The sequence below is a fragment of the Pseudovibrio ascidiaceicola genome (genome assembly GCF_900114245.1).
In the GTDB taxonomy this organism is placed as follows: domain Bacteria; phylum Pseudomonadota; class Alphaproteobacteria; order Rhizobiales; family Stappiaceae; genus Pseudovibrio; species Pseudovibrio ascidiaceicola.
Genome location: NZ_FOSK01000007.1, coordinates 1 through 57,671 on the forward strand (window position 1 = coordinate 1; position 57,671 = coordinate 57,671).

Annotated in this window: 42 protein-coding genes and 1 pseudogene (1 of these 43 running past the window's edge); 31 read left to right on the top strand and 12 right to left on the bottom strand. The window is 50.4% G+C overall.

What is annotated here, in order from left to right; translation table 11 throughout:
• Positions 1-345: pseudogene (locus BM231_RS13895) on the bottom strand (ABC transporter substrate-binding protein); the annotation flags it as partial.
• 458 nt (positions 346-803) lie between these two features.
• On the opposite strand from BM231_RS13895, the gene BM231_RS13900 reads away from it, so the two are divergent.
• The 4 genes from BM231_RS13900 to BM231_RS13915 all read left to right on the top strand — a co-directional run bounded on the left by BM231_RS13900 (position 804) and on the right by BM231_RS13915 (position 5,907).
• Complete coding sequence (locus tag BM231_RS13900; RefSeq protein WP_208860369.1) at positions 804-1,853, top strand: LacI family DNA-binding transcriptional regulator; 1,050 nt, start codon at positions 804-806, stop codon at positions 1,851-1,853.
• 372 nt (positions 1,854-2,225) lie between these two features.
• On the top strand, positions 2,226-3,611 hold the full coding sequence (locus tag BM231_RS13905; protein WP_093520289.1) for a cytochrome P450: 1,386 nt from the start codon (positions 2,226-2,228) through the stop codon (positions 3,609-3,611).
• Positions 3,612-3,639: 28 nt separating this feature from the next.
• Positions 3,640-4,815, top strand: a complete 1,176-nt coding sequence (locus BM231_RS13910) for a hypothetical protein (RefSeq protein WP_093520291.1) — start codon at positions 3,640-3,642, stop codon at positions 4,813-4,815.
• 12 nt (positions 4,816-4,827) lie between these two features.
• The gene (locus BM231_RS13915; RefSeq protein ID WP_208860370.1) at positions 4,828-5,907 is read left to right on the top strand and encodes a hypothetical protein; all 1,080 of its coding nucleotides are present in this window, start codon (positions 4,828-4,830) and stop codon (positions 5,905-5,907) included.
• Here the strand turns inward: BM231_RS13915 and BM231_RS13920 are convergent.
• Positions 5,873-6,550 (bottom strand): protein kinase domain-containing protein, encoded by a 678-nt coding sequence (locus tag BM231_RS13920; RefSeq protein ID WP_093520293.1) that lies wholly within the window; start codon positions 6,548-6,550, stop codon positions 5,873-5,875. The two genes, BM231_RS13915 and BM231_RS13920, sit on opposite strands and share 35 nt — an antisense overlap.
• Positions 6,551-6,870: 320 nt before the next feature.
• Here BM231_RS13920 and tssA point away from each other — a divergent pair, with 320 nt between their 5' ends.
• The 23 genes from tssA to BM231_RS14035 all read left to right on the top strand — a co-directional run bounded on the left by tssA (position 6,871) and on the right by BM231_RS14035 (position 41,132).
• Positions 6,871-7,917: a type VI secretion system protein TssA gene (tssA, locus tag BM231_RS13925; protein ID WP_093520295.1), complete on the top strand. Its 1,047-nt coding sequence runs from the start codon at positions 6,871-6,873 to the stop codon at positions 7,915-7,917.
• A 42-nt stretch (positions 7,918-7,959) separates the two neighbouring features.
• Positions 7,960-8,493, top strand: a complete 534-nt coding sequence (gene tssB, locus BM231_RS13930) for a type VI secretion system contractile sheath small subunit (protein ID WP_037035899.1) — start codon at positions 7,960-7,962, stop codon at positions 8,491-8,493.
• The gene (tssC, locus tag BM231_RS13935; protein ID WP_093520297.1) at positions 8,486-9,991 is read left to right on the top strand and encodes a type VI secretion system contractile sheath large subunit; all 1,506 of its coding nucleotides are present in this window, start codon (positions 8,486-8,488) and stop codon (positions 9,989-9,991) included. The genes tssB and tssC overlap by 8 nt, the downstream gene beginning before the upstream one ends.
• 133 nt (positions 9,992-10,124) lie before the next feature.
• The gene (locus tag BM231_RS13940; RefSeq protein ID WP_057465257.1) at positions 10,125-10,655 is read left to right on the top strand and encodes a type VI secretion system tube protein Hcp; all 531 of its coding nucleotides are present in this window, start codon (positions 10,125-10,127) and stop codon (positions 10,653-10,655) included.
• Between the two features lie 82 nt (positions 10,656-10,737).
• Complete coding sequence (locus BM231_RS13945; RefSeq protein ID WP_093520299.1) at positions 10,738-11,589, top strand: type VI secretion system accessory protein TagJ; 852 nt, start codon at positions 10,738-10,740, stop codon at positions 11,587-11,589.
• Positions 11,582-12,088 (top strand): type VI secretion system baseplate subunit TssE, encoded by a 507-nt coding sequence (tssE, locus tag BM231_RS13950; protein WP_063291944.1) that lies wholly within the window; start codon positions 11,582-11,584, stop codon positions 12,086-12,088. Before BM231_RS13945 ends, tssE begins: the two co-directional genes overlap by 8 nt.
• A gap of 1 nt (position 12,089) precedes the next feature.
• Positions 12,090-13,967, top strand: coding sequence for a type VI secretion system baseplate subunit TssF (tssF, locus tag BM231_RS13955; RefSeq protein WP_093520301.1), 1,878 nt, complete (start codon positions 12,090-12,092; stop codon positions 13,965-13,967).
• Entirely contained in the window at positions 13,964-15,124 is a 1,161-nt protein-coding gene (gene tssG / locus BM231_RS13960; protein ID WP_093520303.1) for a type VI secretion system baseplate subunit TssG, read from the top strand. The genes tssF and tssG overlap by 4 nt, the downstream gene beginning before the upstream one ends.
• A gap of 8 nt (positions 15,125-15,132) precedes the next feature.
• Positions 15,133-17,814 carry a type VI secretion system ATPase TssH gene (gene tssH, locus BM231_RS13965; protein WP_093520305.1) on the top strand — a complete coding sequence of 894 codons (2,682 nt, stop codon included), beginning with the start codon at positions 15,133-15,135 and terminating at the stop codon, positions 17,812-17,814.
• Between the two features lie 130 nt (positions 17,815-17,944).
• Positions 17,945-18,832: an ion transporter gene (locus BM231_RS13970; RefSeq protein ID WP_093520307.1), complete on the top strand. Its 888-nt coding sequence runs from the start codon at positions 17,945-17,947 to the stop codon at positions 18,830-18,832.
• The gene (locus tag BM231_RS13975) at positions 18,825-20,810 is read left to right on the top strand and encodes a type VI secretion system contractile sheath domain-containing protein (RefSeq protein ID WP_093520309.1); all 1,986 of its coding nucleotides are present in this window, start codon (positions 18,825-18,827) and stop codon (positions 20,808-20,810) included. The genes BM231_RS13970 and BM231_RS13975 overlap by 8 nt, the downstream gene beginning before the upstream one ends.
• A gap of 21 nt (positions 20,811-20,831) precedes the next feature.
• A complete protein-coding gene (locus tag BM231_RS13980; RefSeq protein WP_063291939.1) occupies positions 20,832-21,113 on the top strand; it encodes a hypothetical protein in 282 nt (93 codons plus the stop codon).
• 42 nt (positions 21,114-21,155) lie between these two features.
• Positions 21,156-23,264 (top strand): type VI secretion system Vgr family protein, encoded by a 2,109-nt coding sequence (locus tag BM231_RS13985; RefSeq protein WP_093520311.1) that lies wholly within the window; start codon positions 21,156-21,158, stop codon positions 23,262-23,264.
• An 8-nt stretch (positions 23,265-23,272) separates the two neighbouring features.
• Positions 23,273-23,866: a DUF6931 family protein gene (locus BM231_RS13990; protein WP_093520313.1), complete on the top strand. Its 594-nt coding sequence runs from the start codon at positions 23,273-23,275 to the stop codon at positions 23,864-23,866.
• On the top strand, positions 23,863-24,153 hold the full coding sequence (locus BM231_RS13995) for a PAAR domain-containing protein (protein WP_057465268.1): 291 nt from the start codon (positions 23,863-23,865) through the stop codon (positions 24,151-24,153). The genes BM231_RS13990 and BM231_RS13995 overlap by 4 nt, the downstream gene beginning before the upstream one ends.
• 4 nt (positions 24,154-24,157) lie before the next feature.
• The gene (locus tag BM231_RS14000; protein ID WP_093520315.1) at positions 24,158-24,973 is read left to right on the top strand and encodes a type VI secretion system-associated FHA domain protein; all 816 of its coding nucleotides are present in this window, start codon (positions 24,158-24,160) and stop codon (positions 24,971-24,973) included.
• Positions 24,963-25,457 (top strand): type VI secretion system lipoprotein TssJ, encoded by a 495-nt coding sequence (gene tssJ / locus BM231_RS14005; protein WP_082597106.1) that lies wholly within the window; start codon positions 24,963-24,965, stop codon positions 25,455-25,457. Before BM231_RS14000 ends, tssJ begins: the two co-directional genes overlap by 11 nt.
• Positions 25,457-26,794, top strand: coding sequence for a type VI secretion system baseplate subunit TssK (gene tssK, locus BM231_RS14010; protein WP_093520317.1), 1,338 nt, complete (start codon positions 25,457-25,459; stop codon positions 26,792-26,794). Before tssJ ends, tssK begins: the two co-directional genes overlap by 1 nt.
• 28 nt (positions 26,795-26,822) lie before the next feature.
• Entirely contained in the window at positions 26,823-28,241 is a 1,419-nt protein-coding gene (icmH, locus tag BM231_RS14015; RefSeq protein WP_063310961.1) for a type IVB secretion system protein IcmH/DotU, read from the top strand.
• Positions 28,238-31,867 (top strand): type VI secretion system membrane subunit TssM, encoded by a 3,630-nt coding sequence (tssM, locus tag BM231_RS14020; protein ID WP_093520319.1) that lies wholly within the window; start codon positions 28,238-28,240, stop codon positions 31,865-31,867. The genes icmH and tssM overlap by 4 nt, the downstream gene beginning before the upstream one ends.
• Before the next feature lie 50 nt (positions 31,868-31,917).
• On the top strand, positions 31,918-34,656 hold the full coding sequence (locus BM231_RS14025; RefSeq protein ID WP_093520321.1) for a hypothetical protein: 2,739 nt from the start codon (positions 31,918-31,920) through the stop codon (positions 34,654-34,656).
• A 47-nt stretch (positions 34,657-34,703) separates the two neighbouring features.
• Positions 34,704-37,955: a hypothetical protein gene (locus BM231_RS14030; protein WP_093520323.1), complete on the top strand. Its 3,252-nt coding sequence runs from the start codon at positions 34,704-34,706 to the stop codon at positions 37,953-37,955.
• 30 nt (positions 37,956-37,985) lie between these two features.
• Positions 37,986-41,132: a hypothetical protein gene (locus BM231_RS14035; RefSeq protein ID WP_093520715.1), complete on the top strand. Its 3,147-nt coding sequence runs from the start codon at positions 37,986-37,988 to the stop codon at positions 41,130-41,132.
• Positions 41,133-41,213: 81 nt separating this feature from the next.
• Here the strand turns inward: BM231_RS14035 and BM231_RS14040 are convergent, their stop codons facing one another.
• The 10 genes from BM231_RS14040 to BM231_RS14085 all read right to left on the bottom strand — a co-directional run bounded on the left by BM231_RS14040 (position 41,214) and on the right by BM231_RS14085 (position 53,503).
• Positions 41,214-42,302, bottom strand: coding sequence for an endonuclease/exonuclease/phosphatase family protein (locus tag BM231_RS14040; protein ID WP_093520325.1), 1,089 nt, complete (start codon positions 42,300-42,302; stop codon positions 41,214-41,216).
• A 158-nt stretch (positions 42,303-42,460) separates the two neighbouring features.
• Positions 42,461-43,831, bottom strand: a complete 1,371-nt coding sequence (locus BM231_RS14045) for an L-serine ammonia-lyase (protein WP_093520327.1) — start codon at positions 43,829-43,831, stop codon at positions 42,461-42,463.
• Positions 43,832-43,901: 70 nt separating this feature from the next.
• Positions 43,902-45,179 (bottom strand): aromatic amino acid transport family protein, encoded by a 1,278-nt coding sequence (locus BM231_RS14050; protein ID WP_093520329.1) that lies wholly within the window; start codon positions 45,177-45,179, stop codon positions 43,902-43,904.
• Positions 45,180-45,759: 580 nt separating this feature from the next.
• Positions 45,760-47,322 (bottom strand): indolepyruvate oxidoreductase subunit beta family protein, encoded by a 1,563-nt coding sequence (locus BM231_RS14055; protein ID WP_093520331.1) that lies wholly within the window; start codon positions 47,320-47,322, stop codon positions 45,760-45,762.
• A gap of 2 nt (positions 47,323-47,324) precedes the next feature.
• A complete protein-coding gene (locus BM231_RS14060; protein WP_093520333.1) occupies positions 47,325-49,475 on the bottom strand; it encodes a thiamine pyrophosphate-dependent enzyme in 2,151 nt (716 codons plus the stop codon).
• A gap of 62 nt (positions 49,476-49,537) precedes the next feature.
• Positions 49,538-50,059: a MarR family winged helix-turn-helix transcriptional regulator gene (locus tag BM231_RS14065; protein WP_082826866.1), complete on the bottom strand. Its 522-nt coding sequence runs from the start codon at positions 50,057-50,059 to the stop codon at positions 49,538-49,540.
• A 119-nt stretch (positions 50,060-50,178) separates the two neighbouring features.
• Complete coding sequence (locus BM231_RS14070; RefSeq protein ID WP_093520335.1) at positions 50,179-50,652, bottom strand: MarR family winged helix-turn-helix transcriptional regulator; 474 nt, start codon at positions 50,650-50,652, stop codon at positions 50,179-50,181.
• A gap of 30 nt (positions 50,653-50,682) precedes the next feature.
• The gene (locus BM231_RS14075) at positions 50,683-51,969 is read right to left on the bottom strand and encodes a TRAP transporter large permease (protein ID WP_063310951.1); all 1,287 of its coding nucleotides are present in this window, start codon (positions 51,967-51,969) and stop codon (positions 50,683-50,685) included.
• On the bottom strand, positions 51,969-52,478 hold the full coding sequence (locus tag BM231_RS14080) for a TRAP transporter small permease (protein ID WP_063296609.1): 510 nt from the start codon (positions 52,476-52,478) through the stop codon (positions 51,969-51,971). The genes BM231_RS14075 and BM231_RS14080 overlap by 1 nt, the downstream gene beginning before the upstream one ends.
• Complete coding sequence (locus BM231_RS14085) at positions 52,475-53,503, bottom strand: TRAP transporter substrate-binding protein (RefSeq protein WP_093520337.1); 1,029 nt, start codon at positions 53,501-53,503, stop codon at positions 52,475-52,477. Before BM231_RS14085 ends, BM231_RS14080 begins: the two co-directional genes overlap by 4 nt.
• Positions 53,504-53,702: 199 nt before the next feature.
• On the opposite strand from BM231_RS14085, the gene BM231_RS14090 reads away from it, so the two are divergent.
• The 4 genes from BM231_RS14090 to BM231_RS14105 form a co-directional block, all read left to right on the top strand.
• Positions 53,703-54,662, top strand: a complete 960-nt coding sequence (locus tag BM231_RS14090; protein ID WP_093520339.1) for a PDR/VanB family oxidoreductase — start codon at positions 53,703-53,705, stop codon at positions 54,660-54,662.
• 83 nt (positions 54,663-54,745) lie between these two features.
• On the top strand, positions 54,746-56,101 hold the full coding sequence (locus BM231_RS14095) for an aromatic ring-hydroxylating dioxygenase subunit alpha (protein WP_093520341.1): 1,356 nt from the start codon (positions 54,746-54,748) through the stop codon (positions 56,099-56,101).
• Entirely contained in the window at positions 56,082-56,564 is a 483-nt protein-coding gene (locus BM231_RS14100) for an aromatic-ring-hydroxylating dioxygenase subunit beta (RefSeq protein WP_093520343.1), read from the top strand. The genes BM231_RS14095 and BM231_RS14100 overlap by 20 nt, the downstream gene beginning before the upstream one ends.
• 16 nt (positions 56,565-56,580) lie before the next feature.
• Positions 56,581-57,671 carry the 5' portion of an AMP-binding protein gene (locus tag BM231_RS14105; RefSeq protein ID WP_093520346.1) on the top strand. The gene runs 529 nt beyond the window's last position, so 1,091 of the gene's 1,620 nt are visible here — the first part of the coding sequence; its start codon is at positions 56,581-56,583; its stop codon lies beyond the right edge, outside the window.

Below are 57,671 nucleotides of genomic sequence, written 5' to 3' on the forward strand. Positions count from 1 at the left end.
GCGGGCATCTTCACTCACGGAATATTCGCCAACCCAGCCGGGAACAAGAGACAGGTTCTTGTCACCGTCCATGTAGGTTTCAACCACACGCTCTTCCATGAGCTTGGTTGGGCCCCAGCGGTCGCTTGGGCCTTTGAATGCACGCTTCATGACACCGCCATAGGTGCCGATGCTGTCGTAGACTGGAATGACGCGTGGATTTTTCGGCAGGCGCTCTTCAACCGGCGGCAATTGACCGGCTTCAACCAACTGCTTGAGCATGGGCGCTTCGTTATAGGCCCAGCCATTGGCGGCCAGAAACGGCAGCGTCAAAGCAGCAATCGACGTGAGTGTAACGCTCTTCATCAAATTCTCCCCCAACACGTTTTGCCAGATCCTCCCCGCCAAAACGCATTACTTCTATTTATGCAACAAGTCCGCTCCACTGCACTTGGCAGCCCAAATACGGCCTTATTGACAATCAGTTACCGGGCAAAGATGACAGGGGCACCGTTTGACAACAAGGCGGCTTTATGAAAATTTTTTCATGATCAGCTCTTCAACTTACTTCAAGGCCATCACTCAATCTCGCTCATTCGTCATCACATGTTGAGCAATGCAAAATTTGTTGAATTAATTCATTCACTTAGATCATATTCACGAATTCCAATGCGAAGCTGTCTGAGCATTAAGAGGATTTTGGATAAGCTGGTTTCACTAATCAGTTCCTCTCAGTGATACACAACAGCACGCACGTAAGCGTTGCACATGAAAAGATTTTCATTCAATAATTGCCTGTCCTATTGATGAATGGTGGAAGTCGCGTGACAACGGGTATCAAGCAGATCGCAAAGCTTGCGAACGTCTCAATCAGCACTGTTTCTCACGTTTTAAACGCTTCTGCTCCCATCGGCAGTGAAGTACAAGAACGTGTGTTAGGCATCGCGCGTGAGACAGGTTATCTTGCCAAGCGGCGACGCAAAGCTTCGATCTCCCTGCTCTCTACAGTGCTGCTGGTCGGCACTAAGAAAGCCTTCCCTAAGTCTGATCGCAATTTCGTGGCCTGGACCATGCTGAACGCCTTCAGGAAAGAATGCCAAAGCCGTGGTATTCGCCTCATTCCTCAGATTGAGGAAGAGAATGAAATCAATCCGGACAATATTGTGGAGGCCGTTGCAAAACACCGCCCCCAAGGCATCGCAGTGATGCAGGATGACAGGCAATGTCTGATTGATATGCTTTACAATCTGCCATCTGCCTCCGTTATTCTGAGTGGTCAGGATCAATCCATGAGGGTGGATACAGTTGCTCCCAGCAACCGCTTTGGAGCAAAGCTGGCCACGGATCATCTGCTGGATTTAGGCCACAAAAAGATTGCATTGCTCACCTGGGGCAATCGACGCGTCGCAAAGCAAAGGACTGAAGGATTTCTGGATGCCTTTAGACAAGCAGGGCTCGACGTTCCTGTCTCCGACATTATTGATGTTGGCGATTATCAGCAGGATGTGGTGGAGACCAACTTCAGCAAATGGCTGAGCAAACACAATGGTCCCTCCCCTTACTCCGCGTTCTTTTGCTCAGCAGACAACGTCGCACTTGGTGCGATGAAAGCCCTGCAGAACCATGGTTACTCTGTTCCCAACGATGTTTCAGTTATGGGTTTTGACAATGCATTGTTTGGCGAGCTGTCCAGTCCATCCCTTTCAACCATCCATGTTCCAATGGAAGAGATTGGTCACGTCGCTTTAAATCTACTGGAAGAAGCCTTGACCCTGCCTGATGGAGAGCGCAGTGCCCGCCGCGTGGAGCTTGGATGTCGCCTGATTTTGCGCAACAGTACAGGCAGTCCAAACACGTCTTTTTCCAAGTCGTAATGCACCAACACCTTCCCTTAGGGGACCTCTTTTAGATTCAAGTAAGGTTAGAAGACATTTTCTAGGCCTGTATCCCGGTGTGTTTGGCGGCTCCCGTGATGTCATCTCATCTGGTCTAAAGCCCTATAGCTCTTGCGTTTACTGCTGTGTCTGGGGAGGCAAAAGCCATTGGTTACTCAGAGTATTTTCTCTTGATTAGCAATCAAACAAAATTTGCAGAGTCCCGAAAGCAAATCTCTAAGAGGGCTGTTCTATATTCCCGCAAAGCACTATTGCGCATGGTTCTCACCTACTTCTCCTATCGGCTTGCGCTGATGATGTTGGGAAATGTGCGGAAGTATTCTACTTTCCGCCGCAACATGAATGTAGATAATGGAAAACAAGATTTCATTATATCGACCGCCAGCACCCTATCCGGGAGAAGCCGCAGAAGGCTGGAGAAACTTCAGTAATTATTTGAGCTCTGACCCACTTGGCGTCATCCCAAAGGAGCTGTACGAGTGCGCGATTTTTCAGTTTGATGATGATAATCCGCGCAAATTCCTCGTAAATGAACCCAAGTTGCTGTCCAGAGTCTTAGAAGAACAACAAGCTATATTCCCAAAAGGCGGCGGTATTGCAGAGCTGTTAAAACCGATCCTGCATAATGGTCTGGTCTCAGCAGAAGGTGTTGACTGGCAAGATCAACATGAGATGGTTGCGCCGATTTTTTCCAACACGAGTGTCCGTATCTCCTTTGGTTATCTGCAAGAGGCACTCAGTTCCTTTGTTGAACGCTTTGTGCAACATGCAGAGACTGGCCAGACGGTTAAGCTTGCAGAAGAGATCAACTTTCTAGTTGCTGATGTCAATTTCCGCTGCGTGTTCTCAAAGCCCATTGAGATTCAGCTGGAGCACCAATGCTTCGATTCCATTATGAAATACGAAGAGCAAGTCGCAGGGACTGCGCTGGATCTGAAGCGTTTTTCTGGTGCTGGTCCACCAGTCTTTACAGAGGCAGCTTTGAAGACTGCAGAAGACGTGCGTGCCGTCATTTCGCAGATCATTGACGAGCACATGCACAACAAGCCTCCAAACTCTCAAAACTTCTTTCAAGTGTTTCAGGATGCGCGTGTTCCATCGACTGGAAAGCGTTTTACGAAGTCACAACTTGTTGACCAAGTCGCGAGCATTTTCCTTTCCAGCCATGAAACAACGTCTGCTGCGCTGTGTTGGTCTGTCTATATTCTCGCCCAATGCCCTGAGATTGTTGAGCGCATTCGGACAGAAGTGCAGTTGGTGACGGCTTGTGGTCGCATCTCTTATGAGCACCTGCCCCGTCTTCGTTTTACGCGTGACGTCTTTAAAGAGGTCCTGCGCCTTTATCCTCCTGTCCTTTATCTCTCCCGTGTTGCACGTGAGGACACCACCCTTGGAGACACCTTAATCCCTAAGGAATCCATGGTGATCATCAGTCCATGGGTTGTGCATCGTCACCGTTCATTCTGGGAAAATCCAGACATGTTCGATCCCGATCGCTTTTCGCGCGGAGAAGCAAAGGCAACGCTTGGGAGTTATTTTCCCTTTGGTCTGGGACCAAGAATGTGTACGGGCGCCAGCTACGTCACTTTTCTTGGAATTAAAGTGATCGCGCGATTGTGTACCATGTTTGATTTTGAAACGATCAATACTGATGAGGTTCGTCCAGACAGTACTCTTTATTTAAAACCGTCAAGACCAGTTTTATGTAAAGTACACAAAAGGAAGTTTAGTAAGTAGTCGGAAGATCAAACGTCGAGGTTACCCAATGGACCCTAAAGAACTACAACAGCTAAAAGCAGGTATTCAAAAGGCACGTAAGCAAGAAGTCAACTTTGCGTATTCGCCAAACAAGAATCCAAAGGAAGACGACGCTTTGATAATTCACCCGCGGAAAAAGCCAAAGATGCTTTTGGTCGCGGTGAAGAAGGAGACCCAGAACCCCAAGAGCATGTGTGGGGTTGTGACCATCAAAAGTAAGGAAATGACCATCGAATGCGTTGGTAAGCCACCTACCCAAGGGCTTATCAAGATGATGCGTAAGTTCCTTATCAGCCAAAAGCTGAACTTCAAGATTCATGTGAAGGATGAAGACGGCAACACCGTTCATTCTGATCATGCAGAGGAAGAAGGCGCAGAGACTCCAGATCATATGCTGGATACATTCTCTCATGAGACTGATGAAGTCGCAGACACCGGTAGTGATGAAGCCTTCACAGACGAAGAGCTGGCTGCCAGTGGAGAGAATCTTGAAGACACTGAAGATGATGAAGATACGTCTGCAGAAGACGCCGCAGCAGCTGCAGCTGAAGATGCAGCTCAAGAGGAAATTCTTCGCGACAAACTGACGTCAATTCTAGCTGCGATCACTCATAAAGTTGAGAAAGCACTCGGCAAGGATGACGAGTATGACGTTGCGCTAAAACAACAGCTTGGCGTCATTGAAAACGCCGTGAGCGCGCTTGATGACACAGGAACCCAAGCAGGCGTAAAGGCTATTTTAGCGCTCATCGCGCAGCAACCAGCAGCCAAGAAAGTCGATCAACAAGAAGTTGCCGCGGCAATCAAGGAGCTGACAATTCAACGGACGACTGCCGAGTCTAATATAAGCAGCCTTATGTCGAGCTTAAAGAACCATCCAGACCCACGCATGCGGCTCATAGCAGCAAAGGGACCAAGCGCAGCTTTGCTAGGCAACGCAAGCTTACTTCAGGGAAATCTCGATTTGGTTCTTAGAGATCTGAAGGCCTGGGGGGGAGCCCCAGCAGATAAACGCCCTGCTGTTGCGAAGAAGCTCTCCGCTAGCATCGCTACTCTCAACAGTCATATGGACTCAGATAACTTGATTAATCTGCTCGAGAAAAACCCGTTAGGTGTGTCAGTTTCGATCAAGAAACCAATCGCTTCAGCTTTGAAAGATCTCGAACAGAAGATTTCTGTCTGATCTAAACGCCCCATGTTGCAGTCTTTGTGGCATGGGGCGACCTTTGTTTACGGGAACAAGCCGAAGGAGCACCCCGCATTGCCTTGCTTCTGTTTTTGCCCAGATATTATTCCCGATATCAATCTCAACCTGCTTGTCCCTCTTGTGTTGAAGGCAGGGGAAGCAACCGCTTTGCCGCGTATCAAAGGCCCCTCCCTTCGTGTCACATCCCCTCACCTGTTCATGCGGTTTCGCCCGTTTAACTTCCTGAGCCTTGCGCAACTTTTGGCGCTTAACGCCAGCATCAATCATCGGCTAACTGCAGCGGCTGATCTAGCTCTTCGTGTGACAGAGTCCGCCACTCTTCCAGCCGCCAAGCTTAAATTGAAGAAGCTCGCGCAAACCTCAGCAAAGTTCGCACTTCCACTCGCGCTGAAACTGGGGGCTCTTCCGGGTCATATTCTAGCAAAGCTCGGGCTTGCTGCTCAACTCATTCTTCAAATTAAAGGCCTGGGATTGAACCCCTTTAATCTCAATCTCGGCAAGTTGAATCTCATACTGCCGAAGGCGAAGATTAACCTGCCTCTGCTTGGGCTTGTTGACCTTGGTTTAAAGCAGAATTTGAACATGAACGCTCAGGCTGATCTCAAAGCACTTGCGAAGATGTTGGCGGACTTTGGTAACTGGAATCTTGGCTTTAAGTTCGATCTGAAAGCAGCCTTCAAGATTTTGGCAGCTCTGAACATTATTGGTCTGTTACAGCTGGCGTTTGGCGAAAGCCTTTTCTCAGGAAACGTCAAAGCTTGGGCTCGCATCACTGCAAAACTGAGCCTCTTTTCCAGATTGCTGCCACAACTAAACCTGAAGCTGCCGACAGCTAAAGTGGATTTGAGTGATCTCGACCTGAACATTGGTCAAGCCGACTGGCTTCGTAATGCAAACCGCATTTCCATGAGAGCATCTGCAAGGGCATCGCTCCGGGCATCTGCACGCCTGAATGCAGGTCTATTCGCCCGAACGGAAGCTGCTATCGGGCTCGCCTATGCTCTCTCTGCAGCTCTTAACATCAAGCCGACGTCTAAGTGCTGTAGTCGGTGTGCGTTAATATTCTGACGCGTTCTTCGGGCACAAATTTCAGCAGTTGAGTAACCATTTGCCGCCAGTCTGGCGGTAATTTTCTGAGGTCTGGGGCGTGCAGACGAAACGCAATAGCAGTTTCATATGTGTCCTTGATATGGTCCCGATATCCAAACATCTCACGTATAATTAAGCCCAGTGCATATAGGTCTGTTTTCTCGGTGATTTTATCGGTGCCCAATCCCAGCTGTTCTGGTGCTGCGTAGTTCAAGTGCCCCGCAAAACTGCTATGTGGCCGCATAAACGGCAGCTCATCATAAAAGGCACAATAAGCAAAGTCCAAAATGACTAACCCATGCACTCCCTGGTTGCTTAGCATGATGTTGTTAGGAGCGAGATCTAAGTGGGCAATCCCAACACTATGGAGATGATTGACCGTCAGAACCAATTGCGTACAAAGTTGGGCGAATTCTTTTAAGGAAAGCGACGCCTTACTAATCCTATCGGCAAGTGTTTCCCCTTTCACCAACTCCATGACCAGCTTGATGTTTCCGCCTTCGGTTTTCAGCTCCACAAAGTTCGGTGCGATGGCGCCAGACAAATGCTGCAGGGCTTTCGCTTCTCTAAATAAAAGTTGCTGTGGGGCTGATGATGAAATGAGCGTCTTCTCCGCCAACATGCGATTTGACGACGGGCACCTGTAAAACCTGACAGTGCTTGTTGATGTGCTCTTTGCAGGTTCCAACACAATATCCTTATATCTGTCAGAGTGTTCTGGTTGCAGAGATATTTTTCCCTATCAAGTCAACGAGTTAATAACGATATTACCAGTTCCTCTTATACTGTACACACAATGAAATGATCTTGCGGAATATTATAGGCCTATCTCGAGTGGTCGCCCCACTCATTTGGCAACCTCTACCAATACTATGCGCAAATACTTGGTAGTGATCGGACTTCCAGTCCCAATAAGCAGTAGCAGAGCGGGATAGATTTCGAATGGATCCAACGGCTTCCCTTCAACCTATTGAGGAGAATGCACCTTGCGGGCCGGATCTTGAATACGATCCTGACTTCCTGACGATGGAGACTGCTGCCAGTGGCACCCAAGATCACCAGATCGGGGAAGCCATTATCAAAGGGGAAGAACCTGACTGGAAGGAGGCGCTGCGCCTCTCCACCCAACTGCTGACACGAACCTACGATCTTCGCGTTGCCATCATTCACGCACAATCTCTAATTGCAATTGAAGGCTATCCAGGCTTCGCCAAAGGCATGGATTTCATTGCACAAATGCTGGATTCCTTTTGGGATACGTTACACCCAGAGCTTGATCCCGCAGAGGGGCATGACCCTATCATGCGTGCGAATGTCCTTTCCGCTCTTAATGACAGACGCACCACGCTTGCCCTAATCAGAAATGCCTCTCTCGTCCAGTCTCGCATCTTCGGAGCATGGTCTCTCAACGAGATCGCCATCGCTCGCGGGGAGACTGAACTGCCAGAAGGCCGTGACAGACCCGATATTGCTTCCTACGATGCAGCTCTCAGAGAGACAGATCGCGAAAACATTGCAGAGGTTGTTAATGCAATCGAAACCGCGATCAAAACATCCGAGCACATCCGGGATTTTTTCGCGCAGCACGGTGGCCTGATCCTTGACGACCTCCTGCGAGAGCTGCGTCAAGCGCAGTTTTTATTGGCTCCAGCACTGGAAATCGAAGAGGAAGATGAGGAGGAAGAGGGAGAAACTGACTCTGAGGAAGATGGGCCAGTTAAAGCTCGATCCAGCAAGAAAAGCGCAAGTTTTACCGGAACAGTTATAAACCGAACTGACGTGTTAAGAGCTCTTGATGAGGTTTGTGCGTATTACAAGCGTAGCGAACCTTCAAGTCCGGTTCCACTTCTACTGGGTCGGGCCCGACGTCTTGTTGATCTCGACTTTTATTCCATCATCAAGGACCTCGCTCCAGATGGGGAAGCACAAGTTTTGAACATCAAAGGGGTAAGCCCCGACGACGACGAACATTCTGGTTCAATCGAATAACCCAGGTCTGAATAAGAACAAAAGTACCGGGAACCCGATCACATGGCAAAACAAAGTAGTCAGAAATTTATAGCGAGGAACAGAGCCCCTCGAGTGCAAATTGAGTACGATGTTGAATTGTACGGCGCAGAGAAGACCATTCAGCTGCCTTTCGTAGCAGGTGTAATGGCTGATCTTTCTGGCAAGCCCGAAGATCCACTTCCTCCTGTAGGGGATCGCAAAGCCCTTGAGATCGACGTCGACAACTTCGATGAACGCATGAAATCGATGAAGCCACGCGTAGCATTCCGGGTTCCCAACACCCTCACAGGCGAAGGCAATCTCAGTGTCGATCTGACCTTCGAGAGTATGGACGACTTTTCTCCGGCAGCAGTTGCTCGCAAGGTTGATGCTTTGCGTACGTTGCTGGAAGCCCGTACTCAACTTGCAAACCTGATGACCTATATGGACGGCAAGTCCGGTGCCGAGGAGTTGATCGGTAAGGTTTTGAATGATCCTGCCCTTTTGCAAACACTAGCTGCCGCACCGAAGGAAGGTGATGCTGCTGCTGAAGAGAAGGACGAAAATAATGGCTGAAGCTGAAAAACAACCGGAAGTCGAAGCCGAAGAGGCACAGGTTGAAGCTATTGATCCCAATAACTTTGAATCTCTCCTCACTCAAGAATTCAAGCCCAAGTCAGACAGCGCAAAAGAAGCCGTGGAAGGTGCAGTGGCAACACTGGCTGAGCAGGCTTTGGCAAACACAACGCTGATTTCGGACGACACGCTGAAGTCAATCGAGTCAATTGTTGCTGAACTTGACCGTAAGCTTTCCGAGCAAATTCAAACGATCCTTCACCACGAAGATTTCCAGAGCCTTGAAGGGACCTGGCGCGGACTTCACTATCTCGTCAATAACACTGAGACTGACGAAATGCTGAAGATCCGGGTGATGAATATCTCCAAGAAGGAACTGAGCAAGACCCTGAAAAAATACAAGGGTACTGCGTGGGATCAAAGCCCGGTCTTCAAGAAAATCTACGAGGAAGAGTATGGTCAGTTCGGTGGTGAGCCGTATGGCGTGCTTATCGGCGATTACTACTTCGACCACACCCCACCAGACGTGGCGCTTCTGAACGAGATGGCAGAGATTGCAGCCGCGGCTCATGCTCCGTTCATTGCAGGAGCGAGCCCTAGCCTCTTCCAAATGGAATCCTGGCAAGAACTCTCAAACCCCCGCGATCTCACCAAGATTTTCCAGACACCAGAATATGCTGCATGGCGGTCACTACGTGAATCTGAAGATTCCCGTTATATCGGCCTTGCAATGCCGCGTTTTCTGGCTCGGTTGCCTTATGGCCCACTTACTGAGCCGGTGGATGAGTTTGATTTTGAAGAGGACACATCAGGTGCCTCCTCCTCAAAATACGTCTGGTCCAACTCTGCTTTTGCAATGGCAACCAACATCACCCGCTCCTTCAAGCTTTATGGCTGGTGCTCTCGCATCAGGGGCGTGGAATCTGGCGGCGCTGTTGAAGGCCTGCCTTCACATACGTTCCCAACGGATGATGGCGGCGTGGACATGAAGTGTCCTACCGAGATTGCGATCACTGACCGCCGTGAAGCTGAGCTTGCAAAGAATGGCATGATGCCATTGTTACACCGTAAGAATTCAGACTTGGCCGCTTTCATTGGCGCACAGTCTTTGCAGAAGCCAGCAGAGTATACGGACCCTGATGCGACAGCAAATGCAAACCTTGCAGCTAGGTTACCTTACTTATTTGCAAGTTGTCGGTTCGCTCACTATCTAAAATGTATTGTTCGAGACAAGATTGGCTCGTTCAAAGAACGTCAGGATCTTCAGAACTGGCTGCAAGATTGGATTATGCGTTACGTAGATGGCGATCCTGCAGGTTCCAGTGAGCAGACAAAGGCGGAAAAGCCTTTGGCGTCAGCCGAAGTGGTCGTCGAAGCCGATGATTCAAACCCAGGCTACTACAGCGCGAAGTTCTTCCTGCGTCCTCATTACCAGTTAGAAGGTCTGACGGTTTCCTTGCGACTGGTTTCAAAGCTTCCGTCAGCCAAGGGAGGATAAACCTTAGGCTGACGCGGAAGACGGCAGCGTTTTTATCAAACCCATTCAAAACGCTGTTAATCGGCACTACGCCTCATGCGGCAAGCCGTTTAGTGCCACAACAAAGTAAGCAACAAAAAGTGGAGCAAGCGTCATGTCAATTGATGCATATGTAATCTTTGAGGGGCCCGGTGCCGGTGCTATCGCCATTGAAGGCGAAACACAAGATGATGAAATGGCCAAAAAAAAGGCCTTCGAAATCGCCACTTTCAGCATGGGTGCTGAAAACACTATGGACATCGGTTCCATGCGTGGCGGTTCTGGCGCTGGTCGCGTGAAGTTTAAAGAATTCCAGATTGAAAAGAAAAGTGACCGCGGTTCGCCAGGCCTTTTCCTTGCTTGTTGTAACGGCGGTATTTACGAGACAGTGACACTTTTGCTTCGCCGTTCTGGTGGTGCATCCGGTAAAGCTGGTGTGATCTTCCTTACCTTCACAATGAAGCTGGTTGCCATCAAGGAAATCAGTTGGGAAGGTAACGACGAAGAGTGTAAAGAATCCATCCAGATGGAATATGGCGCTGTTCAGATTGATTACACCATGATGGATACCACTGGTGCGATGGGCAAGACACTTACCGAAAAGTGGAGCCGCATCAAGAATACTCGCGACCTCGTCGTCAAATAATCGAGTATTTTCCCTACCTTATCTGTTTGCCGGGGCTTCCCCGGCAAACCTTCCTCATCGCAATAATCTGGAGTGATCCCGTATGCCTGCGAAGGAACATCTAGCCACAGGTAATTTACAAGAAGCGCTCAAGATCACTCAGGAGCAAGTACGAAAAAAGCCTGAGGACGTCAAAGAACGCATCCTCCTTTTCCAGCTCTATTGCGTCAATGGAGACTGGCTCAAGGCCAAAAAACAGCTTCCAATCATCCGCCAATTTGATGAGAGCGCGGTGCCTATGGTGGAGACCTATTCTCGCTTGCTGGATATGGAGCAATTGCGTGAAGAAGTCTTTTCAGGTGACAAAACTCCCCTGCTCTTTGGTGAACCTAAAGAATGGCTTTCCTTTCTGGTTCAAGCCCTCAAGTTTGACACTGAGAAAAACGAGCAAGCGGCAATTAACCTTCGGGATAAAGCCTTTGAAGAAGCAGACGCTATTTCCGGAACCATAAATGGTGAAAAGTTCGAGTGGCTGGCAGATGCCGACCCGCGGCTTGGCCCCGTTCTTGAGCTTATGATGAGCAACGCCTATTATTGGGTTCCGTTCTCCGCAATCAAATCCATAAGAATTCCAGAGCCTCGTGATCTACGAGATATGTGCTGGACGCCTGTGAACCTTCTCTGGGTCAATGGTGGTCCTGCAAACGGTTTCATCCCAACACGATACGTTGAAACTATTCATTCAGACGACCCTAACCTCAAACTTTCCCGATTGACCACCTGGAACGAAGACAGGCCGATCGGACAGCGTATGTTTGCGCATGAAAGCGCAGAGATCCCTCTGCTTGAGGTGCGAGCGATCAATTTTGACACTGAACTGGATATTCATAAGGACATCGGCCCCGTAACAGGCGCAGATGATGCCGCATCCTCTACGGAGGGAGGCCATGGCTGAACGCCCTCTTGCTGATCGGTTGGTCCCGTCTTTGTTGGACCGTCTTACAGATGACAACCCGTTTCAGCAGGTGGAGCCTCGTGAAGCCCGTGTCACCAGTTCGGTTAATCTTCGGTATTCCATTCAACGTGATTTGGAGTGGCTTTTTAACACAACCCGTCTGGCATCAGACATTGATCTGACGCCTTATCCCGAAGTCCAGTCATCCGTCTTAAATTTTGGAATTCCAGACCTAGGCGCGATGACAAGCAAAAGTGCTGAAGAGATTGAAGACATTTTGCATGAGGCAATCGTCCATTTCGAACCTCGCCTTATAGCAGATAGCCTTTTGGTTTCTATCGTTGAGCCTAATAAACCACGCCGTTCCAATCGTCTAGACTTCCAGATTGAAGGGCAGTTGTGGTCCCAACCTTTGCCACAAGCCTTGTACCTACGCACTGAGTTCGACCTTGATGTGCATGCGGTGCAAATAGCTAAACCGCGCCAGCGAGGTTCTTGACATGAAGCCTTGGCTGCTTCCGTATTACAACAGAGAATTACAGCACATTCGCGAAAGTGCCTCTGAATTTGCAGAGGCTTACCCCAAAGTCGCAGGGCGTCTTGGGTTGAGTGGTTTTGACTGTGCTGATCCTTACGTTGAGCGTCTTCTGGAAGGCTTTGCGTTCCTAACTGCACGTGTTCAATACAAGCTGGATGCCCAGTTCCCTCAATTTACGCAGCACCTTCTTGAGATGGTGTATCCCCACTTCCTAGCACCCGTTCCGTCCATGCTTATCGCAAGTTTGGAGCCGGATATGACGCAGGGCTCCCTGAAGGATGGATATGTTATTCCTCGCGGCACACAGTTGCGCAGCCGCAAGAGTGCCCGCGGAGCGACGCCTTGTATCTATAATACGGCTCATGAAACAACGCTTTGGCCAATCACCATAGAAGCTATCGACTATCTGGCGAGCCCAAGTGAGTTAGCCGCTCAAAAGGTTGAGGTAAAAAATGGAGCTAAAGCCGGACTCCGCATTCGCCTGAAAACGGTTGGCAATATTCCATTTAATGAGCTGGCGCTGGATGAATTGCCGCTTTATCTGCGCGGTGGAGGATCACAACCGGTGAAGCTTTATGAGCAAATCATCGGTAATTGCACTGGCGTTGCAATCCGCCCAACAAGTTTGCCTACGCCTTGGGAAATCAGCCTTTCCTCCGAGATCGTGAACACGCGTGGGTACGGAGATGAGGATGCACTTCTTCCTTATGGTCCACAATCGTTCAGCGGTTATCGTCTGTTGCAAGAGTACTTCGCGTTTCCGCACCGTTTCCTGTTTGTCGAACTCACCAATCTGCAACCTGCCGTTCGTCAATGCGAAACGGATGAAATGGATGTCTTTCTGCTCTTTGATCGTATTGACAAAGATCTGGAACGCGCCGTTGATCGTGCCAATATCTCCTTGTTCTGCACCCCTGCAATCAATCTGTTCTCTACACGACTAGACCGTCTGCATATCAACGACAAACGTAGCGATCACCATGTGGTGCCAGACAGATCTAAACCACTGGACTACGAAATTTATCAGCTGCAAGAGGTTGAAGGGTTTAGCTCGCAAGGCGATGCGCCGCAGATCTTCAAGCCATTCTACAGCCTATCAAGTACGCAAGATTTACAAAGTGAAGGTGCCTATTACACGGTGAACCGCAAGCAACGGCTTGCGACAGCCAAACGACAGATGACGGGTGGACGCAGTAATTATCTTGGCACTGAGATTTTTATTAGTCTCGTAGATGCGAAGGACGCACCCTATAATCTTGCACTCAATCAGCTCGGCATTCGAGCACTTTGCACGAACCGAGATCTACCATTGATGATACCGATCGGAGCGGGAAAGTCGGACTTTTCCCTTCCAGAAGGTGGGCCAGTTGAAGCAGTGAAATGCATCGATGGCCCCAGTCGGCCACGTCCCTCAAACATCTTTGGTGAGACCGCATGGCGCTTCATCAATCATTTATCACTGAATTACCTTAGCATTGCGGACAATAACGATACTGATGGCGCACAAGCTCTGCGTTCCATTCTGCATCTGTACGCTCCGCTTGGTGACAGCTCGACAACACAGCAAATTGATGGCGTTCGCTCAATCAAATCCACTCGGGCTGTTCGTCGTCTCCCTGGACAAGGTCTTTCATCTGTCGCACGTGGCCTTGAGCTAAATATTACGCTTGATGAAGCCGCCTTTGAAGGCACGGGTGTGTTCTTGCTTGGTGCCGTGCTCAATGAGTTCTTTGCCCGTTACGTTTCGATCAACAGCTTCACCGAGACGGTGATCAGATCCAACGTACGAGGTGAAGTAATGCGCTGGCCCTGCCAGATCGGGAGGCGTCACAGATTATGACTGGTTCGCAAACACCACCTCCCCCAAATTCGTCTGGTCCACCCAAACCTCCCGAAGGGCAAGGCAAACCACCTGTGCCAGTTCAGCAAGAGATTACGCCTGAAGTTCGGTGGAAACAGCGTTTGCGCTCGGCTGAGAAAGATTACCTCAGCTATGAGTTTTTGCCTCTGGTGCGGCTTATTGAGTGTTCCAACCCGGATATGCCTCGGATTGGAACATCACGGCGCTGTCAGGATGATCCTGTCCGCTTTTCTCATGAACCTCATTTGCAGTTTGAAGCATCAACGATCACGGCGTTCAAGCAAGGTGTTGGAACAAAGCCCAGCCGGTTAACCAGCCGGTTTTTGGGACTCTTTGGGCCCAATGGCCCAATGCCGCTTCATCTGACTGAGTATGCCTTTAAGCGAGAACATCAACACCGCGATACCACAATGCGTGCATTCGCAGATGTCTTTCATCACCGTATCCTGAGCTTGTTTTACCGCGCGGCGATCACCGGTGAGCCCGCATTCAGCTTTGATCGACCTGAACAAGACAGGTATTCGATCTATACCGGAGCGCTTGCAGGATTTGGACCGACCGAGTTTCGACATCGGGATGATTTACCGGATGTAGTGAAGTATCATTTCGCTGGCCGTCTCGCCTTGCAAACGCGCGGGGCTGATGGGTTACTGGCAATTTTGAGCTGTTATTTCAACCTCCCCGTCGCTCTGGAAGAGTTCATTGGAGAGTGGCTGTATCTACCCAAAAATCAAGTGACTGCCCTCAACGGCTTTCGCAATGCCGGGCTTCTCGGTGTTGGAGCTGCACTGGGGGGGCGAGTTTGGTCCAGTGACACAAAGTTCCGCGTGGCGTTCGGTCCATTGAGCCTCCGCGACTATGAAGGGCTGCTTCCTGACGGTGTTTCCATGCCGCGATTGCTTTCAGCGGTCAGAGCCTATTGCGGCGATGAGCTGGAGTGGGACGTAGCTCTTGTTCTTAAGCGCAATCAGGTGCCGACTACTCGGCTTGGACAATATGGAAAGCTGGGATGGACGACTTGGTTGTCACCGAAAAAACAAGGCGACCCAGTCCGAGATCTCAATTTGCGCCCACGACAAGTCACTGAAAAATCGAAAGCATCTGTTCATAACAACAATCGCGCGAAGGCTGCCTAGGAGTTCCCATGAGTGATATCAAACGAGCGTCCCTCTTCGGTAAATTAAATCCGACCTGCTATCAGGCAATCGACAGCGCTACGACCTTTTGTAAGATGCGTGGCAATCCTTATGTGGAGTTGGAGCACTGGTTCCAGCAGTTGTTGAGCGGGCAGGATTCAGATCTGCATCGCATTTTGCGGGATGCAGAGATCGATGAGGCCCGGCTCGCGAGTGATCTCACCAAGGCCTTGGACAAGTTGCCCCGAGGAGCCAGTTCAGTAAGTGATTTGTCGCAGCACGTGGAAGAGGCCGTTGAACGCGGCTGGGTTTATGCCACTTTGATGTTTGGTGATAATGCCATCCGCAGCGGTTACCTTTTGATTGGCATCCTAAAGACACCAGGCCTTCGCAATACGCTCTTTGGCATTTCGCGTCTGTTTGAGAACATTTCAGCTGATGATGTTGCGACACGATACAAGAAAATCACAGAGGGCTCGCCTGAAGAAGGCAAAGCCAAGGATGGCACGCAACTCGATGCTGGTGAACAGCACGCCGCAGCCCCGGGTCTGAAATCTGCAGATGAGGCCTTGGACGCCTATTGCACAGACATCACGGCAAAAGCGAAAGCTGGGCAGCTGGATCCGGTTATTGGCCGTGAAGAAGAAATTCGCCAGATCATCGACACACTGATGCGCCGTCGCCAAAACAATCCAATTCTGACGGGTGAAGCCGGGGTTGGTAAAACGGCAGTGGTTGAAGGTTTGGCAATCCGCATTGCAGAGGGCGATGTGCCGCCGTCCATCAAGGATGTACGCGTTCTCCTGCTTGATGTCGGGCTGTTACAGGCTGGCGCTGGCGTGAAAGGTGAGTTCGAAGATCGCCTACGCAAGATATTGGATGCAGTGCGCTCTTCTGTACAGCCCATCATCCTGTTCATTGATGAAGCCCACACGCTCATTGGTGCTGGAGGGGCTGCTGGAACCGGTGATGCAGCTAACCTTTTGAAACCGGCACTTGCCCGTGGTGAATTGCGGACAATTGCAGCAACAACATGGTCTGAGTACAAGAAGCACATTGAGAAGGACCCTGCCCTCGCTCGCCGTTTCCAGAACATTTTGGTTGAAGAACCTGATCCGGATAAAGCAGTTGCAATCATGCGCGGTGTGGCAGCAATGCTTGAAGAGCATCATCAGGTCCAGATTCTGGATGAAGCGCTTGAGGCTGCCGTGCATTTGTCGATGCGCTTTATTCCTGCAAGACAGCTGCCAGACAAGGCAATCAGCCTGATTGATACTGCCTGTGCCCGTGTCGCTCTTTCCCAACATGCAACGCCAGCTGCTGTCGATGATTGCCGCAAACGACTTGTCATGATTGAAACGGAACGAGATATCCTTGAACGAGAGGTGCAGTCCGGTTTCGATGTCGGTGATAAGCTCACTGACGTGCACAAGAAGCTTGCTGAGCTTGAGAAAGAACGTGAAGCTCTTGAAGCTGAATGGTTGAAAGAGCAATCGCTTGTTACAGAAATTCTGAAACTACGTGAAGTGTTCCGCCAAACCAATGGAGATGAGAACGCAGATACGGCTCCAATCAAGAAGGAGCTGGATCAGAAACTTGAGGAACTGACCGAACTACAAGGTGAGCACCCCCTCATTCTTCCTGAAGTGGATGGCCAAGCGGTTGCAACAATTGTTTCTGACTGGACGGGCATACCAACTGGGCGCATGGTCTCTAACGAGATTAAGACGGTGCTGCACCTGAGCGATATCCTGAGGAAGCGGATCATCGGTCAGGACCATGCTATGGAGGTGATCGCTCGCCGCGTAAAAACCTCTCGTGCGAACCTTGATAATCCAAGTCGTCCCATTGGTGTGTTCCTTCTGGTCGGACCAAGTGGTGTCGGTAAAACCGAGACAGCCTTAGCACTTGCAGAGACCCTTTATGGCGGTGAACAGAATCTTATCACCATCAACATGAGTGAGTTTCAGGAGTCCCATACGGTCTCCACGCTAAAAGGCTCTCCTCCAGGGTATGTGGGTTACGGTGAAGGCGGCGTTTTGACAGAAGCCGTGCGCCGTAGACCTTACAGCATTGTGTTGCTGGATGAGGTTGAGAAGGCCCACCCGGATGTGCATGAACTCTTCTTCCAGGTCTTTGATAAGGGCATGATGGAAGATGGCGAAGGCCGGAAGATCAATTTCAAAAATACTTTGATCTTGTTGACTGCCAATGTGGGCAGTGATCTCATTTTGGATATGTGTGCAGATGAAGATCTGACACCAGATCCGGAGGGTATTGCCAAAGCTTTGAGACCTCCCTTGCTGAAGGCTTTCCCGGCAGCACTTTTGGGCCGACTTGTAACCGTGCCTTATTACCCGCTGAGTTCTCCTGTCATTCACAAAATCATCAATCTACAACTTGGTCGGATTGGTGATCGTATTCTCGAGAACCACAATGTGAAGTTCACATGGGATGATTCAGTTGTTGCCTTGATTGAGAGCAGATGTGCGGAAATTGAGAGTGGTGGTCGTATGATCGATGCGATCCTGACCAACACCCTTCTCCCGGATATCAGCACAGAATTCCTGAAGAACATGAGTGAAGACAAGAAGATCACAGAACTTAAAGTTCTGACTGATGGTGATGCATTTGACTACAAGTTCAAGAAATCACCCGTAGCCAAAAAAGACAAACACAAGAAGAAATAGATCCATCACAGGAAATTCAGATAAACCTGAAAGCAAAATCAAAACATAGGCTTATTACTTTTTTTACCACAGAAACTAACTGAAACAAAACACGTCGGAACTACTTTTCCAAGTGACGAGGAGTCCAACGATGCAGAAAGTTAAGCAATCGGCGAGGAGACGGTCGACACGCATTCCTGCGTGGCGTCTTACTTTGCGCCGTATTGTTCGCTCTGATATCTTTCAGTACACCTTTCTCATCTTGATTGTTGTCAACGCAATCAGCCTGGGTCTGGCGACATCCCCTTCCGTACGACGCTTGACTGGTGATGGACAGATCATTTTCGACGACGTGATTATCGGACTTTTCATTTTGGAATTTGTCTTGAAAATCATGGCGTTTGGCACACGCTTTTTCAAAAGCTGGTGGAACATCTTCGACATTTCAGTGGTTAGCTTTTCCCTGCTCCCGCAGTCAGGTTATCTCAGCGTCTTGCGTGCCCTTCGGGTTATGCGAGCCATGCGTGTCCTGTCTTTCCTGCCACAGTACCGGCAAGTGATGCAGGCGCTATTGGATGCGCTACCTGGCATGTTCTCCGTGATGATCGTTCTGGCGCTGATTTATTATGTGTTTGCGGTCATGGCGACCGGCTTGTTTGGTGCAAGCTTTCCAGACTGGTTCGGAGACATTGGTCGATCTTTGTACTCGCTGTTCCAGATCATGACGCTGGAGAGCTGGTCCATGGGGATCGTGCGTCCCGTTATGAAGATCTATCCCTACGCCTGGGCCCTTTTCATCCCCTTTATCTTCCTGACCGCATTTGCCGTGCTCAACCTGTTTATCGGTCTGATCGTCAGCTCCATGCAGGGCATCTATCAGGAAGAACACAGTGAAGACGTCGAACGCCTTCGCCTCCTCGTATCCGCTGAAAACCGTGCGATCGCCGCTCAATTGGAAGCTGCGCAATTACAGGTAATCAAAACCCTCGAACGTCTTGAGGACCAGATAGAAACCAATAAGAGAGATTCTGATGAGTGACTCTGACAAGGACGATGATCTTGACGCACTGCTCAATGACATCATCGAGGAAAGTGATGCTCCCACAGAAGGTGAAACCGCTGAAGGTGCATCTGCAAGTGTTTTTGAGCCCGATTTTGGTGAAGTCACATGTGAAGCTCCAAAGCTCAACATTACGCTGGATAGTCCATTCCATCTTGCCGTGATCGGCGATTTTTCTGGTCGTGCCAACCGCATGGCTCTTTACGATGCTGATGAGCTTGCTGTGCTCAAAGGGCATAACGTTGATGTCGATACCGCAGAAGACCTTCCTGCCCGCTTCAAGATCAACATCGAACTTGATCTTGCTGGTGATGAAAAAGTCATTCGGTTTGAACCGAGCTGTATTGAAGACTTCCATCCTGACGAAATAATTGATGAGTTCGAGATATTTGATGAGCTGAAGGCGCTGCGTTCCTCCCTCAAAAACCCAGGGACATTCAGCAATGCGGCAGCGACCATTGATGAGTGGCTGGAAGACAAAGGCGAAAAGCCTATCTCACAGCGCAACTCGCGTGGTTCTGTCATTCCAGTCGACAAGAAGCTGAGTGACTTCTCCGCTCTCATTGATCGCCCTGTTGAGGAGCATGAAGAAGCCGATGACTTCACAGACCTGATTGGAAAGATCGTTTCGCCTCACATAACCCCTGCCGACAATCCGCAACTCGATGATTATCTCGAGATTGTCGAGACTGTGATGACCACGACACTGCGCAAGATCCTTCAAAACGCTGATTTTCAGGCTCTGGAGAGTGTGTGGCGTGTCATTGATATGTTGTCACGCAGAATTGAGACTTCCACCGCACTCAAAATAACGCTCTACGACATCTCTGCGGAGGATTTTGCAAGAGACCTCAGTGCCACCAACAAGCTTGAAGAAACAGGTTTGTATCGTCTCTTCGTGGAAAATGCGCTGCAGGATGAAGGTGTTGGCACGCCGAGTGCAATTGTTGGTCTTTACACATTCGATATGACTCCCCCCCATGCAGAGCTTCTGGGGCGTATGTCAAAGATCTGCGCGCATGCGCATGCGCCTTTCCTGACTTCCCTGGACCGCAACAATGCCACCAGAAAATTTGCTGATCTTCCTAAGATTACCGAAAAGACATGGCAGAGTCTGCGTGCCATGCCAGAAAGCAATTACATTGGTCTGAGCTTGCCACGCTTCATGCTTCGAATGCCTTATGGCGCAAAAACCGATCCGATTGATGCATTCAGCTTTGAAGAGTTTGACGAGCAAGTTGGCCTGAAAGCCATGTTGTGGGGCAATCCAGCAGCCCTGATTGGTCTTGTGCTTGCAAAAGACTACGAGACCAATGGCGGAGGCATGAGACCAGGTTCGATCCTGACCCTCAACGAAATGCCGTTCCATTACCTACACGACCAGTATGGTGATCAGGTTGCCCTGCCCTGTACTGATCGCATGATCAGTCATCGCAGCGTAGAGCCACTCATGAGACAGAGCTGGATGCCCATTGTTTCTATGAAGGGCCAGCCTGAAGTTCGCATTGCCTCTCTTAACGGCCTGGCCGGTGACACTATCTCTGGACGCTGGTGCGATCAGATTGCCGTGACCAAAGCTGCAGAGACACCGAGCGCAAATGCCGGAGCGCGTGTTAGCATCAGCGGCGGCGACGGCTCTACCCCAGGCATTCAGGCAACAAAAGGTGCAGTGGTTGTTGAGACCATCCTTGATCCTAAGAAAACACCAGAAACCATCTTCAGAATTGAAGCTGAACCACCAGAACCTCAGGAGAGTGAACCTGAGGTAGCTGAGGAAGAAGACGAGATTGAAGAGGCACCAGCTCCTGCGCCAGCCGCAGCAGCTGCTCCGCCTGCACCTGCCCATGACACGACAGAGTTGGACAACCTCCTAGCCGACCTTTCAGCAGACGATGAAGAAGAAGCGGACGAAGAGGGAATGGATCCGGAACTCGAAGCACTGCTTGCCGATCTTTAACAATTGATAATGGAGTTTCAAATGGCTGAACTCATTGAAATAGAAGAAGTACCTGAGATCTACGTCATGGAGTACGGCGGCAATTATTACCTTGTTCGCGGTGCAGCTTATCTTGACCAGATCCTATTTGGCAAAGAGCCACTTAGCTTCCCCGTGCTCATCAAATCCGTCAAGACTTGGGATGAGGTTCTCGTGAACTGGGAGAACACCGGAGGTTCCATGCCCTGGATTCTCAACCCCAGCATCGTTGAACGGATGGAACGAGACAATCGCAAACTGACCTCAGACAGCTTTAACGCCTGAGACCGATCAAAACAGCAGTTTTAGAAATAGGCAGGTCCTGGAATGTGTGCGAGCAAAATAACTGAGAACCGGCTGTTTACGATCAGCTTCGATGGTGGAGATGACAGCTTCCACCTTTGGAAGATGAAGATGACCAGCGAAATGAGTGAGCTCTACGAAATGGTCGTTGATTGCCGATCATTCGAGCATGACCTGAGCCTTGATAAGATGCTTGGGCAGACACTTACGGTTGAAATGAAAAAAGTGTCCGGCACAAGCCTGTCCTCTGACCAGTATCTGAATGGATTTGTGACCAAGGCCATCTATACGGGACAAGATCATGGGTATTCAACTTACCGCCTTATTGTACGCCCGTGGCTTTGGTTTTTGACCCTTACCAGCAACTGCCGGATTTTTCAGGAAAAGTCGACGCCAGACATCTTGAAAGAAGTTTTTCAGGAAGCTGGTTTTACTGACTTCAAAAACAAGCTGAGTGACAGTTATGATCCTCGGCCCTATTGCGCGCAGTTTCAAGAAACCGACTTCAACTTTATCTGCCGCCTGATGGAGCAGGAAGGGATCTACTATTACTTTGAGCACGAAGACGGCCAACACACGATGGTGTTGGCGGACTCTTATAGCGCTCATGAAGACATCAAAGGCGAGTCCAGCCTTCCCTTCTATTCCGAGGAAGATCATTTCCGGCGTGGAGCAGATCATTTTTGGGATTGGCGACATAATGAAGAGATCCAGACGGATGAAGTTGAAATCAATGACTATGATTTCACTAAACCCACAAGTGATCTGAAAGCTAATGCTAGCGAGAAGAAATCCCACCAGCTCTCTGGCCGTACGCGTTACATGTATCCAGGCCATTATGAGGAAGTCAGTGTAGGTGAAAAGCGAGCCAAGGTGCGCGTTGAAGAGGCCAGTGCGGCTTACGCCAAGGTATATGCTCGCGGCAACGTACGTGGATTGAGGCCCGGTTACCTCTTCAAATTGGATCAGTTTTCAGACGACCCAAGTCAGGAAAAAGAATACCTGATCACGAAGGCGATCTGTGAGGTCTCAATCGAGTTTGCCCGCGATGAAGAGCAAGAGTTCTACGACGCCATCACTTACGAGATTGAGGCGGTCGATTCCAGCGTTCAATATCGCAAAGCCTCGACTACACCCTGGCCCAATATGAACGGATTGCAGTCCGCAATCGTTACTGGTGCGGATGGGGAAGAGATCTGGACCGATGAGTATGGTCGGATCAAGGTGCAGTTCCATTGGGATCGTGACGGACAGAACGATGACAAGTCCTCCTGCTGGGTGCGTGTTGCGCAAATGTGGGCAGGTAAAGGTTGGGGTGGTCTCCACATTCCACGTGTTGGTCAGGAAGTCCTCGTTGATTTCTTAGACGGAGACCCTGACCGACCTATTGTTGTGGGCAGTGTTTACAATGGTGAGCAAACCGTTCCTTACGATCTGCCCGGTGAAGCCACGAAATCAACGCTCAAGAGTGAGACTTCCAAGGAAGGTGGTGGTAACAACGAGTTTTTGTTTGAAGACAAAAAAGACGAGGAACTCGTTCAGCTCACCGCTGAGAAGGACTATGAGCGCACCGTCAAAAACAATGAAACCGTTAAAATTGGCTTCGACAAGCAAGAAGATGGCGACCAGACAATCGAGGTCTACAACAACCGCAGTCTGACCGTTGACCAGGGTGATGAGACCTACACAATCAAGACTGGTGGCCGTACGACAACCGTCGAGAAAGACGACGCACTCTCGGTCAAATCTGGCAATCACACCATCACTGTCGAAAGTGGCGACCAAAGCATCTCCATGAAGCAAGGTGCGCAGACCGTTGAAGCCATGAAAGACATCGGTGTGACCTCACAAACCGGTGATGTGAAAGTCGATGCATCCGCTGGATCTGTGAAGGTTTCCGGAACGCAAGCTATAGAGCTTACCTGCGGTGGCAGCTCCATCAAAATGGATCCTATGTCGATCACCCTTACGGCTGGTCCTAGCTCCCTCAAGCTTGAGGCCGCTCAAGCTGAGTTGAAAGGCTTAATGGTGACCGTAAAGGGTGATGTTCAGGCGACCGTCGACGGGACCTTGACCACCTTGAAAGGCGCCGGCATCACAACGGTACAAGGTGCCCTTGTGAAGATAAATTGAGGCGAATTATGGAAAACAGCGTGACAAATACTACACTGCTCCTCAATTCCTTCAAAGATCTACTCAAAAGCAGACCTTTAGAACTTGGAAATGAGGCATTACCACTGGTAGAAGATCAGAAACCTTCTATCGAAGTTGTGGATACCCTAGCGGAAGCAGAACTTACATCTGACGCGATAAAAGTTCTTGCCCACGCCCTGAGTAAACCACGCGCAGTGTGGTGGGCCAGTCAAGTCAGCAGAGCAACCTTTCCGGAAGGCACCCAGCCCCCAAATGAAGACGAAATTGCGCTGAAAGCCGCCGAAGACTGGGTCCGTAAACCTGATGAAGACCTGCGTCGTGCAGCAATGAAAATTGCTGATGACGGAGGATATAAAAGCGCCGCTTCTCTTGCCGCTGCAGCGGCTGGTTGGAGTGGCGGAAGTATGGGTTCCCCCGAATTTGACCCCGCACCTCCCCCAGAAAACCTAACTAGTATTGCTGTAGGGTCGTCTATAGTTTTGTCAGTATACGACAGTAACGTGGAGGACCCTGAAGAGTTCTTAGTCAAAGCTTACAAGTTGGGACGAGCACTCGCAGATAATGAAATAGAGGCCCTATGAGTTTCCCAGCAGCACGCATGACAGACATGCACGTCTGTCCAATGGTGACCGGTATCGTTCCTCACGTAGGAGGCCCGATATCTCTTGGAGCACCGACGGTTTTGATCGGAAACTTACCCGCGGCGCGCATGACTGACATGTGCGTGTGCGTTGGGCCTCCAGACACAATTATGAAAGGCAGTGTCACCACATTGATCGCCGGGTTACCGGCGGCGCGTATGCTGGATGTCACTGCTCACGGCGGCACCATCATCCTTGGCTGGCCCACAGTTTTAATCGGGGGCTGAGGATATGACTGATAACACGAGCATCGTTTTAGTACTCATTTTGACCAAGGGGCATGAGTTGGTCGACACAGGAAAGTGCACGCGCATACTGCGACAGGAACGCTGCGTCATTGGACGTGGAAGCAGTGCGGATTGGATTCTACCCGATCCTGCAAATCAACTTTCGCGCCGTCATTGTGTCGTTGAATGGAACGACGGGGTCTACCGCGTCGTCGATACCAGCTCTAATGGAACCTTTGTTAATGATTGGGACGAACCAATTCCCAATGGTGAGGCCTGTGGCCTTCAAGATGGTGATGTTATCAGAGTCGGAAACTATTACATCAGCGCACAAATGTTGCCAGAAGATGCTGATGCACGTCTGAAAGTGGATGATTTTCTTACAGAACCTGAGAACCCAGACCCACTCGCAAATCTTCTTCCTAAAGAACTCGACATGGAGGATGACGACTGGGTCGATGACCAGATCGTTACCCCTGAAGACGAACTTTCCGAGGTTCTGAATGACCCACTCGAGTCTCCAGAATCTATTCTCAGAAAGGCTACTGAAACACTGGACTCCTACCCTGCGAGTGCTGGGAAAGAGCCTATTCCGCCAGTTAGTTATGGATTTGAAGGATACAAGTATTCCAGCTCAGTGCCGTTTGAGAGTGAAAGCGGTATCTCGAGCGAAGAAGGTGCGAGTGCGTGGGATCACAACCGCACAGAATCCGATGCATTTAAATTGCCCAGAACGCATCACCAGACCATTCCTGAGGACTGGGATGTAGCCCCGAAAAAAGACATTCAGAACAAAGCTCGTAAACCAAATGACGATTAGCCACATCAAACGCATTGCGTACATTTTGCTTTTGAGTATCGGTCTGGCCTCCTGCTCCGCCGAGATGCCGATGCCTGTCATGATCACGACGACAGTCATCGCGGACAAGGAGTTGAACCAGAACGCAGATGGGATGTCGACGCCTGTTCAGGTGAAGATCTTTTACCTTACATCTGATGCCGAGTTTAAAACTCATGACTTTTTCACTTTGTTTGAAAAAGGAGACCAGGTTCTCGGCAAAAACCTACTTGCTATGAAGGAAGTTTTCATAGCTCCCGACAAGATCATGAAGGTAGCAGTCAAGGTTGACCCCAGTGTGGCGTTTGTCGCCGTGCTCGGTGCCTTTCGGAAAGTGGACACAGGAACATGGAGTTCGGTGATTATGGTTCCAAACAATCAACCATCGAGCCTCATTGCGTATTTGAGCAAGCTTGAAATTACTCTGCAGCCCGACAAGACAGTAAAAGAAGGATGGTTCTATTAATGACCACTCATAACAAAGTTGTCTGGTCAGAAGGTCTGTTTTTACAGCCGCAGCACTTTCAGCAGCATGATCGCTATCTGGAACAGCTGGTCAGTGACACTATCTCAAGCATCCGTCCTCACCCCTGGGGGCATACAGAGCTGAAGATCAATCAGGAAGCCCTGAAACTGGGCCAGTTTGCACTCAATTTTGCCAGCGGTCTGATGCCGGATGGCACACCTTTCAAGATGCCACAGGAATGTGACGCACCTGCGTCTATCCCAGTTCCTGAAAGCGTAAAAAACTCGGTCGTCTATCTTGCACTCCCCATTCGACAACCTGGTGCCTACGAATATGAATATCCAGGTGTACAGGAAACAGCTGCACGCTATGTGGTCCATGAATCTGAGGCACGAGATGCAATCACTGGCAGTGATGCCAGCGTTCAAATGGAAACTGGTCGGCTGCGGTTTTCTTTTAAATTCGACTTTGAAGATCTGGAAGGCTGGATCTACTTGCCAATCGCTCGCGTGATTGAAGTACGGGCAGATAAGCAAGTTATTTTAGATGATGAGTACATCTCCACATGCCTCGCCTCACATTCCTCCTCGGTGCTTTACGGGTACATTCGCGAAATTTGGGGCATGCTGAGCCATCGCGCGGACGCACTTGCAGGGCGCGTTTCAAACTCCGGTAGCAAGGGTGTTGCTGAGATTTCGGACTTTCTGCTTTTGCAAACTGTCAATCGCTATGAACCACTCTACGCCCACTTTGCACAAACGCCGTCGCTTCACCCTGAGGCGTTGTACCGAATTTCGATCCAGCTGGTCGGTGAACTTGCGACGTTTACGGCAGCAGCCCGGCGTCCTTCAACGCTTCAGCCTTATCGACACGAAGCACTCACGGAAACATTCGCTCCTGTGATTGCCCATTTGCGGCAGCACCTTTCTGCTGTTCTGGAGCAGACTGCCGTTCCAATACCATTGGAAGAACGCAAGTACGGCGTTCGTGTTGGCATGCTGCTTGACCGCAGCCTGATCAAGTCAGCTCGGTTTGTGCTTGCTGTTAGTGCTGACCTGCCATCGGAAGTGATCAATCGACACTTCCCGGGGCAGATTACGATTGGGTCTGTTGAACAGATCCGAGATTTTGTGAATTCCGCTTTGGCCGGCATCGCAGTGAAGCAACTGCCAGTCGCACCAAGGCAAATCCCGTACCACACGGGCACAGCATATTTTGAACTGGATCCGGCCTCATCACATTGGGACGAAATCCGCGTTTCTGGCGGATTGGCGATGCATGTCGCGGGTGATTTCCCGAAACTTGTGATGGAACTCTGGGCGATCAGAGAGCAATAAGCGGCTAACGGACTGAGGAGTTGAGATTATGGCAAAGAAAGACTTCACTGCCCTTTCGGTGGATTCAGTCGACACTGTCATCTCGACTGATGCGCCCAATCCTGATCATCCTGATAGCGGTAGCACCAACCTTCCGGCACAAACGCCTGCAGGCTATTGGTTCCTTGGCGCTGATGATATTCAATTCGTCCCACTTGGGAATAATCCTCTTATAAAGGCAGCCTCCAGTTTGTTGGCCTTAGCTGCCCGCTTGCGAAATCACGCTCAGCACCGTGATGTAAACGCCCTGCGCTCTCATGTTATTTCCGAAATTCGAGCATTCGAACACAACGCTATGCTGAACGGTCTTTCTTCTAAGACCATTCGCATCGCCAGATATGTGGTCTGTGCAACCCTTGATGATATCATTCTCAATACTCCGTGGGGCAGTCGCAGTATTTGGGCAACGCAAAGCCTTGTCAGCAACTTCCACAAAGACGTGTCCGGTGGCGATCGTTTTTATGATCTATTGAGGAAGACGCAGGCCAACCCAAGTCGTGACAAAGATCTTCTGGAATTACTGTATCTTTGTATTTCTTTAGGATTTGAAGGCCGCTTGCGGATCATGCCGCAAGGCACCAATACGATGTCACGTCTTCGTTATGGCATATCGCGCCTCATTCGCTCGTTGCGAGGAGATCAGGAAACCGACCTTTCTCCTCACTGGAGAGGTGTTGAAGATGCGTACCGGCCTTTAAAATGGTCTATTCCGGTTTGGGGCATCTTCTTTGGCGCAGCTCTCCTCGCTTTGCTGATTTATGCTGTGCTCGCGCTTTGGCTAGGCGAGAAGAGTGAGCGCATTGCGTTCCAGTATGAATCTTTAGTCAACACAAGCCCAATCGACCTGACGCACCAACCTGCACCACCACGGGCAGCTCTACCGAACTTGCCACAACAACAGGCAACACCCGGCACTCCTTCCTCACCTCAAGTCGTTCGTAACAGCACGTTGCCCGCTTTTTTGCAAGTTAGCAGGTTCCTTGCGCCTGAGATCCGGCAGGGTCTTGTCGTCGTGATGGATGTGCAAGGCAACGTGGTTATACGCCTGACAGGCTCTGGCATGTTCGCTACTGCAAGAGATACGCTCACTGCCCGCTTTATCCCAGTCGTCAATCGTGTCGCTGAAGCGGTGAACACGCAGCCCGGCACAATCAACGTGGTTGGTTTTTCAGACAATATTCCAATTCGAAATGCCCGTTATCCGAACAACGTTGCTCTTTCCAAGGCACGTGCCCAAACAGTTGCAGACCTCATCAAGGTCAGACTGACCGACAAGACCCGCGTCAAAGCCATCGGCAGAGGATCTGCTGATCCGATTGCGACCAATGCAACAGCTGAAGGGCGTGCTCAGAACAGACGCATTGATATTACGCTTGTTCCGCCTCCTGGCCAGGGAGGCCAGCAATGAAGAAACTCAAACGCTTTTTCCCCTTTTGGTTTGTTACGCTCCTCATCACACTAATCTTGTGTGCGGTCATCTGGATTTATGGCCCAAGTCTATCGATCTTCGGCGCAAAACCTTTTGCGATGGCTGTCGTTCGTATGTTGATCGTCATGGGTCTTTTGATGATCTGGGCAGCGATCAATATTGCACGCCTTTCCCGGCGAGCAAGAGAAGCAGAAGCAAAGAACGAAGAAGAAGAGGAAGAAGAAGAGCCTGAAGTCGATCCTGATGAGTTGGCAAAGAATGAAGCAGCGCTGGTCTCTGGCAAGGTTGAGAAGAGCCTAAACATTCTCAAAACTGCGAGTGTCGACGGTAAACTTGGCCGTAAGGTGATTTATCAACTGCCCTGGTATTTGATGATTGGGCCAGAGGAATCTGGCAAGACCACGGCTCTTTTACGTTCTGGAATGAAATTTCCACTGGCTCACAAGCTAGGCCAGAAAGTGGATGCAGCAACGATTGAGCCCACTGCAGAATGCGAATACTGGTTCAGCAACAACGCGATCATCGTTGACAGCGCTGGCCGTTATACCATGCAGGACCAAGATGAGGTCATTGATGCTTCTGGCTGGAGCACACTGCTTTCATTGATTAAGAAAAACCGACGCCGTCAGCCACTTAACGGCATGATCATTGCGATCAATCTTGCAAAGCTTGCAACGATGCGGTCGGATCAGCGTTTGGATATGGCCCGAACGGTCAAACAACGCTTCAAAGAAGCTGAGAAGCAACTGGGTTTGCGTTTCCCAATCTATGTCATGTTCACCAAGCTGGATTTGATTGCCGGTTTTGCGGACTATTTCCAAATCCTTGGCCGAGATGAACGGCACCAAGCTTGGGGCATGACCTTCCCTATTGATGACGGCAAATCCTCAGAGAATGCGATCAGTCATTTCGATGAAGAATATGAGCTGCTCATGGAGCAGCTCAACTCGCGCGTCTACGACTACCTGAACAAAGAAACCGACATTCAGCACCGAAGTCTGATCTTCAGCTTCCCTCAGCAAATGGCCTCATTGCAAACCGTGCTGAACGATTTCCTAACAGAGATGTTCCGCCCCAATCGTTACGAGGACCGTAGCTTTCTACGCGGGGTATACTTCACCTCTGCGACCCAGGAAGGCCAGCCTGTTGATTTGCTCGCAGGCTCGATTGCACATGCCTATGGAATTGGCCGACAGGCTCTTCCCTCTGCTCCCTATGAGAAACATGCTTATTTCCTTGAGCGTTTGTTCTTTGACCTAATTTTTGGCGAAGGCAATCTTGCGGGTGAAAGCAAGCAAGTGATGCGCAAACAGAAAATCCGCAAGCGTCTTTCGTTTGCGGCTTGTGTAGTCGTCCTTGCATTTCTGACAACAGTTTGGGTCATCAGTTATGAGATGAACCAGGAAAATATCATTAATCGAGCTCAAGCTGACCTGAAAGAATACCCCAAATTTGCGGATCGAATTGACGCTGTCCGTGTCAATGACGCAAACTATCTATCCGTGTTGCCGTTGCTGAACTACCTTCGAGACCTACCGGGAGGTTTTGCAGATCAGCAGCAGAAACCGCCTCAAAATGAACGTTGGGGTCTTAATCAGATCCCGAATGTTTCAGAGGATGCGGATGCACTTTATCACAACGGTCTGGAGCGCTATTTGCGACCGCGTATGATGCTTCGCCTTGAGCAGCAAATGGTTGCAAACATTGATAATCCAGAATTCCTGTTTGAAGCCTTGCGGATTTATCTGGAACTGGCAGACAAAGGTCCGCTGGAACCAGAAGTTATTCAGCGTTGGGAAGAAACTGATTGGCAGTCCCTTTACAGTGACCCTCGCCAAGTGACAGAGCGCGACCAACTCTCAAATCATCTTACAGCATTGCTGGCTCAGCCCTTTAAGGTGCGAATTGATGTGAATACAGAGTTGGTTAGTCAGGTTCGAGAGATTCTGAATGCAACTCCAATCGCGGAGCTGGCCTATTCCTTCATCAAAGCCGGGCAAGCCGCTCAAAGCCTGCCGGAGTGGCGTCCTGACGAAGCTGCTGGGTCTGCTGCAACACGCGTTTTCACACGATCCTCCGGCAAACCTTTGAGCGAAGGTATTCCTGGCCTTTACACTTATGAAGGCTTCCGTGGTGTGTTTCTTCCTCAGTTGGTTGATAGTATCCAGAGCTTCGTTCGAGAAAGCTGGGTGCTGGGTCCTAATGGCCAGTTGGAAAACAAGGAAGAAACCGTCACACGCATCGAGCGTGGTGTTCTGGGGCTTTATCTGGATGATTACGCCCGCATGTGGGATGCGATGCTGGCTGACCTGCGCATAGTTAAGTTCACAAGCCTGTCGCAGGCGACAGACGTCATTAACACGGCTTCCGGTCCAAACTCACCTATCCGCAATCTTCTCGTCTCAGTGGCTGAGCAAACACAGCTTACACGGACTGAAGCTCCATCCAGTGCCACAGGTGTTGCCCAAAACGTTGCAGGCGGTGCAGCTCGTATTGCACAGGAAGAAGCCCGCGCGACAACCAATCTGAGACAGCAGCAGCTTGTTGAAGTGCTTGGTGAAGCTGTTCCAACGAGTGAAGGTGGCCCTAAACCGGTTCCACCGGGCACTTCTGTTCAGGCGCGCTTTGAGCCTCTTGACAGTTTCACGTTAGGATCAGGCAGCGGTACCACTCCGCTTGACGCATTACTGATGAAGGTCACTGACCTTTACCGCGAACTCAATCGGATATTACTGGCTAACAACACTCAGCAAGATGCATTGAGTTACATTCTTGGTGGCGGAAGTGACGCGGTTAAAACACTGAAGGATGAAGCGCCTAACGTTCCAATGCCGTTGCAAAGCTGGATATTAGAAATGCTTCAATTCTCCTCTCAAGTTACCGTAAACGACGCTCAAAAAGCCATCAATGCGGCCTGGGATTCTGAGGTTTTACCTTTGTGCAGCAACGCACTTTCTGGCCGCTATCCGATGGTAAATGGCCAGCAAGCATCGGTGATGCTGGACGACTTTTCGACCCTGTTTAAACCGGGCGGCAAGATTGAAGCGTTTTTCAATACCAACATCAAATCATTCGTCGATACCTCCTCTACACCCTGGAAATGGAGAGAGAGCGATAACGCCAAAATTGGTGTCTCAAAAGACAGCCTTCAAGTCTTCGAAAAAGCTAACGATATTCGCAACGCATATTTCGCAAATGGGGGGGATAAACCATCTGTTGCATTTACGATGACACCCTTGGATCTGGACGTCGGATCAACCAGAGTTGCGCTCACCGTGGATGGGACAACAGTGAGCTATGCGCATGGTCCAACACGCCCGATCGAGTTGAATTGGCCTGGCGAAGGTGTACCAGCTGCAAGTCTCGCATTTTTTCCTGCGATTGCCGGAGAACCTAACTCCATCAATCTCAGCGGACCATGGTCTCTCTTTCGTTTATTGGAAAAGGCAAGCGTGACAAAAACTGAGCTACCCGATCAATACAAGGTGAGATTTACGCTTGGAAATCGGTTTGCCACATTCAACCTCATGGCCAACAGCGTGAATAATCCATTCTCAGCCAGGCTGCTTCAGAATTTCACCTGTCCTAAGGAGCTCGATACCTAAAATACAGGTTTAGTGGTTCTCGATAATAATAAAACCAATTGGAGCCTCGAATGTCTGACGATCAACTCACACCCCAACAACTTGAATGGGTGAAATCAGTTTATAAAGCACTCGGCTGGGCCTTTAAGGAACAGGATGAGGCTGAGCGTGAGACAGCCGCAGCAATCAAAGAAAAAGAAGAGAAAGAGATTGCACAGGCAACAGCTAAAACAAAAGCTGAAGACGATAAAAAGGTCGGAGCGGCTGTTACAGAAGCAACTGCTGAGCGCATAAAAGCAGAGAGCGATGAAAAGCTCAAAGACGTCACAGCCCAACTCTCTGAGTTGAAAGCGGACGTTAAAGATCACTTTGTTCATGAGAACGAGGACACTGATGCTGACGCTCTGGCAGCGCTTGCAAGCCAGAGCAAGCAGCTTTTAGAACGCCTTAATTCTGTTTATGGGCATAAGAAAGATTTTGAAAATTATCCAAGCGAAGCGATCGCTTTTGACAAAAGCTATGAGAACGCAAAAGCGCTCATACAAACCGCCGCTTTGGAAATCAAAACCAAAGACACTGATGGTGCTCACAACAGCCTGTTGGATGCTGAATCAACCATTGATGATATGCAGACACTTTGGCAAGGCGTAGTCGCAGCAGCCAAAAATAAACCTGCAGAACCTCCTGTCCCAGCTGAGTTAAAGCAACACGTCATGGACGTTGGTCAGGGTATCAAAGCAATGACCGCCATTGGTTTTTCAGGCCCTGCAACGCGTCTTGGAAAGAGCTTGAAAGACGTTAGAAAAGCCCAAGTACCGAAAGACGACCCTGCCTGGGAAATTCTGCTTTATGAGAACGAGATGGCAGTGGCGGCGGTTGGAGAATTTGGTCGGCTTAAGACCCATATTCAAAAACTAGCTACCAGCTTGCGCAATTCTGGTGTCACGGATGCCGCAGGCGAAGTTGAAACTGATCTAGACAACTACATGTCAGACGCCTCTAGGACAGTCCCGACTATTCGCAGTCTGCTTAGCCAACTCAAGGCCTCTGCATCTCATAAGAACAGCTTGAGAAAAGAAGAAAAATGGGACACAGCGAAGCTTGGTGAGCGTACGGAGCACTTCCGTAACGATTTGAAGAAATTGGTTCTTTACGACAAGCAAGGCAATCTGGTCACCAAGCCTGATGAACGCCGCGCGATTAAACGCGCTGGTGATGTTGAAGGCTTGAATCAAGACGTTATGATCCAAATTCCGCGTCGCCCAAAAGATGCGAAGGAAATTCCACGTAAGACCATCGACAGCCTTCTTCAATCCTTTGACTTTCTTGATGAGTTGAAAGCCTCTGGTGTGACTGGGGTTGAAGATATCGCGGTTCAAGAACTTCTGAAAGCAGAAGCAATCCTCTCCGGCATTCAAAAGGATCCTGGTGCTTATAAGAAGCTGACCAAGAACCTTGATAAGCTAAGAGAAAAAATCGACAAGATTTCCAAAGGCAAGGAAGGCGCTTACTACATAGAAGAGCGCTTACGCCTCAGGGATGATATCGACGAATTAGAAGATGAAGCGCTTTCTATCAACATCGAGAAAGCGCTGGCTTCGTGCACTGAGATGGAAGCAAAGCAATTGCATCCACTTGAAGAAGGCGTGCGCAAAGCTGTCAAGAACCGCGAGTTGTTCGATACCAAAGTTAAGATCATCGAGAACCAGTTTACAGAGATCCCTAAACTGCTCTCGCAAATGGGTAAGGCAGACCCAAGTCTCGCTAAGATGATCGGCTCCTTGTTCGCACCTGATGAAATCAAACAGTATCATGGCGATCTGGACGTTTTCTTCGACCAGGCAAAAGATCTTGCTTACAACGCGACAACAAACGACGAACTGGCTCATTCGCTTGATCTAGCGAACCGGCTGATCTTCCGTGTTGATCGCTTCGTCCTTGAGCTGGAAGGCCAGCTCAGCCATCTTCACAAACTTGCTGAGATGGAAAAGAAGGGTGAGAAAATCACCGATGCTGATCGCTTCAGTAAAGAAGAATTGAAATACTTCAAAAAGCTGGAGGATGATTACAAGAAGGGTGTTGCTCGACAGAAGGACCAGAAGGAAGCCAAGAACGCTTTCCTCACCAAGTCCGGCCCGCTTAAAGATGAGCTGGATATGATGACGTCGAAAGACATCTCAATCAAGCGTATCCTTGCTTACTACAAGGGCGTTGATCGTGTTGACCCTAGCAAGTTCGATACATCTCGCCTGAAAGAGCTCCGCATGGAGATCGCCGAGCTGGAAGAACAGTCTGACGCCTCTCATTCGCACAAAGAGAACCTTGCAAAACTGAAAGAACTGGAAGGTGCTCTGGATGCAATGCGCGGTGAGATCACAGGTTTCCGTGAAGACATTGCAAAAGACATTTCCAAGTTCTCCGATAACTGCTTAGAGCGCCTGACCAAAGCTAAGAAGTACATCGACAGCTCTTTTGTCAATGCAGTGAAAGACAAGCAGGACACAGGCGAAGAAGCAGTGGATGTTGCTGCTTTGCGCAAGTTCTCATCGAGTATTTCCCAACCGCTCGCCTTGGCAGAGTTGCCTAAGGAAGTTGGGATTATTGCTGACAAGTCAAAAGACCTGAAAGAACGCAAGAAAGCCCGCGAAAATGCATTGAGGCAAGTGCGGCCACTGATTGCGCAGCTCGACAACAGTCAGGCGATTCAGCTGTACATGCGGCACCCCTTCAGTGATTTGCCGAATGACCTGAATATTCTGCGTCCCGAGCTTGTTCAGCTGGAAGTAAAGCTACTTTCGCTCGGCGGCTAAGATGACAAACAAGAAGGATCGAAAACGATCCCATACTGGAGTTTCTCATGACGTTAACTCCGTCCCAAATTGAATGGCTCTCCCAGGCCCAAGGCGGCGTGGAGAACTATGAGGCAGACAGCGAAAACGAAGAGAAGAAGTCCGCAGAACTGACCAATATTTTAGCCAAATTGGATACAGATAAAGCGGTTATTCACCAAGCTCAGGACTTTCAGATAGAGCTCGCCCGAAGTCCAAATGTGTTTAAGCGCAAGCTGCAAAAAAGCAAAATGGACTTTATGACGGGCGACATGCAAACCGAGGTCGATTCCTATGCGGATGTGACTTCTGATACGCCTCTCATTCCTCCTGACAATGTTGATGCACTCAATGCAGCATTCGGCAAGATTCTAGACCGTCAGGCGGAGATGATTGCGGCGAAGAAGAAGGATGGGAAGACACGGCTTTTCAGCGATGCAGATATCACACGAGAACTTTGGACGCCCCTCGTTCGTGAAGGGATCATTCCATCCAATATCGTTCCGGATAAGTACAGTCAGTTTGTCCAGATGTTCCAAGGTGCCTCTGAGATTTATGAGGGCAAGCTAGAGCAGCATAGTGAAACGGCCTCCAAGTACGAAGACACGCTTGAGGCTATTGGCTTTGCGCGTGATGTCGTTTCACTAGCTGGTACTCTTGGTAGCAGCGCACTGACCATCGCCAACTTTGAAGACCAGTCCCGCTCACTGGCCGAAAAACGCGAAATTGCAGCCAAACGCCAGGTTTTGAAGGGTAAGCAGGACCAAATTGCTGGTGACCTACGGACCGAGCTCAAGTTGGGCGAAAATACCTCGGATGCGCAAGTTCTGGAGGCGGCCGCCCAACACGATAAATATGCTTGCCAGATCAAAAGCTACCAGAATGTCGAAGCTGCCCAATCACAGCTTGTTGACCAGTTGATGGGGCAAAATAAGCTTTATGAAGAAGAAAAAGCTTTACTGACGATGTCTACGTCGCTGCTGGATGGCGGACTTGCCATAGCAGAAAAGGGCATTAAATTTTCACAGCAACAAAAGAATGCCAGAAACACACTCGCTTTTGCGCAGGATGCTGCTGATGTCGTTGCAGGTCAACTTAAGCTTGCTTTGGAGGCAACTGGTAAGACCTATGAGCACGAAGAACACCAAACCACCGATCAGATTGAATTTGCAGGTGCTGCAGATAAAGATACACTTCAGAACATTTCTTATGCTGCAGGCGCTGTGAGTGTCGCTATTGAAGCCAACCAAGTTGCGAGGAAGATTGCCTTAGCAACGCAAGCAAAAACGAACAAAGAGCGGGAGAATGCAGTTTTGCAAATTGCTGGCTCTATCGCTGACTCTCTTGCTGAGGCTTTTTTTGCAGCGGGTGACGTTCAAGGCCATGTCGATACAGGTAAGCAAGATTCTGCACTGACTCTCAAGGACGAAAGCAAAGCATATGCCTACGGTGATCCTGGGCCTGGACCTGGAAATGAAAATGACCAGACAGAACTGATTGGTGTTTCCATCAAGGCTTTTTTTGTCTTAGGCGTCAACACCGGCACTGCTGTTAAAGCACTCAAAGATAAGGATTACAAAGCCTTTTCTGAATCCCTTGTTCTAGGTTTAACGCAGCTAGCTTCTTCTGCTACCACAGGCCCCCTCGCCGCTATGGCTAAGCCTGACCTTGCTCTCAATACTGACGAGGAAAAGAAAGAACTGAGTGAGCTCTCCGCTCGCGAACTCATGGATCGGAAGCTTGAGCGATCCGGTTGCACCTTTAAGCGAACAGAACGCGAAGAATTTCTGGATGGTTTTCAAGATCCGCAATACTTGCTCAAGATCACGAACAATATGCGTGAGATGCAAGACGCCTTCCGCGAGGCAAACGACAAGAAGAAGATGGATGCTGAAACGGTAAAGCGGACGAACGCTGCCATTCAGAAATTGGAAGCCAAGAAATCATGGGACGCGCTGGCCGACTTCAAAAAGAAGCAATCCAACAAGAAAGAACGCGAAGAGTTTATGCAAAAACTCGAAGCGGATGTGGAAGCAGAAACAAAAGCCTTAAAAAACCTGATCGAGGAGGCTTCCCCTCCTCCTGATCCTGAAGACACGAAGGCTCTTCAGAAATCAATGGAAGCGGTCGAAAGGTTGATTGCTGACATCAAGGCATCTGAAATGAAGTACAAGCTCATTGAAAAAATTGCCAAGGGCGGCGTTCAGGTTTTGGTTCGTGTTGTTCCAGCAACGGGTATGGTTGAGGCTTGTCGAAAGCTTGCCTTTGACGCCATCGCATTGGGCAAGAAAGCCGCTGAGGTTGAGAAGTGGCGCAAAAATGTGAAGATGGCGCAGACAGCAAACTCGCCATATTACCACGCATGTAAAGAACGCCATACACAGGCAGCAGTTCAAGTCAGCCAGAAAACGATTAACACCTTCTTGTCTATCATCGGTGTGGCCTCAGAGGCAGCACGCTTAGCGGATTCAACGCAAGCCTCTACTGGACTTTCTCTTGCAAAGAACATGGGGCAGGCACTTTCTGATTTTGGTTATAAAACTTACGGGCGTGCTAAGGTCGTTTTCGGATGGCGTAAATATCTTGATGCCCGCAAAAACCCAGAGAACCGCAAGAAAGCCCGCGAGGCGATTGCCTGGAACTCAACGCTTGCCAAGTGTGTGCTTGCCTATGGCATCGTCGAAGAACGCGACCCGATTGCTCAGCAAGTTGGCCGCAACTGTGGGCTGACCCCTGAGGTACTGGTCTCAAACAGTGACGTTTGTGCCGCGGTGGTGCGGTATTTCGAGACACTTTATAGCGAAGACCCAGTCGTGCTGAGGCGCGTTCCAAAGGTTGCAAAATGGCATCCTGGCACACCTGACCTGACGCTCAAGAGTTGGTTTAGCTTCAAGCGCGCGGCCTCCACCAAAGCCTATCCTTTGATGGCCAAGGAGAGCTGTAAGACACCAGCAATCGAGCAATCTTTAAAGGCATTACACACTTTGTGTGGCGGAGATCCGTTCAACTACCCCTCTGTACGGGACGACATGATCTCCGAAGACAACTGGCAGGAAAAGATACTGACCTATGCTCAAGATGTTCAGAAGCATCTTGAGATTCTTGAACGGGAGTTCAAGGGGTATCGACCAGTTAATGCCGAACCAACCGACAAGAAGACACAGGCTTGGACGGGTGGCCGATTACATACCGAAATGGTGGAAGTCGCGGACTCCTTACGTGCACAAGCAACGTTGATCCTCCGCGATGCCAGAGCAGATGTGAAGACTTATAGCCCTTAAACCGTTCTCCTGAACACGTTGGAGTTTGTCATGCCCCTTACCGCAAAACAGCTCGATTGGCTCAAAACAGCGCAACAAGGCGCCGGCACATTTGAACAGAATGCCGAACGTGTTGCAGCCAAGGCTGGACGATTAAATGACATCATGACCAAGCTGGATGGAGATAAAGAAACCATTCGCGAGGCACAAAACTTTGAAGTAACGCTGGCCCGGAATGAAAAATGGTTCAAGCTGCCCGGCTCCGGAACAAAGATGCCCTGGATGACTGGGGATATGCAGACCGAAGTTGATACCCGTGCCGATATTCGAGCTGATAGCGGGGAGATCAATGCTGATACGTTAAAGAAGCTCAATGCATCTTTTGAACGCATTCTGGCCCGGCAGGCCGAAATGCTGGCAGCCAAGGATAAAGATGGCAAAGAGATGTTCTCAGAAGCGGACATCACGCGCGAACTCTGGACACCACTGGTTCGTGAAGGGATTATCCCATCGAACCTAGTCCCTTCCCGCTACAGTCAGTTTGAGAAGATGTTCAAGGGTGGTGCCAAGATTTATGAGCAAAAACTCGAAGAGCATAGCGAGACTGCTTCTAAACACGAAAACGCACTTGAAGCCATTGGTTTTGCACGCGATGTGGTGACACTCGCCTCCTCTATCGGATCCAATGCGATTACCTTGGCCAACCTGAACACGGTTGCTGGTGACGCACCAGACAAAGACCAGATTTCCGCCAAGCAGGAAGTCCTGAACAACCAGAAAGGTCAAGTTACTGGTGATTTGCGGAAGTCTCTTGGCATGGATGCGAATGCGAGCTCAGAGGATGTTATCAAAGCAGCGAAAGATGCTGGGCAATATGGAGATCAACTTCAAAAGGTAACCAACATCGATTCAGCTTTGAATTCACTGGGCGACAATCTCTCGAAAGATGCCAACTGGGTGGCTGAACAACGTGCGTTGTTTACCGCAACCACCACATTGCTTGATACCGGTCTTGCAGCTGCCGAAAAAGGGATTGTCTTCTCAGAGCAGAAAGGCAAAACAGCGGCCGATAAGCTGAGCTTTGCGAATGAAGCTGGTGAGATGATCGGTGAGGAAATCAAAAAAGTTCTCTCCGCTGGTGCAGCTTTTGACAAATCCGCCTCAGATCGCAAAGGGGAAGATGATCACGGCAATATTTTTGAGGGTGTTTCTGGCCTGATTGATGTTGCGATGGCAGGTGGACGCGTTTCAGAGAAGATTTTGCAGGCTACACAAGCCCCTGACAAAGACGCCAAGCAAGAAGCCGTGATGTCCATCATCGGGACCTTGGCAGACTCCCTCTCTACGGCGATTTCATCAGGTTCACAGTTGAGCGGTACTGAATCCACTACTCCTGAAATTGTTGGTGAAGCGCTTAAAGCTGCGATGATTGCAACGACTGATGCGGGCACAGCAACAAAAGCGTTGATTGATGGCGACTATCAAGCCTTTGCTGAAGCCCTTACAGGAGGTTTGGCAAACCTTGCCAGTGCTACTGGATCTGATGCCATTGGTGATGCCATTACGGGTAAGATTCAGCCGGATCAAGGTGAGCTGACTGAAGAAGGCGAAGCTGAAACTGAAGGTCTGACACCGCAGCAAATTCTTGAGAAAAAGTTGAAACTTGCTGGTCCAAGCGCTGGTGTACAGAGCGTTGAGAAGAGCATGGAGCTTCTTTCTGACGATGACATCATGGCAAATGTCAACGCCCTGCTGACTGGCGGTCTCGATAAGTTTAAAAAGCCGGGACGTGATGAGAAAGACGCTGAAATCGTCAAGAAGAATACAGCGGCTGCGCTGAAAAAGATCGAAGAAGGAAAAACAGGCAATGCGCTTGCTAGTCTGAAGGAAAAGCTTGCCGATCCCAAAGAGCGCAAAGCTTATATGGATGAAATTGAGAAGGCTGCAGATGAAGAGCACAAAGCTCTGCAAGACCTCATTGCGGAGGCTTCCTCACCGGATGACCCCAATGATGAAGAGGCTGTCGAGAAGTCTTTGAAGGCCATCGACATCCTGCTTGCTGATATCAAAGCCTCTCAAATGAAGATCAAGATGATCGAAACCATTGCAAATGGTGGTGTGAAAGCAGTTACCACAATCTTCCCCGCGACTGGCCTTGCTGAAGCAATCAGAAAGTTGACCATGGATGCGATTGCGCTGGCGAAGAAATCTGCTGAGGTCGAGAAATGGCGTAAGAACGTCAATATGGCTGAAGCGAGTAACTCGGTCTACTACCATGCCATCAAAGAACGGCACACGCAGGCTGCCATTCAGGTAAGCCAAAAAACGCTGAACACCTTCTTCTCCGTTGTGGGTGTTGCTGCCGAGATTGCCCGCTTGGCGGATGCGACACAGGCCTCAGCCGGGATATCTGCAGGCATGAACATGGGCCGCGCACTTTCTGATTTCGGTTACAAAACCTATGGACGTGCAAAGATTATCTATGGTTGGAAGAAGTATCAGGAAGCGCGGATGGATCCTGCAAACCGTAAGGCTGCACGTGCTGCAATTGCGGGAAACTCCACGCTTGCCAAGTGCGTGCTCGCTTACGGTATCGTAGAAGAAAAGGACCCTATTGCCCGTCAGGTTGGTCGGAACAGCGGTTTGACGCCAGAGGTGTTGGTTTCCAGCACGGATGTATGTTCCGCCGTGGTGCGATACTTCGAGACGCTTTACAGCGATGATCCTGTGGTGCTGCGCCGTGTTCCAAAGGTGGAGAATTGGCATCCTTGCACGCCTGATCTGACCCTGAAATCCTGGTTCTTGTTCAAGAAGGCGGCGACCACGCACGCCTATCCGCGAATGTCCAAAGACAGCTGTTTGACGCCAAATATCGACAGTTCCATCAAGGAACTGCATAAGCTTTGTAATGGTGATCCATTCAACTACCCAGAGGTTCGCGATGAGCAACTGAGCAAGCCGGATGGTATGAAGGCCGTGTTTGATTATGCCACTCAGGTCGACACAGAATTGAGTAATCTGAAGAAATCTCTGGACGCCTATTCCCCCGTGACGGATAAGCCGGAGAACCCAAAAATTGAGAAGTGGTCAGCCGGACAACGTCATTCTGAGATGGAGGCTGTTGTTGATGCGATGTCAGCTCAGATCGAGCTCGTGCATCGTGAAATCACAGCGGATCTGCAGCTCTATAAAACCTGAGCTAGCCAACAACCTAAGCAGTAAAAAACCGGTCTGAACATTCAGGCCGGTTCTTTTATTTCAGAGCGCTGTAAGCGATTGTCAGAAACGTTTGAGGAACCGCATGAGGACTGGCCAATGATCACTGGCGCCCTGATTGTTGTCAGGATTAAAACGCTTCGGGCGCACTCTGTTTCTTGCATCCTGTGCATACTGGCTTGGGTGCGTGACGACTGTGTGGAAGCTACCCAGATCAGCAAACCAGGTGCTGTTGCTGTCTTTGTCTGGGCGCAATGCGTTGGATACGAGGATCATATCCAAGAATGACCAGCTCTGGTCTTTGTAATAAAATGCGCTGCCTGGGGCTGCACAACCAACAATCTCAGGCGGATAACTCCAGCGCCCTTCCCTTGCCAAGGCCTGAAACTCACCATTTTGAACATCCGTGCAGTTGAAGTTAAAATCACCCGCAGCAACAACGTTTGCGTCTTCAGGAAGCTTTGCGCGTTCTTTATTCAGCACTTCCATTGCATCCTTGCGGCATTGATAGGCAGCACCTGATGGAAAGTGAACGCCGAAGACATACATTGTTTCGCCGTCTGGCATCTCAAACTGTGCTTTCACGATATCGCGCGTTGGTTTGCAATCGTGGGGGTTGTCACCGTCTTCACCAAACACCTTGATTGTCTCAGGCTCCCCCTTCAGCGGCAAGCGTGAGATGATACCAACATCAATACCGCGATTGTGCACGTTGTCAGAGCTATCCAATTGAACAATTGAGGTATAGTCCAAACCCGCCAGTGCTTTGCCGACAAGATCATCCAGAACCTGTTTGTTTTCCGTTTCAGGTAAAATCAATATATCTGGCGTTTCCGGGAAAGAACGAATGACAGCCCCCAGTGTCATCAGTTTTTGCTTGTAGCTCTCTTCCCCCCAGTTCAGCTCAATGCATTGTTTGTAGTAATGGGAGCCTTTATCGTTATAGCTCTCGCAAGCATCCTCATGATCCTGACCACGGGCTTCTTTTGCTTCTTTGGAAAGATAAGTATCGTCTTGCGGGTTGTTCTTATCATCAATGGTGTCAAAGAGATTTTGAACGTTGTAACTGACGATCGTAACCGGTTTGTCTTGAGCGAAGGCCGCTGGCATCGCCAAACCAATGATCGTTGCACCCAGTAACAAGGATTTCATGGGTTTCTCCCTTTTTTTCTTTTGGGAGTACCAAACATGGGTTAGTGCCCCGTTCCGAGTGCTCTTGCAGTTTTAAGTGTTTCTGCAAAATGGCGAAGTAAAACAAAAAAAGCTGACCCGAAGGCCAGCTTTCATATTTCAAGCATGTTAGTTGTTGCTTATTCCGCCGCAACTGGCACCACTTTAAGCGCAAGACCACCTTGTGAGGTTTCTCTGTATTTTGCCAGCATATCCTTGCCGGTCTCATACATGGTCGCGATGACTTTATCGAGCGAAACGCATGGATCCGAGTTTCTGCGCATCGCCATGCGTGTTGCGTTGATCGCTTTAACAGAAGCTATCGCATTGCGCTCGATGCAGGGCACCTGAACCTGTCCGAGAACTGGGTCGCATGTGAGGCCCAGATTGTGTTCCATGCCAATTTCAGCTGCAATGCAGACCTGAGCTGGGCTCGCGCCCAAAAGTTCAGCAAGACCAGCTGCTGCCATTGAGCAAGCAACACCAACTTCGCCCTGACAACCAACTTCTGCTCCGGAGATGGATGCATTGGTCTTATACAGCGCTCCAATGGCGCCTGAAGCGAGGAAGAACTTTGTGTAGTGTTCTGGCTCAAGACGTTCGATAAACTTGTCATAGTACGCGAGAACCGCAGGAATGATGCCTGCAGCACCGTTGGTTGGCGCTGTTACAACACGGCCACCAGCTGCGTTTTCTTCAGATATGGCCAGTGCGAACATGTTGACCCAATCAACCGTTGCCATTGGATCGTTGCTGCTGCGCTCTGTTGCCGTCAACTGACGGCGTAGTGCCGCTGCACGACGTGGGACTTTGAGTGGGCCAGCGAGCAGACCTTCTGTGTTGCTGCCACGCTCAATACCATCGCGCATCACATTCCAGACACGACTAAAGCTCTCACGCAGTTCTGTTTCACTACGGAATGCTTTTTCGTTTTCCAGAACAAGCGCGGAAATGCTCATACCGTTTTGGCGGCAATGCTCCAGCAATTCTGAAGCGTATTTGTATGGGTAAGGCACTGAAACTTCATTTTCTGAAGCTTTGCCAAAATTCTCTTCATCCACGATGAAACCACCGCCGATGGAATAATAGGTTTTGGAGAAGATTTTTTCTCCACCTGCAAAGGCATGGATGGACATGCCGTTTTCGTGCAACTCAAGTGCTGGACGGTTGAATGTGATTGCATCACTTGGGAAGTCAACTACATGGCAATGCATGCCAACCGGGAGGCGGCCGGTTTGTTCTACTCGCTGGATGAACTCAGGAATGCTGTCAATATCAACGGTTTCCGGAGAGTTGCCACCAAGCCCCATAATAATTGCTGTGTCTGTGTGGTGGCCTTTGCCTGTCAGAGACAGAGAGCCATAAATGTCGACTGCAATACGCGTCACATCACGCAGTTTATCCTGAGCACGCAGGCTATCAATGAACTGCTTTGCCGCTTTCATAGGCCCGACTGTGTGGGAGCTGGATGGACCTACACCGATTTTGAAGATGTCAAAAACGCTGAACATAACGTGAACCTCAGTGGGAGAGAAAAACCGGTGTCCGAAGACACCGGTTCATTTTTGTTAGTCGGCCTTCTTAGAAGAGGCCTTTTACGATCGCGGAGATTGCGACAATGCCCATGATGGTGATGAAGATGTTGGACAGCGCGCCGTCGTACTTCTTCATGCTTGGGACTTTTTTGATTGCGTACATTGGCATCAGGAACAGGATTGCTGCGATGAACGGAGCACCCAGAGATTCAATCATGCCAAGAACGGATGGGTTGATAACTGCAACACCCCAGACGGAGAAGAAGAAGAATGCAACAAGCAGTGTGTTGAATTTCTTTTCACCCAGGCCTTCGACAGCTTTTGGAGCTGCTTTTTTAGCAATGCCTGCAAGACCTTCTTTTGCGCCAAGGTAGTGGCCGAAGAAGGAGGAGAAGATTGCAAGGAACGCAACCAGTGGACCCATGAAGGAGATCAGCGGGCTGTCAAACACGTTTGCAAGGTAAGACAGGACTGGCAGGTTCTGCTGTTTTGCTTCCATGAGCTGTTCTGGTGTCAGTGCGAGAACGCAGCTGAATACGAAGAACATTACGAAACCGAGGAGCATCACAGATGCGCGTTTCAAGATGATGTCGGACTTTGCAACTGCATTATCGCCATGTGCTTCACGCTGAGCCAGAGCCATGGAGGAGACGGCTGGGCTGTGGTTGAAGGAGAAGATAAGCATTGGAATGGTGAGGTACACCACTGTCAGCAAAGTGCCGGTTTCTGGGATCATATCGAAGCTCATCGCTTCAAACGACCAGGATGGGATCAGATATACAGACATACCGAACAGGATGATCACCAGCGGGTACACCAGAAGCTCAGTTGCGACGAGCATCAGGCGGCGACCAAGGATCATCACGCCCATCATCATTGCAACGAGAATACCAGAGAGGAGCCAGCGTGGAACCGCAGGCATTGCCAACTGGTTGACGATGAAGCTGTCGATGGTGTTGGTAATCGCGTTACCGTAGATCAACACGATTGGGTAAATCGCGAAGAAATAGAAGAAGGTAATCAGCAGGCCAGCTGCTTTTCCAAAGTGTTCTTCAACCACGTCTGTGATGTCTGCGTCTTTGTTCTTGGAGGAAAGAACAAAGCGAGCTAATGCGCGGTGAGAGAAGTAGGTCATTGGACCTACGAGAGCTGCGATCAGGATCAGCGGCCAGAAGCCTTCAAGACCTGCACGGATTGGAAGAAACAGAACACCGGCACCGACGGCGGTACCGAACATGGACAAAGACCAGGTAAGATCTTCTTTTGTATATTTAACCGTTTCTTTCGGGGCGACTTCGACTTCGGTCGCATTGATGCTTGACATTTCTTTTATATCCCCATGTGCCACTCATGTGCCCTAGGAGAATTTCCCAATCTCTCTAGGACGGGGACCTGATATACTTATGTTAAAATTTTAAGACCATACGTTTTAATACACATCCTGTACGCCATAATAACGCAGCGATACTGAATGCGACTTCAGTTTAATAGCGCGAGACCCTAGTGGGCGTGCAACAATCTGCCGCGGCACTGTAAATAACTATATTAAATAGGATTTTTCACTGAACTCCTATTAATCAGCTTTGGCTCTTCGTCAGACCAGCAGATCGCGCAATATACGCGCATTCTAATATATGCAGCCAACACACTGTTTCCCAAGCGTATATCACTGACCTAGAGGTACTTTGGCGTCATCTGAGTAATTCTCATAAGTAAAATTGCATTCAGGTGTATGCCTGAATCTAATGCGTTCACCTATCCTCAAATGATGACAATATGCCTCTTGCGCACGCATTTTGTGCGCCCAGAAAAACACCGTATTTTCGCTAAGGCACACAAATGCATACATTAATTATAATCGGAGGAAAAATTTCAAATGCGACATTCTTTCCCCCTATTTTCAATCAGAGGGTTTGAATTGTCTTCAATGCACCTTCCAAAGCTTCGCCTTTTTCATCCAAAAGAGCTGCCTCTCTGAGGCGTCTGAGCCAATCTGAGGCGTCTTTTCTGTCTTTCAGGAATGTGAGAGATGACAGAACCCGGTCAAATTTAGAGTGGCCTCGTTTGTGAGTGTCCGAATATCCTTTGATAAGCCGGCGGCAATTGAGGATCTCTACGGCGAGGTGATAGTCTGAATGCACAGTCTTAATCGCAAGATCCCGCCAGTTTCGGAGATGCTCTGCCTCAATTCCATGGCGCAGGAAACTGCGGCGCCAGGGTTTCAGGCTACTGATGAGCCAGAGGCTGAGAAAGCCTCGAACGGAGTGCGTTCTTATGCGTCGCCCCTTGTTCACCCTTCTATCCAGCCAGTTAAACACCTTGGGGCGGGATTCAATCCACTTACCTAGCCGAACTGGCAGAGTTCCGCAGATTTCTTCCATACGCGGATGGAGATACTCGGTCAGTTCCAGCTGGTTTTCTGCTTCTAACTGGATTTCCCTTTCAACGCGTTGAAAGCGTGTTTTTTGCGTTTTTATGTCGGCAACGCGGATTGTGTCGTCATAACACATGGCATTCGCCAGATGCTTGGCTGCAACTCTGGTGAACTCCCAGTTCTCATTTTCAGTATCACTGGCGAGTACAATTTCGAGGTGATTGAGATACTCCTCACCGTATTCGAGATCCTGAAACTCAACGGTCCTGCGCAGACCTGCCAGCGCCATCTCGTGAACCGGTTTGGGCAGCGCTTCAATGCGGGATAAGAGCAGTTGCCAGGCTGCGCGTTTCTTCTCAGGCCCGCGGACTGTGAGTGCCTTTTCGGGCTTGGGTTGTTCTGGTCGCCTGGTACCAGCACTTCCAGCTGTAGCTGATGACTGGGCGTGGTCGAAGCTGGCATTAAAGGATGCGAGGCTCGCTTTAACGCCCTTACCACCTTTGCGGATGGTTTCTTCATAGGTACCTTTGGCGAATGGCAGTGCACCTGAGCCTGCGAGTGCACCGAACAGACTGGAGGAGATGACGCTGCCGTTTTCAGCCGCAACATCTTCCATGTTGAAGGCGACCAGCTTTTGGGAGGCTGTTCCAAGACGGGAAAGGACGACATCACTGTCTTGCTCCCCTTTGCCAGGCACGATTTTTTCTGAGACTGCCAGAATGCGGTGAGATGAAGCGATCAGCGTTGTCTTATCTGCTGTAACGAAACCACGGATAACAGCGCGGCCTGCTTCCATGAGTTCGGCACAAATGACGATGTCGACATCGCCTTGCGCTGGACTGAGGGAGAAGACGGGTGCTTTGCCGGTGTCAGGTGCCATTTCAACGTAATAGATCGTTGCCCCTGTGCGCTGGGCGACGCCTGCGACGGAGGTGGACTGGGCTTTGTATCCGTTGGCTTCAGCTAAATTGACAATCCAGTCTGTGAGGACACCGCCACCCTGCCCGCCAACGGCGAAAATGGCGATTTTCGTAATGGTGCGGGTTTCGTCCTCACCTGTTCCCAAGGCCTGCCATTGAGTGTCTATATCCATGATTATACCTCCTCAATGATCAGAGACCGGCGCTCGCGCCAGTTTTGCAGCGCGGTAATGATGCGGCCGCTTATCTTGCGGATGAAACGTTCGGATTTGCTTGGGTTGTGAATGGTGTCAGCCTGATAGAAGGATGGACAGAGGATGGCGGCGTCCGCGACCTCCCCGCAATTGCCGCAACCAACGCAGTTCTGGTCGATATGAGCGACCGGATCATCGCGCAGCGGGTCATCCAGTTCTTTGACTGTCAGAGATGGACAGCCTGACAAACGCATACAGGCGTGATCGCCAGTGCAGACATCTTCATCAACACCGAAGCGGGTATTCACGACGCGTTTTTGCTCTTTGACTGCTTGATTGATGATCGGCTTCTCCCGGCGCTGCTTATTAAGCATGCACTCAGAGGACGCGATGATGACCTTTGGACCTTTGACATCGGTGGTCAGCGCTTCCTTCAGGACCGATTGCATCTGGGTGACGTCATATGTGCGATCAAGCTGACGGACCCATTTCACACCAACGCCTTTCACCGCTTCGGTGATTGGGTGTTTGGTGGACTTGCTCTTGTTGTTTGCCCTTGAGGACAGGATGTCCTGCCCGCCTGTGGCCGCTGAGTAATAATTGTCGACAATGACGATCACACCGTCATTTTGATTGAAGACCGCATTGCCGATGGAAGTGGTCAGGCCGTTGTGCCAGAAGCCGCCATCTCCCATAAATGAGATGGACCTTCGATCCGTTTCCGTTGTGTTGAACGCAGAGGCCGAGGCCGGCCCTAATCCATACCCCATGGTGGTGGAGCCGATGCCAAATGGTGGCATGATGGAGAACAGGTGGCAGCCGATATCTGAGGCGATGTGATGCGGGCCCAGCTCATCTTCTACCAGTTTGGTTGCAGCAAAGATGGGACGTTCCGGACAGCCCACGCAGAAACCGGGCGGGCGCATGGGAACAACCTCTTGCAGCTCCTTTATATCTGGCAGTGGACCTGGCGTATTTGGTGCACGTCCTTTGCCGGGCAATGCATCGGAATGCGTTGCAAGGAAAGTTTGGATGCTATCCAGCATCACTTGTCCGGTATACTCACCAGCTTCCGGGAATGGTCCTTTCCCTTCCAATTTGGTGCTGAGGCCTTCCTTTTGCAGCATGGCGCCAACGGCTTGCTCCAGATAATCAGGATAGCCCTCTTCCACCACCAGTACAGTCTCTTTGGTGCGACAGAACTCGGTGATTTCAGCTGGAACAAGCGGATAGGTTACATTCATGACGTAAAGCGGGATTTGTGTTTCGCCGTTGATGTCAGCAAGCCCCAAACGCTGCAACGCGCGGATGACGCCGTTATACATACCGCCTTGCAGGATAATCCCGACATTTCGGCCCTCTGGTCCAAACAACTCATTCAATTTATGCGTTTGAATATAATCCAGCGCAGCAGGCAGACGCTTTGTCACTTTCTCCTGCTCATGCAGGAATGAGGCTGGTGGCAAGACAATGCGGTTCAGGTCACGCCTGGGGTTCTCCAGAGCATCAGCCACGCTCATGGATGGGCGCTGGTTGTCTTTGGTAGCGAACTCACCATGCACATGACAGCTGCGGATGCGCACCTGAAGCATGACCGGCGTGTTGGAGGCTTCTGACAGTTCAAAGCCATCGCCAACAGCCTTTACGATGGACGGCAGATTGGGGCGCGGATCGAGCAGCCAGATCTGGCTTTTCATTGCAAAGGCGTGGCTGCGCTCCTGCATGATGGAAGAGCCTTCACCGTAGTCTTCCCCGACAATAACAAGGGAACCACCGGTGACGCCGCCAGACGACAGATTTGCCAAGGCATCAGAGGCGACGTTGGTGCCAACAGTTGATTTGAAGGTGACTGCGCCGCGAATGGGATAGTGAACGGATGCGGCCAGCATGGCAGCAGCAGCGGCTTCGCTGGCACTGGCTTCAAAATGCACGCCCAACTCACCAAGAATATCCTGCGCATCAGCCAGAACATCCATGAGGTGACTGATGGGCGAGCCCTGATAGCCGCCAACATAGCCTACACCATTTTCCAGAAGTGCTTTGGTGATGGCCAGAATGCCCTCACCCCGGAAAATCTCGCCTTCACCAGCGCGAAGTTTCTCGACCTCTTTGACAAAGGATCTTTCTGCCATACTCCCTCCCTCGAAAGCATGACAGATCCAGCTGGCGCAAACTCAGTGAAGAGAAATGCGCCCTAGAAGTCGTGCTTTCGTATGTTTGCCAGCACTTTGCGCAGCGTCACCAAAAAGGCGTCATGCTCGGCTTGCGAGACGCCAGTGAACATTGTGCTGTATTCATCGCGCATATGCGGCCACATCTCACCGAAAGCAGACCGTCCTGCCTCTGTCAGAAAAATATGGCGCACGCGGTTGTCCTGCTCGCTGGCTTTGCGGTGGATCAGGCCTTCCTTTTCCATCGCGTCCAGCGTGCGGCTCAAAGTCGATTGCTCGATCACCGAGTAAACTGAGAGTTCATTGATCATCAGCCCGTCCACGACTGACAACACAGCGAGTGCTCTCATTTTGGCGACCGACAACCCAGATCTGCTCAGTTTTTCACGCAGACTTTCATTGTATCTGCCCATGATCCGGTTCATCAGATAGGGCGCAAAATGGCCCAGCCCGACCTCTCCCAGAGTTCTTGGCGTGGATACAGGTTTTGAGTGTTGTCCGTCCTGTTCAGTTTCGGGAGCTTGATCACCGAGAATCTCGTTCATGTGGTGCACTCTTTCTTTTTTGAACAAGCCCCACCTCTCTCGTAGAGCTTGAAATTGATTATATGCATTTACATATTTATATCAACTGCAATCCTGTAGATTATAGCGTAAATATGTGATCATTCATTGTTTTCGAGAGTCTCGATCATACGCGAGAGAAAACTTTTCACCTGCACGATGTCACTCATGCCAAGCTGACGGATCAACCGCTCTTCATGAGCGCTGGCCTGCTTTACGAGCTTACCTGCGAGCTCCCTGCCCTTTCCGCTTAAAAAGATACGAACACGGCGGCGATCTGCTTCATCGGACCGGCGTGTGACCAGTCCTCGTTCGGTCATCTGATCGATGGTTTTGGTGAGGTGAGATTGCTCCATAAGAGCGAAGCGGGCCAACTGTGTGACCATCTGGCCATCATTGTCTCTGAGACAAGCCAGTACGCGCCATTCCGGGACGCGCACGCCGGCGCCCCGGATTTCTTCGTGAAACTGCCCGCTTGCCAGATGGCTTGCGGATGCCAGCAGATACAAAAGGTAACCGTCTACAAAGCCGGATTCCTTTTCATGAGTGTCAATTTCTTTCAGGTCTGCGTCCACCGGCCAGCCTCTTCTTTTGTTTTTGCCGTGCTACATTGAGTACGGAATAATAAGTGCGAGTCCCGGAACTGCAATTAGCAGGATCAAGCGCACAACATCCATAGCAACAAATGGAACTACACCGACAAATATCTTTTCGACCGGCACCTCAGGGGCAACTGAGCGCATAACAAACACGTTCATGCCGATTGGAGGCGTGATGAAGCTCATTTCCGTGACGATAATGACGAAGATGCCGAACCAGATTGGATCGAACCCAAGACCGGTCACGATTGGAAAGAGAATCGGCACCGTGAGTGTGACCATAGACAGGCTTTCCAGCAAGCACCCCAGCACCAGATAGATCAGCACAATCATGGTGATGATGGCATAGGGCCCAACACCAAGGGCGTTTACCCATGTGCGCAGGTCCGTTGTCAGACCGGAAATGTTCACGTAGTTCAGGAAATAGAGTGCCCCAAACAAAATGAAGAACATCACAGCGGTGGTTTTGGCTGTCTCAAACAGCGTGTTGAGCGTCTCCCGATATGTCAGTTTGCCCCGCATTGCGGTCAGAACCAGCGCCCCGCCTGCCCCGATGCCAGCCGCTTCCGTAGCCGTGAAGACGCCGAGATAGATGCCGCCAAGCACACAGACAAACAGAAGCAATGCCCATGACACGCCACGCAGAGCTTTGATGCGTTCAATCAGCGGCAGTTTGCTCTGAACTTCCAGATCTTCCTTAAACATGAAGAGCGACAAGCGCACGGCAAGCATATAGCCGATAACGCCGACAAGGCCCGGCAGAATGCCAGCCAGGAACAGTGCGCCGATGTTTTGCTGCGTGAGAATGCCGTAGATGACAAGAATCACAGAGGGCGGGATCAAAATACCCAGCGTTCCGCCTGCTGCGATTGACGATGTTGCCAAACGGTCTGAATACCCAAACCGGCGCATAGCTGGCAGAGACACACGTGCCATGGTTGCTGTGGTTGCCAGAGATGATCCGCAAACAGATGAAAAACCGCCACAAGCTACAATAGTTGCCATGGCCAGACCGCCTTTGCGGTGTCTTAGCCATGCGTTTGCCGCCGTATACATGTCACTGGCAATGCCAGACTGGACGATGAGATTGCCCATGAGCAGGAACAGCGGCACCACAGACAAGGTGTAGCTTCGACCGCTGTCAAAATAGACCTGTCCGACAAGGTGAAAAGCAGGAGGCAATCCAATGATGGACGCAACTCCGAAAAAACCAACGGCAGCCATTGCAAAAGCAATTGGCACGCCGACAAAAATCAATGCCATCAGGATGGCAAGACCCAGATACCATTCCATCAGGAACCGCCCCCAACACCTCTAGGAATTCTCAGGACAGCAAGCACAAATGTGATGAATGCGCAAAACGCACAAATGACACCGGCTGCTTTTGCAAATGGAGCAAGAGGGATGCGCAAATACACCGTGACTTCCTGATAACTCGCAAGTTGAGTTCCGTGTTGCCAGAGTTCCCAGGCCACAACGGACAGAACCACAGCTACAAACATGCGTGAAAAGAACATTTGCAGGGCGGCTACTCCGCCTTTGAACTTGGAGGTGAACAGGTCTACCGTGATGTGTCCGTCATCCAGACACACCGCAGGAAGGCCTGTAAAGATCACCGCCATGAGCAACAATTCCGTATATTCCGGCGCTCCGGGCAATGGGCTTGCAAACAGGTAACGGCCAATCACATCAATGACCGTTACTGCGACCAGCGCCAGAAGCAGTATTCCGCAGAGAACAGAGGCGCCCGAACGAAGCTTTCGTCGGGCGCGCGCTGCTAAGTCAACCAGATTCCCACTCATTTTTCAGAGGCAACCGCTGCAACTTCTTTTTGGAGCATGTCCATGGCAACTTCGAAGTCGATGCCTTTTTCGCCGTAGGATTTGGCGACACCGTCAAACATTGGACGGGTGGCTTCTTCCAGCTGAGCACGCTCTTCTGCGGTGGCGTCGTGAATGGTCACTTTGCCCTGCATCTGCTCCAAGCCCCATGCATCCGCTGCATTCCACGCTGCGCCCGCAAGGCGTGAGAAGGCTTCACCAGAGATCGCCTCAATAGCTTTCTGGTCTGCTTCTGACAGGCTGGAGAACTTGGCATTGTTGGCGATGAAGAAGAAGGAGACGTTGTAAAGTCCGCCCTCTACGCGCAAGCCATTGCTCAGCAGGCCATCCAACTTGAAGAACGGGATGGATTCTGTCGGGAACACGATGCCATCAGCAATGCCGCCCGACAGGATTTCATAGGATTGCGGTGCTGGTGCCTGAATGGCCACCATGTTCATGGCCTGAACCAGCTGGTTGGTAATGCTGCCAGCAACACGGATCTTAGCGCCCTTCAGCTCGCTCAGAGGCGAGACAGCGCGGTCAGTTGTGTAAAGCAGGCCAGGACCGTGGGTGAAGACACCCAGAACCTTTGCACCGCGGTGCTCATTGGCTTTTGCCAGCGTGCTTTCATAAAGACGCCAGTAAGCCACGGACAAGCTGGTCGCCTCCTTTGCGAGGAACGGCAGCTCCGCAATCTGTGTGAGTTTGAAGCGACCCGGTGTGTAACCGTGCACGCCGTAGGTGAGATCCGCAATGCCGTTTGCGGCAAGGTCAAAGTGAGCCGGTGGCGGGCCGAGCGGAGCGTCGAGGATCTGTACAGAGACGCGTCCTTCTGTGACTTCCTTCACCTTGGCAGCCCAAGGCACCATCATTCCTTTTACGATCGGGTGTGCTGGTGGCAGCCAGCTGGACATGCGCAATACTGTTTCCTGCGCCATGGCAGATGCGCTGACAGAGAGCGCGGCAATAGTTGCAGCTGCAAATATCTTGAACTTATTATTCATGTTCTCCCTCCCCAGAGAATACAGGATGAATGAGAAAAATGTGCACACATCCCGTAGGTTAATCAAGCACAAATATGAAATGGAAACTATTTCCAGTTCATGCATTGACATTGTTTTATATGATATCGCATATTATATTTATCATTTATGCGAGAGGAAACTCTCCTTGTTTTGGCTCTGAGGGAGGACGCCAAAAAGCATGAAAACACTTATTATTGAGAGGGTTCGGACGGTCGCCCCGAAAATCAAACGATTTGATTTAAAAGCCGATGATAATGGGCCGCTCATACAATTTGCGGCTGGTGCACATATTGCAGTTCAACTTAAGGATGGCTCTTCTCGTCAATATTCCCTGATCGATCTTGGTGAAAACTTACCTTACGAGAATCAGCGATACACGCTTGCTATACTTTGGGAGGAAGACGGAAGTGGCGGTTCGGCTTACATGCATTCTTTGCAGGTTGGCGACGCTGTTCAGGTTGACACCCCGAAGAACGATTTTCCGCTGATTGAGGACGACAGACCGGTTGTTCTGATCGCAGGCGGTATTGGTGTGACGCCAATCATCAGCATGGCTGCAGCGTTGAAGCGCGCCGACAAATCCTATGCTCTGCACTACTCTGGCCGGACATTGGACGGGATGGCATTCAGGGATGAGCTTGCGCAACTCTGCGGTGATGCTTTGAGCATCCATAGTGATGACGATCCGGAGCACCGCCTCGATCTTGGCGTACTCATTCCAACGCTTGATAAAACCAGCCACATCTATGTGTGTGGCCCGAAGGGAATGATTGAAGCAGTGCGTGAGCAGGCTTTGAGCGCTGGGTTTGGCAAAGAGCAGATCCACTTTGAGCTGTTTGCAAGCCCTACCCCGTCAGGTGATGATGCTGGCGAAGGGTTTGAGGTGGAGGTGAAGTCCTCAGGCGAAGTGTTTTGGGTGCCGCAGGATAAATCCATCGTGGATGTGCTGGAAGATGGCGGCGTTGACCTTGTGTATGACTGTCAGCGCGGTGATTGCGGGATTTGTCAGGTGGATGTGCTTGAGGGTGAGCCAGACCACCGCGACGTGGTGCTGAGTGATGATGAGAAAGCGGCTGGTGACGTGATGCATATTTGCGTATCGCGCGCCAAGTCCAAACGATTGGTGCTGGATTTGTAAAAGACAATTTCGCATATTTTCCGGAGGGACGCGTTTTATAGCTCCGGTCAGTATGCGCTCTAAGCTTTTTGGGAGGGGAGCTTATGACCATGAAATACAAAGATAACCCGCAGGCTGTGGCTGACCTTGTGCGCCCCGCTGAAGTCCATCGCGACCTTTATATCGACGATGAAGTGTTTGATCTTGAAATGAAGCATCTGTTTGCCTCCACATGGGTTTATGTGGGGCATGAGAGTCAGGTGCCTAATGCGGGCGATTATTTCGCAACCGACGTTGCTGCTCAGCCCATTTTGCTGGCACGGCATACGGATGGCGAAGTGTATGTGTTGCACAATCGGTGTCCGCACAAAGGCACCAAGATCGTTATTGATCGCTCTGGCAACACAGGCAAATTTTTCCGCTGCCCGTACCATGCCTGGTCATTCCGCACCAATGGCAAGCTGCTCGCGATCCCTCTGAAGAAAGGCTACAAAGACACTGGCTTTGAGCAAAGTGAGGCCGGACAAAGCGGTCTGCCTCCAGTGGGCGCGGTGAAGAACTATCGCGGCTTCATCTTTGTGCGCATGAAACAAGAGGGGATCAGCTTCGAAGACTTCTTCGGCGGCTCCCTCTCCTCTCTCGATAACATGGTAGACCGCTCTCCGGTTGGAAAGCTGGAAGTGGCAGGCCCACCGCTGCGCTACATGCACCATTGCAATTGGAAGATGCTGGTCGATAACCAGACGGACACCTGTCACCCAATGGTTGCTCATGAAAGCTCCGCTGGAACAGCGGTTCAGATTTGGGAGTCCATTGAGAAAGACGAAAACACCAAAACGCCCATGGCGATGGAGGTGATTGCGCCGTTCATGTCACCCTATGAGTTCTTTGAGGATATGGGCATTCGCACCTGGCCGAATGGTCATGGTCATACGGGCGTGCATCACTCCATTCACTCCGATTACTCCGCTATTCCCGGTTATCTGGAGATGATGGTGGAGGCTTATGGTGAGGAACGGGCCAAGGCCATTTTGGGCGAGAACCGGCATAACACGGTCTATTTTCCGAACATTATGATCAAGGGACCAATTCAGCAGCTGCGTGTGTTCATTCCGCTGGCTGCTAATAAGACGCTGGTTGAGAGCTATATCTTCCGCCTTGTTGATGCACCGGACATGCTGCTGGAACGCACGGCTATGTACAACCGCCTGATCAACGCACCGACCTCCATTGTGGGGCACGATGATCTGGAGATGTATGAGCGCGCGCAGGAAGGCTTGCAGTCTCAGGAGCTTGAATGGGTGAACGTGCAGCGCCTTTATGATGCTGACGAAGACCTTGAAGTCGAAGCCGTTGAGAACGGCACGACGGAACGGCAGATGCGCAATCAGTTCCATGCCTGGAAGAAATTTACCGTTGAAAGCATGGAGGCCGAAGCTCGTGACCTTACCGACGCGTGATGACCTGATTGACCTTGTCTACCATGAAGCACAACTGATTGATGAAGGCCGCTTTGATGAGTGGCTGGAGCTTTGGGGTGCTGACAGTTACTACTGGATGCCGCTGGATTATCAGCAGGATAACCCAAAAAACATGACCTCACTTATGTATGAGGATGCGTTTTTGCGGAAACTTCGTGTTGAGCGCCTCAAGGGCCTGCGCACCTTTTCGCAAAAACCCAAGAGCCGCTGCTCTCATGTTTTGAACCGCCCAAGCATCGAGGCTTTTGATCCGAAGGCGGGCCAGTTTATCACCCGTACCGCCGTTCATTATGTGGAGACGCGGCTCGACGACCAGTTTTTGCTGGCGGCCACAGTACACCATCATTTTGAGATGGTGGAGGATGAGCTGAAGATTAAGCTGAAGCGTGTTGATCTGCTCAATTGTGATGCTGCCTTTGGCAACATTCAGTTGTTCATTTAAGAAAACAGGTTTTTGAATGATTGAGCATGAATCTGTTTTCAAAGCGTTTTGCGCTGCTGCTGATAAGTGGCCGGAACGACCGTTTGTAAATGTTCTGCCTGAGACTGCAGAGCTTTACGATATTGAGGTTGGAGAGACCTCCTACACAGAAGCTTTGGCTCAGGCTCAGACTGCTGTGGAGCGCTATCGGCAAGCTGGGCTTAAAGCTGGAGACCGTGTTCTTGTTCTGCTTGAAAACCGCCCTGCTTTCTTTTTGCACTGGCTGGCCTTGAATGCGCTCGGCGTGGTGATTGTTCCGATCAATCCTGACCTGCAAAGCTCTGAGCTTGAATACATCGGCAGGCATGCAGAGCCTGTTCTGGCGATCTCAACACGTGAACGCAAAGCGGATATGGAGCAAGCCGCGCGAGACAGCGGGCAAGCTTTTGCCTGTGCGACGCTGGAAGATGCCTTGCCCGTTATGCGCATGCCTTCGGATGAGACTTATTCGCCTGCGCAAGAAGATCCTGCGGCGATGCTTTACACCTCTGGCACCACAGGCAGTCCGAAAGGCTGCGTGCTGGCCAATCGGTATTTTCTGGAAGCCGGTCACTGGTATGCCAATGCAGGTGGCACGTGCACGCTGAAGGATGACGGTGAGCGGATGATCACGCCACTGCCGATTTTCCATATGAATGCAATGGCGTATTCTGCGATGGCGATGGTTGCTGTTGGTGGCTGCCTGACTGTTCTGGACCGTTTCCATCCGCGTTCCTGGTGGCAAAGTGTGCGGGAGAGCGGCGCAACTTGCCTGCACTATCTGGGTGTGATGCCCTCGATCCTGATGAGCTTGCCGGAAGCACCGGAAGATCGAGCTCATTCGGTTCGCTTTGGCTTTGGGGCGGGTATTGACGCCAAGCTGCATGTTCCGTTTGAGGAGCGCTTTGGTATTCCCCTGGTGGAAGCGTGGGCCATGACAGAAACCGGTGCAGGATCTGTGATTGCAGCTAACCAAGAGCCTCGTAAGCGTGGCATGAACTGCCTTGGTAAGCCCGGCCCAGAGATGGATGTGTGCATAATGGGCGATGACGCTCTGCCTGTTACAGGAACCGAACCCGGTGAGTTGCT

Excerpts from the sequence above, each read along its gene's own strand:
- BM231_RS13905 (WP_093520289.1), top strand. The coding sequence starts at position 2,226 with ATGGAAAACAAGATTTCATTATATCGACCGCCAGCACCCTATCCGGGA.
- BM231_RS13910 (WP_093520291.1), top strand. The coding sequence starts at position 3,640 with ATGGACCCTAAAGAACTACAACAGCTAAAAGCAGGTATTCAAAAGGCA.
- BM231_RS13915 (WP_208860370.1), top strand. The coding sequence starts at position 4,828 with ATGTTGCAGTCTTTGTGGCATGGGGCGACCTTTGTTTACGGGAACAAG.
- BM231_RS13920 (WP_093520293.1), bottom strand. The coding sequence starts at position 6,550 with ATGTTGGCGGAGAAGACGCTCATTTCATCATCAGCCCCACAGCAACTT.
- tssA (WP_093520295.1), top strand. The coding sequence starts at position 6,871 with ATGGATCCAACGGCTTCCCTTCAACCTATTGAGGAGAATGCACCTTGC.
- tssB (WP_037035899.1), top strand. The coding sequence starts at position 7,960 with ATGGCAAAACAAAGTAGTCAGAAATTTATAGCGAGGAACAGAGCCCCT.
- tssC (WP_093520297.1), top strand. The coding sequence starts at position 8,486 with ATGGCTGAAGCTGAAAAACAACCGGAAGTCGAAGCCGAAGAGGCACAG.
- BM231_RS13940 (WP_057465257.1), top strand. The coding sequence starts at position 10,125 with ATGTCAATTGATGCATATGTAATCTTTGAGGGGCCCGGTGCCGGTGCT.
- BM231_RS13945 (WP_093520299.1), top strand. The coding sequence starts at position 10,738 with ATGCCTGCGAAGGAACATCTAGCCACAGGTAATTTACAAGAAGCGCTC.
- tssE (WP_063291944.1), top strand. The coding sequence starts at position 11,582 with ATGGCTGAACGCCCTCTTGCTGATCGGTTGGTCCCGTCTTTGTTGGAC.
- tssF (WP_093520301.1), top strand. The coding sequence starts at position 12,090 with ATGAAGCCTTGGCTGCTTCCGTATTACAACAGAGAATTACAGCACATT.
- tssG (WP_093520303.1), top strand. The coding sequence starts at position 13,964 with ATGACTGGTTCGCAAACACCACCTCCCCCAAATTCGTCTGGTCCACCC.
- tssH (WP_093520305.1), top strand. The coding sequence starts at position 15,133 with ATGAGTGATATCAAACGAGCGTCCCTCTTCGGTAAATTAAATCCGACC.
- BM231_RS13970 (WP_093520307.1), top strand. The coding sequence starts at position 17,945 with ATGCAGAAAGTTAAGCAATCGGCGAGGAGACGGTCGACACGCATTCCT.
- BM231_RS13975 (WP_093520309.1), top strand. The coding sequence starts at position 18,825 with ATGAGTGACTCTGACAAGGACGATGATCTTGACGCACTGCTCAATGAC.
- BM231_RS13980 (WP_063291939.1), top strand. The coding sequence starts at position 20,832 with ATGGCTGAACTCATTGAAATAGAAGAAGTACCTGAGATCTACGTCATG.
- BM231_RS13985 (WP_093520311.1), top strand. The coding sequence starts at position 21,156 with ATGTGTGCGAGCAAAATAACTGAGAACCGGCTGTTTACGATCAGCTTC.
- BM231_RS13990 (WP_093520313.1), top strand. The coding sequence starts at position 23,273 with ATGGAAAACAGCGTGACAAATACTACACTGCTCCTCAATTCCTTCAAA.
- BM231_RS13995 (WP_057465268.1), top strand. The coding sequence starts at position 23,863 with ATGAGTTTCCCAGCAGCACGCATGACAGACATGCACGTCTGTCCAATG.
- BM231_RS14000 (WP_093520315.1), top strand. The coding sequence starts at position 24,158 with ATGACTGATAACACGAGCATCGTTTTAGTACTCATTTTGACCAAGGGG.
- tssJ (WP_082597106.1), top strand. The coding sequence starts at position 24,963 with ATGACGATTAGCCACATCAAACGCATTGCGTACATTTTGCTTTTGAGT.
- tssK (WP_093520317.1), top strand. The coding sequence starts at position 25,457 with ATGACCACTCATAACAAAGTTGTCTGGTCAGAAGGTCTGTTTTTACAG.
- icmH (WP_063310961.1), top strand. The coding sequence starts at position 26,823 with ATGGCAAAGAAAGACTTCACTGCCCTTTCGGTGGATTCAGTCGACACT.
- tssM (WP_093520319.1), top strand. The coding sequence starts at position 28,238 with ATGAAGAAACTCAAACGCTTTTTCCCCTTTTGGTTTGTTACGCTCCTC.
- BM231_RS14025 (WP_093520321.1), top strand. The coding sequence starts at position 31,918 with ATGTCTGACGATCAACTCACACCCCAACAACTTGAATGGGTGAAATCA.
- BM231_RS14030 (WP_093520323.1), top strand. The coding sequence starts at position 34,704 with ATGACGTTAACTCCGTCCCAAATTGAATGGCTCTCCCAGGCCCAAGGC.
- BM231_RS14035 (WP_093520715.1), top strand. The coding sequence starts at position 37,986 with ATGCCCCTTACCGCAAAACAGCTCGATTGGCTCAAAACAGCGCAACAA.
- BM231_RS14040 (WP_093520325.1), bottom strand. The coding sequence starts at position 42,302 with ATGAAATCCTTGTTACTGGGTGCAACGATCATTGGTTTGGCGATGCCA.
- BM231_RS14045 (WP_093520327.1), bottom strand. The coding sequence starts at position 43,831 with ATGTTCAGCGTTTTTGACATCTTCAAAATCGGTGTAGGTCCATCCAGC.
- BM231_RS14050 (WP_093520329.1), bottom strand. The coding sequence starts at position 45,179 with ATGTCAAGCATCAATGCGACCGAAGTCGAAGTCGCCCCGAAAGAAACG.
- BM231_RS14055 (WP_093520331.1), bottom strand. The coding sequence starts at position 47,322 with ATGGATATAGACACTCAATGGCAGGCCTTGGGAACAGGTGAGGACGAA.
- BM231_RS14060 (WP_093520333.1), bottom strand. The coding sequence starts at position 49,475 with ATGGCAGAAAGATCCTTTGTCAAAGAGGTCGAGAAACTTCGCGCTGGT.
- BM231_RS14065 (WP_082826866.1), bottom strand. The coding sequence starts at position 50,059 with ATGAACGAGATTCTCGGTGATCAAGCTCCCGAAACTGAACAGGACGGA.
- BM231_RS14075 (WP_063310951.1), bottom strand. The coding sequence starts at position 51,969 with ATGGAATGGTATCTGGGTCTTGCCATCCTGATGGCATTGATTTTTGTC.
- BM231_RS14080 (WP_063296609.1), bottom strand. The coding sequence starts at position 52,478 with ATGAGTGGGAATCTGGTTGACTTAGCAGCGCGCGCCCGACGAAAGCTT.
- BM231_RS14085 (WP_093520337.1), bottom strand. The coding sequence starts at position 53,503 with ATGAATAATAAGTTCAAGATATTTGCAGCTGCAACTATTGCCGCGCTC.
- BM231_RS14090 (WP_093520339.1), top strand. The coding sequence starts at position 53,703 with ATGAAAACACTTATTATTGAGAGGGTTCGGACGGTCGCCCCGAAAATC.
- BM231_RS14095 (WP_093520341.1), top strand. The coding sequence starts at position 54,746 with ATGACCATGAAATACAAAGATAACCCGCAGGCTGTGGCTGACCTTGTG.